The 54,788-nt window shown below is 53.2% G+C and carries 66 protein-coding genes, 1 tRNA gene and 4 rRNA genes (1 of these 71 only partly in view); 20 read left to right on the top strand and 51 right to left on the bottom strand.

Annotated features, from left to right (window positions below; translation table 11 throughout):
* Window positions 1-3: 3 nt before the first annotated feature.
* A complete protein-coding gene (gene aaeR, locus HF679_RS20970; protein WP_123756273.1) occupies window positions 4-933 on the top strand; it encodes an HTH-type transcriptional activator AaeR in 930 nt (309 codons plus the stop codon).
* 82 nt (window positions 934-1,015) lie between these two features.
* On the opposite strand, the gene tldD is transcribed toward aaeR, so the two are convergent.
* The 8 genes from tldD to csrD all read right to left on the bottom strand — a co-directional run bounded on the left by tldD (window position 1,016) and on the right by csrD (window position 13,418).
* Window positions 1,016-2,461, bottom strand: coding sequence for a metalloprotease TldD (tldD, locus tag HF679_RS20965; RefSeq protein WP_187042355.1), 1,446 nt, complete (start codon window positions 2,459-2,461; stop codon window positions 1,016-1,018).
* A gap of 132 nt (window positions 2,462-2,593) precedes the next feature.
* The gene (gene yhdP / locus HF679_RS20960) at window positions 2,594-6,391 is read right to left on the bottom strand and encodes an AsmA2 domain-containing protein YhdP (RefSeq protein WP_187042354.1); all 3,798 of its coding nucleotides are present in this window, start codon (window positions 6,389-6,391) and stop codon (window positions 2,594-2,596) included.
* Window positions 6,392-6,516: 125 nt separating this feature from the next.
* Window positions 6,517-7,986: a ribonuclease G gene (gene rng / locus HF679_RS20955; RefSeq protein ID WP_123756270.1), complete on the bottom strand. Its 1,470-nt coding sequence runs from the start codon at window positions 7,984-7,986 to the stop codon at window positions 6,517-6,519.
* 2 nt (window positions 7,987-7,988) lie between these two features.
* Window positions 7,989-8,570, bottom strand: coding sequence for a Maf family protein (locus tag HF679_RS20950; RefSeq protein WP_174509409.1), 582 nt, complete (start codon window positions 8,568-8,570; stop codon window positions 7,989-7,991).
* 7 nt (window positions 8,571-8,577) lie between these two features.
* Window positions 8,578-9,066 carry a rod shape-determining protein MreD gene (gene mreD / locus HF679_RS20945; protein WP_123756268.1) on the bottom strand — a complete coding sequence of 163 codons (489 nt, stop codon included), beginning with the start codon at window positions 9,064-9,066 and terminating at the stop codon, window positions 8,578-8,580.
* Entirely contained in the window at window positions 9,066-10,058 is a 993-nt protein-coding gene (gene mreC / locus HF679_RS20940; RefSeq protein ID WP_123756267.1) for a rod shape-determining protein MreC, read from the bottom strand. Before mreC ends, mreD begins: the two co-directional genes overlap by 1 nt.
* A gap of 71 nt (window positions 10,059-10,129) precedes the next feature.
* Window positions 10,130-11,173, bottom strand: coding sequence for a rod shape-determining protein MreB (gene mreB / locus HF679_RS20935; protein ID WP_002918653.1), 1,044 nt, complete (start codon window positions 11,171-11,173; stop codon window positions 10,130-10,132).
* A gap of 304 nt (window positions 11,174-11,477) precedes the next feature.
* Entirely contained in the window at window positions 11,478-13,418 is a 1,941-nt protein-coding gene (gene csrD / locus HF679_RS20930; protein WP_123756266.1) for an RNase E specificity factor CsrD, read from the bottom strand.
* Between the two features lie 222 nt (window positions 13,419-13,640).
* On the opposite strand from csrD, the gene HF679_RS20925 reads away from it, so the two are divergent.
* The 12 genes from HF679_RS20925 to HF679_RS20870 all read left to right on the top strand — a co-directional run bounded on the left by HF679_RS20925 (window position 13,641) and on the right by HF679_RS20870 (window position 23,897).
* Window positions 13,641-14,615 carry an MDR family oxidoreductase gene (locus HF679_RS20925; protein ID WP_123756265.1) on the top strand — a complete coding sequence of 325 codons (975 nt, stop codon included), beginning with the start codon at window positions 13,641-13,643 and terminating at the stop codon, window positions 14,613-14,615.
* Window positions 14,616-14,692: 77 nt separating this feature from the next.
* Complete coding sequence (gene msrP, locus HF679_RS20920) at window positions 14,693-15,694, top strand: protein-methionine-sulfoxide reductase catalytic subunit MsrP (protein ID WP_123756264.1); 1,002 nt, start codon at window positions 14,693-14,695, stop codon at window positions 15,692-15,694.
* Window positions 15,694-16,293: a protein-methionine-sulfoxide reductase heme-binding subunit MsrQ gene (msrQ, locus tag HF679_RS20915; RefSeq protein ID WP_123756263.1), complete on the top strand. Its 600-nt coding sequence runs from the start codon at window positions 15,694-15,696 to the stop codon at window positions 16,291-16,293. The genes msrP and msrQ overlap by 1 nt, the downstream gene beginning before the upstream one ends.
* Before the next feature lie 233 nt (window positions 16,294-16,526).
* Entirely contained in the window at window positions 16,527-16,979 is a 453-nt protein-coding gene (gene aroQ / locus HF679_RS20910) for a type II 3-dehydroquinate dehydratase (RefSeq protein WP_187042353.1), read from the top strand.
* A gap of 22 nt (window positions 16,980-17,001) precedes the next feature.
* Window positions 17,002-17,466: an acetyl-CoA carboxylase biotin carboxyl carrier protein gene (accB, locus tag HF679_RS20905; RefSeq protein ID WP_123756261.1), complete on the top strand. Its 465-nt coding sequence runs from the start codon at window positions 17,002-17,004 to the stop codon at window positions 17,464-17,466.
* Window positions 17,467-17,476: 10 nt separating this feature from the next.
* Entirely contained in the window at window positions 17,477-18,826 is a 1,350-nt protein-coding gene (gene accC / locus HF679_RS20900) for an acetyl-CoA carboxylase biotin carboxylase subunit (protein ID WP_123756260.1), read from the top strand.
* Window positions 18,827-18,937: 111 nt separating this feature from the next.
* Window positions 18,938-19,180 carry a DUF997 family protein gene (locus tag HF679_RS20895; RefSeq protein WP_123756259.1) on the top strand — a complete coding sequence of 81 codons (243 nt, stop codon included), beginning with the start codon at window positions 18,938-18,940 and terminating at the stop codon, window positions 19,178-19,180.
* The gene (gene panF, locus HF679_RS20890; protein ID WP_123756258.1) at window positions 19,170-20,621 is read left to right on the top strand and encodes a sodium/pantothenate symporter; all 1,452 of its coding nucleotides are present in this window, start codon (window positions 19,170-19,172) and stop codon (window positions 20,619-20,621) included. The genes HF679_RS20895 and panF overlap by 11 nt, the downstream gene beginning before the upstream one ends.
* Before the next feature lie 11 nt (window positions 20,622-20,632).
* Window positions 20,633-21,514 carry a 50S ribosomal protein L11 methyltransferase gene (gene prmA, locus HF679_RS20885; RefSeq protein WP_123756257.1) on the top strand — a complete coding sequence of 294 codons (882 nt, stop codon included), beginning with the start codon at window positions 20,633-20,635 and terminating at the stop codon, window positions 21,512-21,514.
* Between the two features lie 359 nt (window positions 21,515-21,873).
* Window positions 21,874-22,839: a tRNA dihydrouridine synthase DusB gene (dusB, locus tag HF679_RS20880; RefSeq protein ID WP_123756256.1), complete on the top strand. Its 966-nt coding sequence runs from the start codon at window positions 21,874-21,876 to the stop codon at window positions 22,837-22,839.
* Between the two features lie 23 nt (window positions 22,840-22,862).
* Window positions 22,863-23,159, top strand: coding sequence for a DNA-binding transcriptional regulator Fis (gene fis, locus HF679_RS20875; protein ID WP_000462905.1), 297 nt, complete (start codon window positions 22,863-22,865; stop codon window positions 23,157-23,159).
* Between the two features lie 516 nt (window positions 23,160-23,675).
* Window positions 23,676-23,897: a hypothetical protein gene (locus HF679_RS20870; protein ID WP_123756255.1), complete on the top strand. Its 222-nt coding sequence runs from the start codon at window positions 23,676-23,678 to the stop codon at window positions 23,895-23,897.
* Between the two features lie 256 nt (window positions 23,898-24,153).
* On the opposite strand, the gene rrf (HF679_RS20865) is transcribed toward HF679_RS20870, so the two are convergent.
* From rrf (HF679_RS20865) to HF679_RS20845, 5 genes are all read right to left on the bottom strand, one after another.
* Window positions 24,154-24,269 (bottom strand): 5S ribosomal RNA (rrf, locus tag HF679_RS20865).
* 37 nt (window positions 24,270-24,306) lie between these two features.
* Window positions 24,307-24,382: transfer RNA gene (locus HF679_RS20860), tRNA-Thr, on the bottom strand.
* Window positions 24,383-24,396: 14 nt separating this feature from the next.
* A 5S ribosomal RNA gene (gene rrf, locus HF679_RS20855) occupies window positions 24,397-24,512 on the bottom strand.
* A 94-nt stretch (window positions 24,513-24,606) separates the two neighbouring features.
* Window positions 24,607-27,511 (bottom strand): 23S ribosomal RNA (locus tag HF679_RS20850).
* Between the two features lie 231 nt (window positions 27,512-27,742).
* Window positions 27,743-29,282 (bottom strand): 16S ribosomal RNA (locus tag HF679_RS20845).
* Together the 16S, 23S and 5S rRNA genes with 1 tRNA gene alongside form the textbook arrangement of a ribosomal RNA operon.
* Window positions 29,283-29,752: 470 nt before the next feature.
* Between HF679_RS20845 and HF679_RS20840 the strand changes: the two genes are divergently transcribed.
* Complete coding sequence (locus HF679_RS20840; protein WP_123753638.1) at window positions 29,753-30,307, top strand: gamma carbonic anhydrase family protein; 555 nt, start codon at window positions 29,753-29,755, stop codon at window positions 30,305-30,307.
* On the opposite strand, the gene HF679_RS20835 is transcribed toward HF679_RS20840, so the two are convergent.
* The 6 genes from HF679_RS20835 to dprA are packed head-to-tail and all read right to left on the bottom strand — an operon-like array spanning window position 30,283 to window position 34,074.
* Complete coding sequence (locus HF679_RS20835; protein ID WP_123753617.1) at window positions 30,283-30,540, bottom strand: DUF1488 domain-containing protein; 258 nt, start codon at window positions 30,538-30,540, stop codon at window positions 30,283-30,285. The genes HF679_RS20840 and HF679_RS20835 overlap by 25 nt on opposite strands.
* Entirely contained in the window at window positions 30,537-31,355 is an 819-nt protein-coding gene (gene aroE, locus HF679_RS20830; RefSeq protein WP_187042352.1) for a shikimate dehydrogenase, read from the bottom strand. Before aroE ends, HF679_RS20835 begins: the two co-directional genes overlap by 4 nt.
* 3 nt (window positions 31,356-31,358) lie before the next feature.
* Window positions 31,359-31,931 (bottom strand): L-threonylcarbamoyladenylate synthase type 1 TsaC, encoded by a 573-nt coding sequence (gene tsaC / locus HF679_RS20825; RefSeq protein ID WP_123753619.1) that lies wholly within the window; start codon window positions 31,929-31,931, stop codon window positions 31,359-31,361.
* Between the two features lie 4 nt (window positions 31,932-31,935).
* Window positions 31,936-32,478 carry a type I DNA topoisomerase gene (locus HF679_RS20820; protein WP_123753620.1) on the bottom strand — a complete coding sequence of 181 codons (543 nt, stop codon included), beginning with the start codon at window positions 32,476-32,478 and terminating at the stop codon, window positions 31,936-31,938.
* A gap of 26 nt (window positions 32,479-32,504) precedes the next feature.
* On the bottom strand, window positions 32,505-32,978 hold the full coding sequence (gene smg / locus HF679_RS20815) for a DUF494 family protein Smg (protein ID WP_123753621.1): 474 nt from the start codon (window positions 32,976-32,978) through the stop codon (window positions 32,505-32,507).
* The gene (dprA, locus tag HF679_RS20810) at window positions 32,950-34,074 is read right to left on the bottom strand and encodes a DNA-protecting protein DprA (RefSeq protein WP_123753622.1); all 1,125 of its coding nucleotides are present in this window, start codon (window positions 34,072-34,074) and stop codon (window positions 32,950-32,952) included. Before dprA ends, smg begins: the two co-directional genes overlap by 29 nt.
* A gap of 128 nt (window positions 34,075-34,202) precedes the next feature.
* Here dprA and def point away from each other — a divergent pair, with 128 nt between their 5' ends.
* The 5 genes from def (at window position 34,203) to mscL (ending at window position 38,968) form a co-directional block, all read left to right on the top strand.
* Window positions 34,203-34,712 (top strand): peptide deformylase, encoded by a 510-nt coding sequence (gene def / locus HF679_RS20805; protein ID WP_123753623.1) that lies wholly within the window; start codon window positions 34,203-34,205, stop codon window positions 34,710-34,712.
* Between the two features lie 14 nt (window positions 34,713-34,726).
* The gene (gene fmt, locus HF679_RS20800) at window positions 34,727-35,674 is read left to right on the top strand and encodes a methionyl-tRNA formyltransferase (protein ID WP_187042351.1); all 948 of its coding nucleotides are present in this window, start codon (window positions 34,727-34,729) and stop codon (window positions 35,672-35,674) included.
* Window positions 35,675-35,725: 51 nt separating this feature from the next.
* Complete coding sequence (gene rsmB / locus HF679_RS20795) at window positions 35,726-37,021, top strand: 16S rRNA (cytosine(967)-C(5))-methyltransferase RsmB (RefSeq protein WP_123753625.1); 1,296 nt, start codon at window positions 35,726-35,728, stop codon at window positions 37,019-37,021.
* A gap of 13 nt (window positions 37,022-37,034) precedes the next feature.
* On the top strand, window positions 37,035-38,411 hold the full coding sequence (trkA, locus tag HF679_RS20790; protein WP_123753626.1) for a Trk system potassium transporter TrkA: 1,377 nt from the start codon (window positions 37,035-37,037) through the stop codon (window positions 38,409-38,411).
* Window positions 38,412-38,554: 143 nt separating this feature from the next.
* The gene (mscL, locus tag HF679_RS20785) at window positions 38,555-38,968 is read left to right on the top strand and encodes a large-conductance mechanosensitive channel protein MscL (protein WP_123753627.1); all 414 of its coding nucleotides are present in this window, start codon (window positions 38,555-38,557) and stop codon (window positions 38,966-38,968) included.
* Here the strand turns inward: mscL and HF679_RS20780 are convergent, their stop codons facing one another.
* The 31 genes from HF679_RS20780 to rpsJ form a co-directional block, all read right to left on the bottom strand.
* Window positions 38,969-39,184 carry an alternative ribosome-rescue factor A gene (locus HF679_RS20780; protein ID WP_123753628.1) on the bottom strand — a complete coding sequence of 72 codons (216 nt, stop codon included), beginning with the start codon at window positions 39,182-39,184 and terminating at the stop codon, window positions 38,969-38,971.
* Between the two features lie 57 nt (window positions 39,185-39,241).
* On the bottom strand, window positions 39,242-39,664 hold the full coding sequence (gene zntR / locus HF679_RS20775; RefSeq protein ID WP_123753629.1) for a Zn(2+)-responsive transcriptional regulator: 423 nt from the start codon (window positions 39,662-39,664) through the stop codon (window positions 39,242-39,244).
* 2 nt (window positions 39,665-39,666) lie between these two features.
* Window positions 39,667-40,035 (bottom strand): DUF1992 domain-containing protein, encoded by a 369-nt coding sequence (locus HF679_RS20770; protein WP_123753630.1) that lies wholly within the window; start codon window positions 40,033-40,035, stop codon window positions 39,667-39,669.
* Between the two features lie 107 nt (window positions 40,036-40,142).
* Window positions 40,143-40,529, bottom strand: coding sequence for a 50S ribosomal protein L17 (rplQ, locus tag HF679_RS20765; RefSeq protein WP_004868344.1), 387 nt, complete (start codon window positions 40,527-40,529; stop codon window positions 40,143-40,145).
* 40 nt (window positions 40,530-40,569) lie between these two features.
* Window positions 40,570-41,559 carry a DNA-directed RNA polymerase subunit alpha gene (locus HF679_RS20760; protein WP_002919219.1) on the bottom strand — a complete coding sequence of 330 codons (990 nt, stop codon included), beginning with the start codon at window positions 41,557-41,559 and terminating at the stop codon, window positions 40,570-40,572.
* A 25-nt stretch (window positions 41,560-41,584) separates the two neighbouring features.
* Window positions 41,585-42,205 (bottom strand): 30S ribosomal protein S4, encoded by a 621-nt coding sequence (gene rpsD / locus HF679_RS20755; RefSeq protein WP_004868345.1) that lies wholly within the window; start codon window positions 42,203-42,205, stop codon window positions 41,585-41,587.
* Window positions 42,206-42,238: 33 nt separating this feature from the next.
* A complete protein-coding gene (gene rpsK, locus HF679_RS20750; RefSeq protein WP_004138423.1) occupies window positions 42,239-42,628 on the bottom strand; it encodes a 30S ribosomal protein S11 in 390 nt (129 codons plus the stop codon).
* A gap of 16 nt (window positions 42,629-42,644) precedes the next feature.
* Window positions 42,645-43,001 (bottom strand): 30S ribosomal protein S13, encoded by a 357-nt coding sequence (rpsM, locus tag HF679_RS20745; protein WP_123753631.1) that lies wholly within the window; start codon window positions 42,999-43,001, stop codon window positions 42,645-42,647.
* Window positions 43,002-43,147: 146 nt separating this feature from the next.
* Entirely contained in the window at window positions 43,148-43,264 is a 117-nt protein-coding gene (gene rpmJ, locus HF679_RS20740) for a 50S ribosomal protein L36 (protein ID WP_000868187.1), read from the bottom strand.
* A 31-nt stretch (window positions 43,265-43,295) separates the two neighbouring features.
* Entirely contained in the window at window positions 43,296-44,627 is a 1,332-nt protein-coding gene (gene secY, locus HF679_RS20735; RefSeq protein ID WP_041142963.1) for a preprotein translocase subunit SecY, read from the bottom strand.
* Between the two features lie 7 nt (window positions 44,628-44,634).
* Window positions 44,635-45,069, bottom strand: a complete 435-nt coding sequence (gene rplO, locus HF679_RS20730; RefSeq protein WP_123753632.1) for a 50S ribosomal protein L15 — start codon at window positions 45,067-45,069, stop codon at window positions 44,635-44,637.
* Window positions 45,070-45,072: 3 nt separating this feature from the next.
* Window positions 45,073-45,252, bottom strand: coding sequence for a 50S ribosomal protein L30 (gene rpmD / locus HF679_RS20725; RefSeq protein ID WP_001140434.1), 180 nt, complete (start codon window positions 45,250-45,252; stop codon window positions 45,073-45,075).
* 3 nt (window positions 45,253-45,255) lie between these two features.
* Window positions 45,256-45,759: a 30S ribosomal protein S5 gene (gene rpsE, locus HF679_RS20720; RefSeq protein WP_004106339.1), complete on the bottom strand. Its 504-nt coding sequence runs from the start codon at window positions 45,757-45,759 to the stop codon at window positions 45,256-45,258.
* A 14-nt stretch (window positions 45,760-45,773) separates the two neighbouring features.
* Window positions 45,774-46,127: a 50S ribosomal protein L18 gene (rplR, locus tag HF679_RS20715; RefSeq protein ID WP_000358960.1), complete on the bottom strand. Its 354-nt coding sequence runs from the start codon at window positions 46,125-46,127 to the stop codon at window positions 45,774-45,776.
* Window positions 46,128-46,136: 9 nt separating this feature from the next.
* The gene (gene rplF / locus HF679_RS20710) at window positions 46,137-46,670 is read right to left on the bottom strand and encodes a 50S ribosomal protein L6 (protein WP_123753633.1); all 534 of its coding nucleotides are present in this window, start codon (window positions 46,668-46,670) and stop codon (window positions 46,137-46,139) included.
* 12 nt (window positions 46,671-46,682) lie between these two features.
* On the bottom strand, window positions 46,683-47,075 hold the full coding sequence (rpsH, locus tag HF679_RS20705; RefSeq protein ID WP_004106343.1) for a 30S ribosomal protein S8: 393 nt from the start codon (window positions 47,073-47,075) through the stop codon (window positions 46,683-46,685).
* Between the two features lie 33 nt (window positions 47,076-47,108).
* Window positions 47,109-47,414, bottom strand: coding sequence for a 30S ribosomal protein S14 (gene rpsN, locus HF679_RS20700; protein WP_002919667.1), 306 nt, complete (start codon window positions 47,412-47,414; stop codon window positions 47,109-47,111).
* A 14-nt stretch (window positions 47,415-47,428) separates the two neighbouring features.
* A complete protein-coding gene (gene rplE, locus HF679_RS20695; RefSeq protein ID WP_041142966.1) occupies window positions 47,429-47,968 on the bottom strand; it encodes a 50S ribosomal protein L5 in 540 nt (179 codons plus the stop codon).
* A gap of 14 nt (window positions 47,969-47,982) precedes the next feature.
* Window positions 47,983-48,297: a 50S ribosomal protein L24 gene (rplX, locus tag HF679_RS20690; protein WP_041142967.1), complete on the bottom strand. Its 315-nt coding sequence runs from the start codon at window positions 48,295-48,297 to the stop codon at window positions 47,983-47,985.
* Window positions 48,298-48,307: 10 nt separating this feature from the next.
* Entirely contained in the window at window positions 48,308-48,679 is a 372-nt protein-coding gene (gene rplN, locus HF679_RS20685; RefSeq protein ID WP_004160583.1) for a 50S ribosomal protein L14, read from the bottom strand.
* 160 nt (window positions 48,680-48,839) lie between these two features.
* Window positions 48,840-49,094: a 30S ribosomal protein S17 gene (gene rpsQ / locus HF679_RS20680; RefSeq protein ID WP_004868357.1), complete on the bottom strand. Its 255-nt coding sequence runs from the start codon at window positions 49,092-49,094 to the stop codon at window positions 48,840-48,842.
* The gene (gene rpmC, locus HF679_RS20675; RefSeq protein WP_123753634.1) at window positions 49,094-49,285 is read right to left on the bottom strand and encodes a 50S ribosomal protein L29; all 192 of its coding nucleotides are present in this window, start codon (window positions 49,283-49,285) and stop codon (window positions 49,094-49,096) included. Before rpmC ends, rpsQ begins: the two co-directional genes overlap by 1 nt.
* Window positions 49,285-49,695, bottom strand: coding sequence for a 50S ribosomal protein L16 (gene rplP / locus HF679_RS20670; protein WP_002919759.1), 411 nt, complete (start codon window positions 49,693-49,695; stop codon window positions 49,285-49,287). The genes rpmC and rplP overlap by 1 nt, the downstream gene beginning before the upstream one ends.
* Window positions 49,696-49,707: 12 nt before the next feature.
* Entirely contained in the window at window positions 49,708-50,406 is a 699-nt protein-coding gene (rpsC, locus tag HF679_RS20665; RefSeq protein WP_123753635.1) for a 30S ribosomal protein S3, read from the bottom strand.
* A gap of 17 nt (window positions 50,407-50,423) precedes the next feature.
* A complete protein-coding gene (gene rplV, locus HF679_RS20660) occupies window positions 50,424-50,756 on the bottom strand; it encodes a 50S ribosomal protein L22 (protein ID WP_002919773.1) in 333 nt (110 codons plus the stop codon).
* Between the two features lie 14 nt (window positions 50,757-50,770).
* Window positions 50,771-51,049: a 30S ribosomal protein S19 gene (gene rpsS / locus HF679_RS20655; protein ID WP_001138115.1), complete on the bottom strand. Its 279-nt coding sequence runs from the start codon at window positions 51,047-51,049 to the stop codon at window positions 50,771-50,773.
* 16 nt (window positions 51,050-51,065) lie between these two features.
* A complete protein-coding gene (rplB, locus tag HF679_RS20650; RefSeq protein ID WP_002919786.1) occupies window positions 51,066-51,887 on the bottom strand; it encodes a 50S ribosomal protein L2 in 822 nt (273 codons plus the stop codon).
* A gap of 17 nt (window positions 51,888-51,904) precedes the next feature.
* Window positions 51,905-52,207, bottom strand: a complete 303-nt coding sequence (gene rplW, locus HF679_RS20645; RefSeq protein ID WP_004868363.1) for a 50S ribosomal protein L23 — start codon at window positions 52,205-52,207, stop codon at window positions 51,905-51,907.
* Window positions 52,204-52,809: a 50S ribosomal protein L4 gene (gene rplD, locus HF679_RS20640; RefSeq protein WP_000424395.1), complete on the bottom strand. Its 606-nt coding sequence runs from the start codon at window positions 52,807-52,809 to the stop codon at window positions 52,204-52,206. Before rplD ends, rplW begins: the two co-directional genes overlap by 4 nt.
* Before the next feature lie 10 nt (window positions 52,810-52,819).
* Window positions 52,820-53,449, bottom strand: coding sequence for a 50S ribosomal protein L3 (gene rplC / locus HF679_RS20635; RefSeq protein ID WP_004868374.1), 630 nt, complete (start codon window positions 53,447-53,449; stop codon window positions 52,820-52,822).
* A 32-nt stretch (window positions 53,450-53,481) separates the two neighbouring features.
* Window positions 53,482-53,793, bottom strand: a complete 312-nt coding sequence (rpsJ, locus tag HF679_RS20630) for a 30S ribosomal protein S10 (RefSeq protein ID WP_001181005.1) — start codon at window positions 53,791-53,793, stop codon at window positions 53,482-53,484.
* A gap of 380 nt (window positions 53,794-54,173) precedes the next feature.
* Here rpsJ and HF679_RS20625 point away from each other — a divergent pair, with 380 nt between their 5' ends.
* The gene (locus tag HF679_RS20625) at window positions 54,174-54,617 is read left to right on the top strand and encodes a prepilin peptidase (RefSeq protein WP_123753636.1); all 444 of its coding nucleotides are present in this window, start codon (window positions 54,174-54,176) and stop codon (window positions 54,615-54,617) included.
* 7 nt (window positions 54,618-54,624) lie between these two features.
* Here the strand turns inward: HF679_RS20625 and bfr are convergent, their stop codons facing one another.
* Window positions 54,625-54,788, bottom strand: the final stretch of a protein-coding gene (bfr, locus tag HF679_RS20620) for a bacterioferritin (RefSeq protein WP_123753637.1). 313 nt of this gene lie beyond the right edge of the window; the window shows 164 of its 477 coding nt (coding positions 314-477); its start codon lies beyond the right edge, outside the window — the gene reads right to left on this strand; its stop codon occupies window positions 54,625-54,627.

The raw sequence follows: 54,788 nt of genomic DNA, 5'->3' as shown, positions 1-54,788 counted from the left end.
ATAATGGAACGATTAAAACGCATGTCCGTTTTTGCCAAAGTGGTTGAACTGGGTTCATTTACCGCCACGGCACAGCAGCTTCAGATGAGTGTCTCTTCCATCAGCCAGACTGTCTCTAAACTGGAAGATGAGCTACAGGTGAAGCTGTTAAACCGCAGCACGCGCAGCCTGGCCTTAACGGAAGCCGGTAAGATTTATTACCAGGGCTGCCGCCGGATGCTGTTCGAAGCCCGTGATGTCCACGAGCAACTCTACGCATTTAACAATACGCCTATCGGTACGCTACGCGTTGGCTGCTCTTCAACTATGGCACAGAATGTCCTCGCCCACATTACTGCCGGTATGTTGAAAGAATACCCGGGTTTATCGGTCAACCTGGTCACCGGTATCCCGGCTCCGGATCTGATCGCCGATGGCCTGGATGTAGTGATCCGCGTCGGGGCGTTGCAGGACTCCAGCCTCTTTTCACGGCGCCTTGGCTCAATGCCGATGGTGCTCTGCGCGGCGAAAAGCTATCTGCAGCAGGCGGGGATCCCGGAAAAACCCGCCGATCTCGCCAGCCACTCATGGCTTGAGTACAGCGTGCGCCCGGATAATGAGTTCGAAATTATCGCCCCGGAAGGGATCTCCACCAAACTGATCCCGCAGGGCCGCTTTGTCACCAACGATCCGATGACGCTGGTACGTTGGCTGACCGCCGGCGTCGGGGTAGCCTATGTGCCGCTGATGTGGGCGATCGAGGAGATCAACCGTGGCGAGCTGGAGATCCTGTTACCCAGCTATCAGTCCGATCCTCGCCCGGTGTATGCGGTGTATACCGAAAAAGACAAACTGCCGCTGAAGGTGCAGGTGTGTATAAACTCGCTGACGGAGTATTTTGTCGAAGTGGCGAAAATTTATCAGGGCATGCACGGCCGCGGAATCGCCCGCTAGCGCGAACAACAGAAAGGTGGAGTGACCGGGAATCGAGGGGCAGGTTGCGCCTCCGCACAAAGCGGAAGCGCAGTGACGACACTCAGGCGGTTCCGCCGACGGTGAGGTTATCTACTTTCAGCGTCGGCTGGCCAACGCCCACCGGCACGCTCTGGCCTTCTTTACCACAAACGCCAACGCCACTATCCAGTTTCAGGTCATTACCAACCATCGAAATCTGCTGCATGGCTTCAATTCCGGAGCCGATAAGGGTCGCCCCCTTCACCGCTTTAGTGACCTTCCCTTTTTCGATCAGGTAGGCTTCAGAGGTGGAGAACACAAACTTACCGGAGGTAATATCCACCTGGCCGCCGCCAAAGTTAGGTGCATAGATACCGTAATCCACCGATTCGATAATCTCCTGCGGCGTTGATTTCCCTGCCAGCATGTAGGTATTGGTCATACGCGGCATCGGTAAATGCGCATAGGATTCACGACGGCCGTTACCGGTCGGCGCAACGCCCATCAAGCGCGCATTGAGTTTATCCTGCATATAGCCTTTAAGGATCCCGTTCTCAATCAATACGTTGTATTGACCTGGGGTCCCTTCATCATCCACCGCCAGCGAACCACGACGATTGGCAATGGTGCCATCATCCACGACGGTACAGAGTTCTGACGCCACCAGCTCACCCATATGGCCGCTAAAGACCGAGGTGCCGCGACGGTTGAAATCGCCTTCCAGACCGTGCCCTACCGCTTCATGCAGTAACACGCCAGGCCAGCCGGCGCCGAGTACCACCGGCAACATGCCGGCCGGTGCTGCAACGGCTGACAAGTTCACCAGCGCCATACGCACCGCTTCTCGCGCCCATGCATCCGCTCGAACATCACCATCTTCGGAGGCAAGGAAATAGTCGTAACCAAAACGACCGCCGCCGCCGCTGGAACCTCGTTCGCGTTTGCCATCATCTTCCACCAGCACGCTGACGGACAGGCGTACTAACGGGCGAACATCTGCCGCCAGCGTTCCATCGGTCGCCGCGACCAGAATCAGTTCATAGACACCGCTCAGACTGGCGGACACTTCCTGCACACGCTTATCGGCAGCACGAGCAACTTTATCGACGCGACGCAGGATATCCAGCTTCTCTTCACGACTCATGCTTTGCAGCGGATCGATACTGGTGTACAGCGAGCTGTACTCAACCGCGCCCAGGGTGTGTACTTTGCCATCACCGTTGTCGCGCACGATGGTACGGGCCGCCTGCGCGCTCTGTTCCAGTGCCAGTCGGCTGATTTGGTCGGCATAGGCAAAACCGGTTTTCTCACCGCTGACCGCACGCACGCCGACACCCTGGTCAATGTTATACGAGCCATCTTTAATGATGCTGTCTTCCAGAACCCAGGATTCGTGATAGCTCGACTGAAAATAGAGATCGCCGTAATCAAGACGGCGCTCGGCCAACTGGCCAAGAATGGCAAAAAGATCCTGATGGTTCAGGCCATTTGCCGACAGTAATTGTTCACTTACCAGGTTCAGACTCATCGTTTGCTACTCATATGTTGTCGCGTATCAGGCGGAAGAATATACCCTAAATCGTTCAGGCTGCAGCCTGCGGCGATAGCGGGTATAAAACGCTATCTATTGAGATTGCGATAATTCCCCGTAATCGTCAAATCATTGCTTTTTGTCGCTGCGCGCCTGGCGCAGAACTTCATTGATTTGCGGCTGGTCGATAGGACCAGTGATGCGATAACGCAGGATCGACACTTTGTTCCACAGCGGCCCCAGCACCTTACTGGCAGCAAAGACGGCGGCGCCGACAATCGGGTTAATCACAAACGCCGTTGCCACGCCGACGGTAGCGGAGATTTCCGGCGCCACCACCGCTTGCAGATCGAGCTCGCGTCGCACCAGGTCGACCGAGCCTCTCATGGCAATATCCGCTTCAAGGCCATCGACCAGGGTATCGTCGGTATTCAGCACGCCATCTTTAATCCACGCCGTGCTGTTGATCGAATCGAAATAGAAGCCTTCGCTAAAGGTATCGCTAAAGTCGAAGCGCAGCTTGCGCAGCAGCGCATCGACGCTCAGCAAACGCAGCAGCTGACCGGCGTGGCCAGTGCTGATATCGGTAAACTCGCCTTTCCCAAGGTGGCTTTTCAGCACCCCGTTAAGCGACGCTACATCCGGCTGCCACGGCGGCGCGCGCCAGTGTAAATCGTAGTCGACATCAAACGACGAGCCTTTCACCGGCGTGGAGATACCGAAGAAGCTCACGAAAGCATCCGTTTTGTTGCCGTGGAGTTTGCCCTTCAGCGATGTCCGCACGCCGCCGGGCGCATTCACCCACACGCCTTCAGAGGTGAGGCGGCCAAAACCGGTGTCCACCAGGCCGTTAGCCAGCGACAGGGTATCGCCTTTAATGGCGAAATCGCCATCGATACGCCCGTACTTCTGCCCCCATAACCAACACTCCGCGCAGCGAAGCTGGAGATCGGGCCAGCCGCGGAAATCAAGACGGTTATCGGCAAGCGGGGCGCTGCTCGTGGTGTCAGCGGACTTTTGGGCGCTGGTCGGGTTGTAATACAGATAACGAATGGCTGCCTGCCAGGGCGCATGGTCGCGCATCGTCAGGGTGGCGTTGATTTCCCGCCCCTGGGCTTCCACCTTCGAGCCGCCCGCATCCGGCTGGCTCACCAGGCTGACGTTGTTCCAGCGTTGGCCGGCGAAGGTCAGCGACGGCGTACGTAACGTAATGCGCTGCGGGAAGACGATATTGCTGCTGACTTCATTGACGGCGCCGCCCTGGAACAGAGCCAGCCACTCAGCACCATCCATCGGCGGCATATTCAGCTCAACCCCGGCCTGATCCGGCAGCGGAGAAATCGCCTTGCTATCAGAAGTTAAAATAGCGCGATCGAGAGTCAGCTTACGGTTCAGCAGCCAGCGGCTGTTGAAATGATTTTTCCCGCCGATGGTCCCGGTCAGTTCAAAGCTGTTTAACCCGCCTTCGGCATTAATTTTCACCGGCAGCGCGACGCCTGCCGGTTTATCTACCGGAGAAGGTAAGTGGCTACTTACATTTTTCAGGTCGCCGCTGATATCAACTTTATAGCTCGCGCTCCCGCGATACGGCAGTTCAATCGCCACCTTGCCTTCCCACGGCACGCTGCCGCTCAGGGCATCATCGACCGCTTTTGGCAGCAGCCCCATGCGTGAAGGCTGCCAGTTGGCGTTCATTCCCACGTTCACGTCAAAGGCTTTTGGCCCCTCGGTGGTGGAAAAATCGACATTCAACGGTTGATTGAACCAGTTGGCTTTCAGGGTATCGCTTTTCAGATCGCCATTCACAAAGCTGAATTTACCGTTGAGGTCTTTCAGCGTCGTATCGATTGGCTTGATATACAGATTGTTATTAGCCAGTACCACATCGCCTTTGGCGGTGGTGAGCTCGCCGTCCAGCGGAATATCAAGATGTAAGCGAGCGCTCACATTTCCATCTAACTGCAGTTCATCCAGTGCCGATCCCAGCGTCTCTTTCAGCGGGGTCTCTTTGAAGTACGGGCCGACTTCTTTCCCCGGGCCGTTCACATCGGCATCGATAAGCAGTTTTTCCCGCGAATAATCCGGGATGGCGGCATCAAGGTGAGTGGCGGCAACTTTACCCAGCATCACCTTATCGGACTTCATCCATAAGCCGTTGTTGATAAAGTCGAGGTTGATATCCAGCCCGGTCAATGCCGGCCAGTCGGGTTGAAAAGCAAAGGTGGCATTGGTTAATGGCACCGACACCTGGAACTGGCCTTCGTTATGAAGGTACGGGAACAGATGTGGATTGCCGCCGTATACCAGGGTGGCGTTGGTCGCATTGCCCCCTTTAATCGCGCCGCTGAGATAATCCACCAGCGCTTTCCCCATCAGGTTTTCCGGGAAATAGCGCCATGCCTGGCCGCCGTCGTTGGTGCTGATCCCTGCCAGAATACCCAGCCACGGCTCATCATCCTGCGGCTGTAGATAACGGAACCCGCCGCGGGCGCGTACGCCGGTCGCCTGCACGTCGATATTGCGCCCGTCGAGCATGAAGCCTTTTTCATTCTTCACCCAACTGAGGGTGGCATCGCCTTGTGCAATTTCCAGCGGCGCACGGAAGACCGTGGCATAGGGCATTTTCGCATCCGTCATACTGGCATGCAGCGCGCCGTTCTCCACGCTACCGGCTGCGTTTCCAGAGAAATGCTCGGCCCCTGGTAACAGCTTCCACTGTTTCCAGGAGAGATCGCTCCAGCGTGCCTGAAAGCGGGACTTATCCGCCGCCTGCAGCGGAATATCCAGCGCCAGAACATCGATGATGCCGGTAGGCTGCGTAGTCCGCCAGATGTCGCCCAGCGCCGGGGCTAACTTATCTGCAAAAGGTTGCAGCCCGACCAGGCCATTCAGATCGAGATTGCTGGCGCGGATGCGCAATTCATCACTGCGTAAATGGTCATCGCCACCCACGTCCTGCGCCGGGATCCACGCCATCGCCAGCGCGCCGCGTGGCCAGGCTTTACCATCTATCGAGATGCGGGTATCCGGGATATGAAAACCCCAGCCCTGCTTCTCACGGAAGATTTGCGCCGTCAGGTTATCCACCGTCAAATGATGAGGCTCGCGATCGCCCTTCCAGCTGGCGCCGCCCTTTTTCAGCCAGACGTCGCCCCCGGCGATATCGCCTTTGTCGATGTTCATCCAACCTTCAAGGCTAAAGCGCGCGTTTTGTAACGCGATATTGTCCTGCATCCAACGCCCGAGCCACGGCTTAACGTCAATGTCGTCGGCTTGCAGCCACACCCGCCCCTTGTTGAGCAAGCCATTTTCATCACGCAGGTCCATGCGCACCTGCATCACCCCATGCTGGCCGTTCAGGCTGGAGAGGCTCAACTGACCTTCCGCGCGGTGGCGGTTATTCGTATTCAGCCAGGTGAGCTGCGGTATGGCTAACTCTGCACGCTGGCCGGAAATGGTCACAAAGCTCAAATGACTGTCGCGCAGGATAAAGTGGTCGAACTGACGCAGGAACAGATCGCCAATATGGTCGGTTTTCAGGCTATCGCCGCCATCATTGGTCTGGATCGGTGAATTGGTATGGACTTTTAACTGCCAGAAAGTGAGATCGCGGAACTGCCAGCGCATATGCAGCAAGCTTTGCCAGACATCCAGTGCCAGAGTGACACGTTTGGCAGAGAGCTGACCGCCATCTTTCAGGCCAGCGCTGATATCACGCACATCGAGCGCCGGGCCAAAATTCTGCCAGTTGGCTGTCAGCTGTGAGGCATTGACCGGCGTGCCTGACATCGCGGAGATTTTTGCCAGCAGCTGTGGGCGCCATGCATCTAACTGCGGCAGCACGAGACGCAGGCCACTCACCAGCAGAGCGACGACAACAGTCAATGTTGCCGCGGTGAGCAGTAATATCCCGGGCAGTCGTCTCACGCCTCTCTCCTTGTCAGACTTTTACACATCATCCATCTGGTTGCCTCTGCGTCAGCGACCTTCACTTTACGGTGAAGCATCGCCAGTTTGTGTCCATAAATACCTGAACAGAGGCTGACGGATGATTACATCATAACGACATCGAACTGCTCTTGATTATAGAGCGGCTCAATTTGAACTTTGACCTGCTTGCCAACAAAGATTTCGACTTCCGCCAGCGCGTGCGACTCTTCACCTTTTAAGGTTTCCGCGACAGCAGGAGAAGCATAGACCAGGAAACGGTCGGAATCGTAGGCATGGTGCACACGGACAATCTCACGCATGATTTCATAGCACACGGTTTCGACTGATTTCACCGTACCGCGGCCATGACAGGTAGGGCAGTCTTTACACAAGACATGCTCAACGCTTTCACGCGTACGCTTACGGGTCATCTCAACCAGTCCGAGCTGAGAGAAACCGTTAATACTGGTTTTCACCCGGTCTTTACTCAGCGCCTGTTCCAGCGAATGCAGTACCCGGCGGCGGTGATCCTCATTATTCATATCAATGAAATCAATGATAATAATGCCGCCCAGGTTGCGCAGACGGAGCTGGCGGGCGATAGCCTGAGTCGCCTCGATATTGGTATTGAAGATGGTGTCGTCGAGATTACGGTGGCCCACGAATGCGCCGGTGTTGATATCCACGGTGGTCATCGCTTCGGTCTGGTCGATAACCAGATAGCCACCGGACTTCAGCTCCACTTTGCGCTCCAGCGCACGCTGGATCTCGTTCTCGACGTCAAAGAGATCGAAGATCGGCTGGCGGCCGCTGTAATGCTCCAGCTTGCTGGTCATCTCAGGCATATATTCGGCGGTAAACTCGACCAGCGATTCATAAGTCAGGCGCGAATCGACGCGAATGCGATCGAGGTGTTCGTCGGCGAAGTCACGCAGCACACGCTGAGCCAGCGCCAGCTCTCCGTAGAGTTGATAGCGCGTCTGCTGACGTTTCTTACGCTCCATGACCTTGGTCCAGACCCGCTTAAGATAAGCGGCATCGGCGGCCAGTTCCTGTTCGTGTACGCCTTCCGCGGCGGTACGGATGATAAAACCGCCCTGCTCATCGCAGTAGTCGGCCACCACGCGCTTCAACCGTTCGCGTTCCGCTTCACTTTCAATACGCTGGGATACACCAACATGAGACGCGCCGGGCATAAACACCAGATAGCGGGAGGGGAGCGTAATATCGGTGGTCAGGCGGGCGCCTTTGGTGCCGAGCGGATCTTTCACCACCTGCACCATCAGGTCCTGGCCCTGGCGCACCAGTTCGGAAATATCACGCACGGTGAACTGTTTTTGCTCTTCCCCGGCAACGCATTCGGTATGCGGCATAATATCTGACGCATGCAAAAATGCGGCCTTATCCAGGCCAATATCTACAAAAGCCGCCTGCATTCCCGGCAGCACACGACTGACACGCCCTTTGTAGATATTGCCTACGATCCCGCGTCGCGCTTCGCGCTCAATATGAATTTCCTGCAGAATACCGCCATCGATGTACGCTACGCGCGTCTCCGATGGTGTTACGTTAACGAGTAGTTCAGCCGTCATCTTTATCCCTTTTCTTCACGCAGTGAGTTAAAGTTACTCAGCAACTCATACGTTTCTACCAGCGGTAAGCCGACTACGGCGTGATAGCTGCCATTAATCTTCCTGACGAAACAGCCACCCAGCCCTTGAATACCGTATGCACCTGCTTTATCGAGCGGTTCGCCGCTGGCCACGTAGCCGGCAATATCCTGCTCTGAGAGCAGGCGGAAGGTCACTTCCGTCATCACCAGACAATCCAGCGTTTGCTGCTTGTCGGCCAACGCCACGGCCGTCATGACCTGGTGCGTTTTCCCGGAAAGCATACGCAGCATCTCTGCGGCATGGTCAGCGTCGCGGGGTTTTTCCAGCACTTCGCCGTTCAGTATGACAATGGTATCCGCACCCAGCACCGGCAGATCCCGCTCGGCCAGCGCCACGCCCGCCTGCGCTTTTTCGCGCGCCAGACGAACGACATAATGCTCGGCGCTCTCCTGCGGTAAACGTTGCTCCTCAATACCGGGAACCAGACGTTCAAAACACAGACCCATTTGCGTCAGCAATTCCTGCCGACGCGGAGAGCCAGAAGCGAGATACAACATCATCATATCAACCTTATTGCACCGCAAATTGCTGACGCACCTTACGCATCAGGAGGAATAACCAGGGCCACAGCACGCCGTTTACTACACTACTCCAGAACACTTCCGGACGGAAAGAGACGTTGATCACTAAAAACTCTGACCAGAAAACAACGATATCCACCGCGAGCGATAGCATCATGACCACCAGCGCCTGCTGCCAGAGTGCCAGGTTGCGGAACAGCTGATATTTCAGAGCGACCAGATAAGCGATGATACTTAACGATAGCGCGCGAACGCCCAGTGTCGACCCGCTGATGAGGTCAAGGATTGCCCCCATCACAAAACCGGTGCCGACGTTAACCCGATGCGGTAAGGCGAGGATCCAGTAAAGCAGAATAAGGAACACCCAGTTTGGCCGGTAGACGGTCAGATCCGCCGGCCAGGGCATAACCTGCAGCAATAGTGCGATAAGAAACGAGAGCCAGATAACCCAGCGTCCCTGGCTTCGGTAGCTTGCCACTATTGCCCCCCTGCAGGCAGAGGTTGCGCAGGTGGCGTCAGGCCGGTTGCCGGCGCGGGCATTTGCGGCCCCATGGCATCCGGTGCCGGCAGAACCTGCGGCATCATCTGCATCAGGCGCTCATTGGCCACGCGATGGACTTCTTCCGGCGTCATCGGATTGGCTCCGTTACGATCGGCACCCCACAGCAGCAGCAAGTAGCGCAGACGCTGCAGACCGGCGGTCGGACGCGCCTGAATCACCGTATAAGCACGCTGCGTATCCAGCTTCACGGAAGAGACCACCCCGACCGGATAACCTTCCGGGAAGCGCCCACCGAGGCCAGAAGTCACCAGCACATCACCGACGCGAATATCGGTATTGGCCGGCAGGTGTTCCAGCTGCAAATCGTCAGTACAGCCGTTACCGGCCGCAATTACGCGGATATCATTACGCAGTACCTGAATAGGCAAGGCATGGGTCGCATCGCAGATCAACAGAACGCGGCTGGTCAGCTTCGCCACCGCCACGACCTGGCCGACAACACCTTTGTCGCTGATCACCGGCTGGCCTTCATAAACGCCGTTGACGCTGCCTTTATCGATGACAACCTGATCGCTGTAGGGATCGTTAACCGTTGAGATGACCTGGGTCACCATTTTTTGCTCATCCTGGCGCAGCGGCGAGCCCAGCAGTTCACGCAGACGCGCGTTCTCCTGCTTGTACTGACCCAGCATCAGTAAATCGCTGTTCTTCAGCAGCAATTCCTGGCGCAGTGCACGGTTTTCCAGTTCGAGCTGATCGCGGGTAGCCAGCGTTTGCGATACGCTGTCCAGTAATTCCCGGGGACCATTTGAGACAAAGTAGAAAGGACTGACGGCTGTGTCCATATACGTTCGGATCTGACTGAACGTACCCAGGCGGCTGTCGGCGATAATCACGCCAAGCGCCACCAGAACCGCCAGAATAAGGCGAATCTGTAGCGACGGGCCACGGCTAAAAATTGGCTTCATAGGCTATGCGTATTCTCGTGTCAGTTAAGACCAGGGGTAGCGTTTACGAACTACCCCAGACCTTCGGCTGACTACTCTTCGCTAAACAAGTCGCCGCCGTGCATGTCGATCATTTCCAGCGCTTTACCGCCGCCACGCGCGACGCAAGTCAGTGGATCTTCTGCAACTACGACAGGAATACCTGTCTCTTCCATCAACAGACGGTCGAGGTTACGCAGCAGCGCACCACCGCCGGTCAGCACCATGCCGCGCTCGGAGATATCAGAAGCCAGCTCTGGCGGACACTGTTCCAGTGCGACCATTACTGCGCTCACGATACCGGTCAGCGGTTCCTGCAGGGCTTCGAGAATTTCATTGGAGTTCAGGGTAAAGCCACGTGGCACACCTTCTGCCAGGTTACGGCCGCGAACTTCGATCTCACGCACTTCATCACCCGGGTATGCCGAGCCGATTTCATGCTTGATACGTTCCGCCGTTGCTTCACCGATCAGTGAGCCGTAGTTACGACGCACATAATTAATCACGGCTTCATCGAAACGGTCACCGCCGATACGTACGGAAGAGGAGTACACCACACCGTTCAGGGAGATGACCGCAACCTCTGTGGTACCACCACCGATATCCACCACCATTGAACCGGTAGCTTCAGAAACCGGCAGGCCCGCACCGATTGCGGCCGCCATCGGCTCTTCAATCAGGAAGACTTCACGCGCGCCTGCGCCTTGCGCAGATTCACGAATCGCACGACGTTCAACCTGAGTCGCGCCAACCGGCACGCACACCAGAACACGCGGGCTCGGACGCATGAAGCTATTGCTGTGCACCTGTTTGATAAAGTGCTGGAGCATCTTTTCAGTAACGAAGAAGTCGGCAATAACGCCGTCTTTCATCGGGCGAATCGCCGCGATATTGCCCGGAGTACGCCCGAGCATCTGCTTCGCTTCATGACCAACAGCAGCGACGCTTTTCGGCGAACCGGCACGATCCTGACGAATGGCCACAACTGAAGGCTCATTCAATACGATGCCTTGTCCTTTTACATAGATGAGGGTATTCGCAGTACCCAGGTCAATGGACAGGTCATTGGAAAACATGCCACGAAATTTTTTTAACATACTAAGGGATAATCCTGAAAGCTGGGGCGGAAAACAAAATCCGCTTACTTTACCAACCACACGCAGCAGCGACAAGGCGCAAAAATCATCTGCTACGGTGAAAATTAGTGCAGTTCATGTCCTTTGTTACAAATTTACCGGGTCCATTCAGTGCTGAAATGTTCAACAGCGCTCCGCGCTTGAATCTGTAACCCGTTAAAGGTCATTTACTGGCATTTACATTGCGATAATCCGGCAGGTAGACAAGCACACCCCCTTCACTATGGCGCGCGTTATTCTACGTGAAATCACGCTAAACGGCAGATCAAACCGAGTATCTTTGCGAATATTTTTTCACATTTGTGTCAAGTGGCTGTGAGGCGGCAAAAAATTCCCCCTGACCACCGGTGACACCGCACTGAGACAGCACCTGCCACTCGCTACGGCTCCGGACTCCGGTGGCAAAAACCTGAACCGGCATGCCCTTACAGGCCTCCACCAGGCTCTGCACCAGCAGCTGGTTCTCACTGCGCTTTTCTATATTGCGCGACAGCCCCGGGTGTAGCTTAATGACTTCGACGTCCAACTGCTTGATCCAACTGGTGCCAACCAGCGTTAATCCAGCCTGAACAACCGCCACGCGTATACCCAAAGCGTTCACCAGGCGCATGACCGGTTGTAAGCGGCCGATATATTGACAAACATCTGCCTCTGCAAGTTCAAAAATAATCCGTCGCCGTTGCGATTTTTCACATTGCATCAAAGTATCACGCAACCAGCGCTGAAAACGCGGCCGGATCAATGACTCAACGGTGACCTGCAACGCCAGGTTTTCTTCCGGCCAAAAGCTTAAAAACGGCAGCAGTCGCGTTACCTGCAGACGGTCATACTCTTCCGCCAGGCCAAACTGCTGCACCATCGGCATATACTCTGCCGCGATGACCTCTTCCGTGCCGTCGTACAGCCGTGACATCAGTTCGCGATGATGCACCCGACCGTCACGCGTTACCGCCGGTTTCTGATACAAACGGGGTCCCCCGCGGCTGAGCATCTGCTCAATCAGCGTGCGCCAACGGACGTTACCGCGCCCTTTCTCCGGTAACGAATCATCATAAACCGCCCAGCTATTGCTGCCCTGGAGCACCGCATTGCGGGTAGCAGCCTCAGCGCGTTCCATCACCTGCGCCGCGGTCTGACCGCTACGGAAGGCACAGATGCCGATATGCATCATATCGTCACGATCAAGAATGCGGGTCGGAGGCAGCGCATCAACCGCTTTTAACAGCAGCCCGGCGATACTGTCGGCTTCTTTTAAGGTGCGATGAGGGAGGAGTACCGCAAAATCACTGCGGTGATAACGCGCCAGCAGCGATCCTGGGTAGCGCATAATAAAAGTAGAAAGCAGGTTAATCAGCGTGAAGTAATGCTCTTCGGCAGCCGCGCGTCCCCAGTTATCACGGAGCAGGTCGAACTCCGGCAGGCGAATCATCATGACGATGCCGTGTGACCCGACTTTTTCCTGATCTTCCAGCAGGGTAGCCAGCTGGTTGTCAAAAAACAGGCGATTGCTTAGCCCGGTTTTCGAATCCTGCGCGGCATAAGAACGAATAAGCGTATCCATACGGCTGCGCTGGTCGCTGGCAAACTGCAGTTCAGAGAGCAGCATATCCAGCGCGCTACTGGTGCTGGCCGGCCACTCGTGTACCGACCCTCTCACCTGAGGCCCACGCTCTCCGCTAAGGATCCGCGCCGCCCTCACCTCCAGCAGTTCCTGCCCCGCCAGTTGACGACGTACCCAGCGTACGGAAAAGAAAATCGCCAGCACCATCAGGCCGATGGCAATCGATAACGGCGCGGTGATATGCAGCGCGCGGAAATAGTTCACCATCGGGTCGAGATAGACCAGATGAAGCGTCATCCCCGGGTGTTTTAACGACGGTACAATGATTTCACGATACTGATTATTACTTCCCAGCGGACGATAGCTGTCGCTACGCGAGTGGCTGTACACCGACTTCCCGCCGAGCAGGAAATCCACCCGGACGATCTCGACCGGCGTCATCAGCTCATCCATCTGCGGCTCAAGCTTATCAAAGGAAGAGGTCACCAGGCGGTTATCCAGCATCGTCGCCACGGCCTGGACGCGATTTTCCATTTTCAGCTGAATACCGTTATAGAAACTCAGCGAAGCGCCTATAAGCGTGACAAAGATGGTCAGGATGGTAAGCAGCGTGACAAATGCTGAGAACTTCGTCGTTAATCGCATCCCTGTGTTAACTCCGCGAGTGAATGACCGCCCGATAGAAATTCAGGCTCCTGTACTAGCGCTGCTATACCTAAAGTAAGCACTAACTTTCTAAAGCGCGAGGCATACTATCAAAGCTGGCGTATCTGGCAATTTATTGCGTTAAATCGGCGTAATAATGCCGATAGCGAGTATAGTCTGCAGAAAAATTTTTCCAATCTTTGTACATATAAGGACCCGCATATGCAGGCTTTAATATTAGAACAGCAGGATGGCAAAACAATCTCTTCGGTGCAAACCATCGACGCCGGGCAACTGCCGCAAGGCGATGTCACCGTCGATATTCAATGGTCCAGCCTCAACTATAAAGATGCGCTGGCGATCACCGGCAAGGGAAAAATCATTCGAAACTTTCCGATGATTCCTGGCATCGATTTCGCCGGCACGGTTCACGCCAGCGAAGATCCCCGTTTCCACAGCGGCCAGAAAGTGCTGCTGACCGGCTGGGGCGTCGGTGAAAACCACTGGGGCGGCCTGGCAGAGCGCGCCCGGGTGAAGGGTGACTGGCTGGTCGCCATGCCCGCTGGCCTGGATGGCCGTAAAGCTATGGCTATCGGCACCGCCGGTTTTACCGCCATGCTGTGCGTGATGGCGCTGGAAGATGCCGGTGTTCGCCCGCAGGATGGCGAAATCGTGGTGACGGGCGCCAGCGGCGGCGTTGGCAGCACCGCCGTTGCGCTGCTGCATCAACTGGGTTACCAGGTCGTCGCGGTATCGGGTCGCGAAAGCACGCATGAATACCTGAAAAGCCTCGGTGCTCAACGCATTCTCGGGCGTGAAGAGTTTGCCGAAACCCGTCCGCTGGAAAAACAGCTGTGGGCCGGTGCGGTCGATACCGTTGGGGATAAAGTGCTGGCGAAAGTGCTGGCACAGATGAACTATGGCGGCTGCGTCGCCGCCTGTGGCCTGGCCGGGGGCTTCGCGCTGCCCACCACGGTCATGCCGTTTATTTTGCGTAACGTCCGCCTGCAGGGCGTGGACTCGGTGATGACGCCACCGGCACGCCGTGCCGAAGCCTGGCAGCGTCTGGTCCGCGATCTACCGGAATCGTTCTACGCCACCAGCACCACCGAGATCGCCCTCGCAGAGGCACCGGCATTCGCCGACAAAATCATCAATAACCAGATCCAGGGCCGGACGCTGGTGAAGATCGCCTAATCTGCAATTTTTCGTGACATATTCGCGATAACGCTTCGCCTCCGTCATGCTTAGGAAAAAGCATGCCGGAGGATGTCATGAAACCCAAAAAACTCACGGAAGCCGATGTAACGGCTGAATCCGTTTTTATGCTGCAGCGCCGCCAGGTTCTGAAGACCCTCGGTATTACCGCCACGGCCCTCTCACTTTCTCCTGTCGCCCAGGCCGATCTTCTGGATTGGTTCAAAGGCCATGACCGCCCTCCCGCCCCGGCAGGAAAAGCGTTAACCTTCGACAAGCCCGCACAATGGCAAAGCTCCCTCGCCCTGACACCGGAAGATAAAGTCGCGGGCTACAACAATTTCTATGAATTTGGCCTCGATAAAGCCGACCCTGCCGCCAATGCCGGCAGCCTGCGTACCGATCCCTGGACGCTGACCATTGGCGGTGAAGTCGCTAAACCACTGACCCTTGATCATGATGACCTCACCAGGCGTTTCCCACTGGAGGAACGGATTTACCGGATGCGCTGCGTGGAGGCCTGGTCGATGGTGGTGCCGTGGGTCGGTTTCCCGCTGCATAAACTGCTGGCGCTGGTTGAACCCACCAGCAATGCCCGGTTCGTGGCGTTTAAAACGATCTACGCTCCGGACCAGATGCCGGGGCAGAAGGACCGTTTTATCGGCGGCGGACTGGCTTATCCTTATGTGGAAGGGTTGCGGCTGGATGAAGCGATGCACCCTTTGACGCTGTTAAGCGTTGGCGTCTATGGTAAAGCATTGCCGCCGCAAAACGGCGCGCCGGTGCGCCTGACCGTGCCGTGGAAATATGGTTTTAAAGGCATTAAATCGATCGTCAGCATCGAGTTGACCCGCGAGCGCCCCCCCACCACCTGGAATCTGGCTGGCCCGGAAGAATATGGCTTTTACGCCAATGTGAATCCTCATGTCGACCATCCGCGCTGGTCGCAGGCCACAGAACGCTTTATCGGTTCCGGGGGCGTGCTCGACGTTAAGCGCCAGCCCACCTTGTTATTCAACGGCTATGCTGACGAAGTGGCCTCGCTCTATCGGGGTCTTAATCTGCGGGAGAACTACTAGTGCGCCTGAGTGTAAAACAGATTACCTGGCTGAAAGTGGTTCTCCATCTGGCCGGTTTTTTACCGTTCATCTGGCTGTTCTGGGCCGGACAGCAGGGCTACTTTAGCGCCGACCCGGCAAAAGATATTCAACACTTTACCGGTAGGATGGCTCTTAAATTTTTGCTCGCGACCTTGCTTGTCTCGCCGCTGGCGCGCTACGCTAAACAACCATTATTGATTCGTACCCGGCGTTTGTTGGGATTATGGTGTTTCGCCTGGGCGACGCTGCATCTCACCAGCTACACATTGCTGGAGTTAGGGATCAACAACCTGGCGCTGCTGGGTTCAGAGGTAGTCAGCAGACCGTATCTCACACTCGGCCTTATCAGCTGGTTGATTTTGCTGGCGCTGGCCGCGACCTCGACTCAGGCACTACAGCGAAAATTAGGCCGTCGTTGGCAAACATTGCACAACTTCGTCTATCTGGTGGCGATCCTCGCGCCGGTTCATTACCTGTGGTCGGTGAAGATTTTATCCCCGCAACCGGTGATTTATGCGGTACTCGCCGCACTGCTTTTAGCATGGCGTTACAAGAAGTTCCGTCAGTGGTGGCGTTAATCACCGGATATGTGCAGTTTCCCGCAGATCTTTTATCAACCGCGACGCTTTTAACAATAGCGGTTGATAATCTTCCCTGATAAGACCAGTATTTAGCTGCCAAATGCTACGAAATCGTTATAATGTGCGACTTTGGTTTTCCTGACAGGGTTTTCGGACTCTGAAAAGGTGACAAGCGCGCTTCGAAGGTATATTTTGTTTTTTACCCGAGAATGGCAGGAGATAGCCGCACAATGGCTGACAAGTTTCGCATTTTGCTTTTAAACGGACCCAACCTTAACATGCTTGGAACACGCGAGCCTGAGAAGTACGGAACCCTTAAGCTTTCTGAGATTGTTAACCAATTGCAGTCAGAAGCCTCGGCTCTGAATGCCACGCTGGATCACCTGCAGTCCAATGCGGAGTTCGCGCTCATCGACCGAATTCATCAGGCTAAAGACACTGTGGACTATATCCTGATTAATCCGGCCGCGTTTACGCACACCAGCGTGGCTATCCGCGATGCGTTACTTGCGGTGAGTATCCCGTTTATCGAGATCCACCTGAGCAACGTACATGCACGCGAACCGTTCCGTCACCACTCCTATCTGTCGGATATCGCCTCGGGCGTCATCTGCGGACTTGGTGCGGACGGCTATTCATACGCTTTACAGACGGCGGTAAAACGCCTGTCACAATCACACTAAACAAAGAGTACGGAACCCACTCATGGATATTCGTAAGATTAAAAAGCTGATCGAGCTGGTTGAAGAATCAGGCATCTCCGAACTGGAAATTTCTGAAGGCGAAGAGTCTGTACGCATCAGCCGTGCCGCACCAAATGCGGGCTACCCGGTCATGCAGCAGGCCTATGCCGCACCAATGATGCAGGCTCCGGTTGCAGCAGCACCAGCAGCTGCCGCTCAGGCAGAAGCAGCGCCGGCGAAAGCAGAAATCAGCGGTCACATCGTACGTTCCCCGATGGTCGGTACTTTCTACCGTACCCCGAGCCCGGACGCTAAAGCGTTTGTGGAAATCGGTCAGAAAGTTAACGTGGGCGACACCCTGTGCATCGTAGAAGCAATGAAAATGATGAACCAGATCGAAGCCGATAAAGCCGGCGTGGTGAAAGCCATTCTGATCGAAAGTGGCCAACCGGTAGAATTTGACGAGCCGCTGGTAGTCATCGAGTAACGAGGCGAACATGCTGGATAAAATTGTTATCGCCAACCGTGGCGAGATTGCACTGCGTATCCTGCGTGCCTGTAAAGAACTGGGCATCAAGACCGTTGCTGTGCACTCCACTGCGGATCGCGATCTAAAACACGTATTGTTAGCGGATGAGACGGTCTGTATCGGCCCGGCTCCGTCCGTAAAAAGCTATCTGAACATCCCGGCGATCATCAGCGCAGCTGAAATCACCGGTGCGGTGGCTATCCACCCGGGATACGGCTTCCTCTCGGAGAACGCGAACTTCGCCGAGCAGGTAGAACGTTCTGGCTTTATCTTTATCGGCCCGAAAGCCGACACGATTCGCCTGATGGGCGACAAAGTGTCCGCAATCACCGCGATGAAGAAAGCGGGCGTTCCGACCGTTCCAGGTTCTGACGGCCCTCTGGGTGAAGATATGGATGCTAACCGTGCCCATGCGAAACGCATCGGCTACCCGGTTATCATCAAAGCCTCCGGCGGCGGCGGCGGTCGCGGCATGCGCGTTGTGCGCAGCGATGCCGAACTGGCGCAATCCATCTCCATGACCAAAGCTGAAGCGAAAGCCGCGTTCAACAATGACATGGTCTACATGGAAAAGTATCTGGAAAATCCGCGTCACATCGAGATCCAGGTACTGGCTGACGGCCAGGGCAACGCTATCTATCTGGCAGAACGCGACTGTTCTATGCAGCGTCGTCACCAGAAAGTGGTCGAAGAAGCGCCAGCACCGGGTATTACGCCGGAACTGCGTCGCTACATCGGCGAGCGCTGCTCCAAAGCCTGTGTCGACATCGGCTATCGTGGCGCCGGGACTTTCGAGTTCCTGTTCGAAAACGGCGAGTTCTACTTCATTGAAATGAACACCCGTATTCAGGTTGAACACCCGGTCACTGAAATGATCACCGGCGTTGACCTGATCAAAGAACAGCTGCGTATTGCTGCAGGTCAGCCGCTGTCCATCAAGCAAGAAGAAGTTCATGTCCGTGGCCATGCGGTTGAATGCCGTATCAACGCCGAAGACCCGAACACCTTCCTGCCGAGCCCGGGTAAAATTACCCGCTTCCACGCGCCTGGCGGTTTTGGCGTGCGCTGGGAGTCTCATATCTACGCAGGCTATACCGTGCCTCCGTACTATGACTCAATGATTGGCAAGCTGATTTGTTACGGTGAGAACCGTGATGTTGCCATTTCACGCATGAAAAATGCGCTGCAGGAACTGATCATCGATGGTATCAAAACCAACGTCGATCTGCAGATTCGCATCATGAATGACGAGAATTTCCAGCACGGTGGAACCAACATCCACTATCTGGAGAAAAAACTCGGTCTGCAGGAAAAATAATCCTGCACATGCAGCAAAAGGCCGGTTAACCCGGCCTTTTTTCTTTTTCTCTCCCCTCATCTTTACCATGCGGTACAATCCCCGCTTTCTTCATCCTCCCGGGACTCAAAAATGGACAAACGGTTTGTTCAGGCCCACAAAGAAGCGCGCTGGGCGCTGTGGCTGACCCTTCTCTATCTTGCTGCCTGGCTGCTCGCGGCTTACCTACCGGGTAATGGCATTGGCATCACCGGTCTGCCGCACTGGTTCGAAATGGCCTGCCTGCTGGTGCCCCTGCTGTTTACGCTGCTGTGCTGGGCCATGGTGAAGTTTATCTACTGCGACATTCCTCTGGAGGATGACGATGCAGCCTGAAGTGATCCTGCCGCTGGTCGCCTACCTGGTGGTGGTGTTTGGCCTGTCGATTTATGCGATGCGCAAACGCACGACCGGCACCTTCCTCAACGAATATTTTCTCGGCAGCCGTTCAATGGGCGGCTTCGTGCTGGCCATGACCCTGACCGCCACCTATATCAGCGCCAGTTCATTCATTGGTGGCCCGGGTGCGGCCTATAAATACGGGCTTGGCTGGGTCCTGCTGGCGATGATCCAGCTGCCTGCCGTGTGGTTGTCTCTGGGCGTGCTGGGAAAAAAATTCGCGATCCTTGCCCGTCGTTATAACGCGGTAACCCTCAACGATATGCTGTTCGCTCGCTACCAAAGCCGTCTGCTGGTGTGGCTGGCAAGCCTCAGCCTGCTGGTTGCGTTTATCGGCGCAATGACGGTGCAGTTTATCGGCGGCGCGCGATTACTGGAAACCGCTGCCGGTATCCCATACGAAACCGGCCTGCTGATTTTCGGCATCAGTATCGCGCTCTACACTGCTTTCGGCGGCTTCCGCGCCAGCGTGCTGAATGATGCGATGCAGGGGCTGGTGATGCTGGTTGGCACCATCGTGCTGCTGGTCGGTATCGTTCATGCAGCCGGTGGTCTGAGCCAGGCGGTGCAGACCCTGGAACACATCGATCCGAAGCTGGTTGCGCCTCAGGGAGCGGACGATATTCTGTCACCGACCTTTATGACCTCTTTCTGGGTGCTGGTCTGCTTTGGGGTTATCGGGCTGCCGCACACGGCGGTGCGCTGTATCTCCTATAAAGACAGCAAGGCGGTGCACCGCGGGATTATTCTCGGCACCATCGTGGTGGCGATCCTGATGTTTGGTATGCACCTCGCCGGTGCCCTGGGCCGTGCGGTGATCCCGGATCTGACGATTCCCGATCTGGTGATCCCGACACTGATGGTGAAAGTGCTGCCGCCGTTTGCCGCCGGGATCTTCCTTGCCGCACCGATGGCGGCGATCATGTCGACGATCAACGCGCAGTTATTACAGAGTTCCGCTACGATCATTAAGGATTTGTACCTGAACCTGCACCCGGAACAGCTGCATAACGAGAAACGCCTGAAGCGGATGTCGGCGCTGATTACGCTGATCCTCGGCGCGCTGCTGCTGCTGGCGGCTTGGCGGCCACCTGAAATGATCATCTGGCTGAACCTGTTAGCCTTTGGTGGCCTGGAAGCGGTGTTCCTATGGCCGCTGGTGCTGGGACTGTACTGGGAGCGTGCGAATGCGGCCGGTGCGCTCAGCGCCATGCTGGTCGGCGGCATACTGTATGCCGTCCTCGCCACGTTCAAGATTCAGTACCTGGGCTTTCATCCGATCGTGCCCTCGCTACTGCTAAGTTTGCTGGCTTTTGTGGTGGGAAACCGTTTTGGTCAACCCGTACCACCTGCCCCTATTATGACTACTGACAAATAAAGAGTTTTGCTATGCCATGGATCCAACTGAAACTGAACACCACCGGCGCCCACGCTGAAGAGCTGAGCGACGCGTTGATGGAGGCCGGTGCGGTCTCCATCACCTTCCAGGATACCCACGATACACCGGTATTCGAACCGCTGCCGGGCGAAACTCGCCTGTGGGGTGATACTGACGTTATCGGCCTGTTTGATGCCGAAAGCGATATGCATGAGGTCGTGGCTATCCTTGAGCAGCATCCGCTGCTGGGGGCCGGTTTTGCGCATAAAATCGAACAGCTGGAAGATAAAGACTGGGAACGCGAATGGATGGATAACTTCCACCCGATGCGTTTCGGCGAGCGCCTGTGGATTTGTCCGAGCTGGCGTGACGTGCCGGATGAAAACGCGGTCAACGTGATGCTCGATCCGGGCCTCGCATTTGGTACCGGCACGCACCCGACCACCTCGCTGTGTCTGCAGTGGTTGGACAGCCTGGATCTGGCGGGCAAAACGATCATCGATTTCGGCTGTGGTTCGGGCATCCTGGCCATTGCCGCGCTGAAGCTCGGCGCAGCTAAAGCGATCGGCATTGATATCGATCCCCAGGCGATCCAGGCCAGCCGTGATAACGCCGAGCGCAATGGCGTTTCCGACCGTCTGGAACTCTATTTACCTCAGGACCAGCCAGACGCGCTCAGCGCCGATGTCGTGGTCGCCAACATTCTGGCCGGCCCGTTACGTGAGTTAGCCCCGTTAATCAGCGTGCTGCCCGTCTCAGGCGGTCTGCTGGGCCTTTCAGGTATTCTTGCCAGCCAGGCGGAAAGCGTCTGCGAAGCGTATATCGACCGCTTTACTCTCGACCCGGTGGTGGAGAAAGAAGAGTGGTGCCGCATTACCGGCCAGCGCAAATAACACCGCAGTGCGGCCTGCGGGCCGCCCTTTTGTTTCCAGTAACCGCTGAATGACGTCAAGAAATGAGAGCCAGATCGCATTACGATGCGCTTTTTTGGCTACAAAAACAGCGTTTTATGCCGTCAATGGTCGCCATTTTCTAAGAAAAATCGAGAAGTTTTGCGATTTTATAAATGGGCACAAATTATCCGCTATTGATTAAGACAATGATTAATATGGTAATTTAATCATCTCTTTTATGTCGATACTGGATTCATTGATCTGTGACAGAGGATTGCTCAAAGTTTGGCCTTTCATCTCGTGCAAAAAATGCGTAATATACGCCGCCTTGCAGTCACAGTATGGTCATTTCTTAATTCATGCGCATCGGACACTATCAGCTCAGAAATCGCCTGATCGCAGCGCCTATGGCTGGCATCACTGACAGACCATTCAGGACGCTGTGTTATGAGATGGGAGCCGGTTTAACCGTTTCCGAGATGATGTCCTCCAACCCTCAGGTTTGGGAGAGTGACAAGTCCCGTTTACGGATGGTGCACGTTGATGAGCCCGGTATTCGTACCGTGCAAATCGCCGGTAGCGTACCGGAAGAGATGGCCGCAGCCGCCCGTATTAATGTGGAAAGCGGTGCCCAGATTATTGATATTAATATGGGGTGCCCGGCGAAAAAGGTGAATCGCAAGCTCGCAGGTTCAGCCCTCTTGCAGTATCCCGATCAGGTGAAGTTAATCCTGACGGCGGTCGTCAAGGCAGTGGACGTTCCCGTGACACTCAAGATTCGCACCGGTTGGGAGCCGGAACACCGTAACTGTGTAGAGATTGCCCAACTGGCCGAAGACTGCGGCATTCAGGCTCTGACCATTCATGGACGCACTCGCGCCTGTTTGTTCAATGGCGAAGCTGAATACGACAGCATTCGGGCAGTAAAGCAGACAGTTTCCATTCCGATTATCGCGAATGGTGACATTACTGACCCGCTTAAAGCCAGAGCTGTGCTCGACTATACGGGAGCTGATGCTCTGATGATAGGACGTGCGGCTCAGGGAAGACCCTGGATCTTTCGGGAAATCCAGCATTATCTGGACACTGGAGAGCTGCTTGCCCCACTGCCACTGGCAGAGGTTAAGCGCTTGCTTTGTTCGCATGTTCGGGAATTGCATGACTTTTATGGCCATGCAAAAGGGTACCGAATTGCGCGTAAACACGTATCCTGGTATCTCCAGGAGCACGCTCCAAATGACCAGTTTCGGCGCACATTCAACGCCATAGAGGATGCCAGCGAACAGCTGGAGGCGTTGGAGGCATACTTCGAAAATCTTGCGTAATGAAATAAAGAGCTGACAGAACTATGTTCGAACAACGCGTAAATTCTGACGTACTGACCGTTTCTACCGTTAACTCTCAGGATCAGGTAACTCAAAAACCCCTGCGTGACTCGGTTAAACAGGCACTGAAGAACTATTTTGCTCAACTGAATGGTCAGGATGTTAATGACCTGTATGAGCTAGTACTGGCTGAAGTTGAACAGCCCCTGTTGGACATGGTGATGCAATACACCCGTGGTAACCAGACCCGTGCGGCCCTGATGATGGGCATCAACCGCGGTACTCTGCGTAAAAAACTGAAAAAATACGGCATGAACTGATACTAATCAGTTAATTGCTTGTGATAAAAGGCGCTCTTCGGCATGGGGAAGCGCCTTTTTATTTTCTGGCACCTCCCTCCCCCTGAACACCTTCCTGATGAAACAGCGCATGCGACAGCACAGCGCACATTACGCGCTCATTGCTAAAAGATTAGCCTGAACCAAAGAGGTGACCGGGATACCGATGTCGTGGATTCTGGGGGCTCTCATTGGCATACGATACCCTCTGCGCGTATAGCGTGATTCTGACACCGGCTTCCAGTTCGGGACCAGAGAGAAAAAGTGTGAGTTTCAGACCTTTCACCGGGCATGACTTACGAAGCCGTTAAAAATACGTTTCTTTGTTCCACTCTGCATATTTTCCACATAATCCCACAACCTTCTCCATGATATTTACGCTGGTCATAAATTGAGATTATTTCGCCTGCCGGGCCCTGATCATGCTGATGGTAAAATAACGCATTCCGTCATGTATCTGAGTCGATACAACCAGGCGGTTTATTCAGAGGTCCTGTCATGAAAAAATTCATTATAGTGTCACTGCTGGCGGCTTTACTCGCAGGCTGTGCTCACGATTCCCCCTGCGTGCCGGTCTATGATTCTGAGGGCAGACTGGTCCATACCAACACCTGCATGAAAGGGACCACCCAGGATAACTGGGAAACGGCAGGCGCTATCGCAGGCGGTGCTGCAGCCGTTGCCGGTTTAACCCTTGGCATTGTGGCGTTAACTCGTTAAGTTTGAGTACAGCGGCATACCGCCAGGATAAATAGCAGATAAAACAAAGGGCCCCATCGCAAGACGGGGCCCTTTTGTATAACGTGATGTCTGGTAATGATAGGGCGGACCTTCCTGCCCGTCCCCTATTCGGGCCGTTGCTGCGCAACGTTCACTTTCGTTCCCAACGAACCTGAACCGCCGAACAATGCTCACTGACAAACAACAGATAAACAAAAGGCCCAGTCTTTCGACTGAGCCCTTTGCTTTATTTGATGCCTGGCAATTCCCTACTCTCACATGGGGAGACCCCACACTACCATCGGCGCTACGGCGTTTCACTTCTGAGTTCGGCATGGGGTCAGGTGGGACCACCGCGCTCTCGTCGCCAGGCAAATTCTTTCTAAGTGCCGAACTTAAACCTAAAAACTGGTGCTGATACCCAGAGTCGAACTGGGGACCTCACCCTTACCAAGGGTGCGCTCTACCAACTGAGCCATATCAGCACACTAAATTTGATGCCTGGCAGTTCCCTACTCTCACATGGGGAGACCCCACACTACCATCGGCGCTACGGCGTTTCACTTCTGAGTTCGGCATGGGGTCAGGTGGGACCACCGCGCTATCGCCGCCAGGCAAATTCTGTTATCAACACGTCTTAAAGACATATTGACTAATCTGTATCAGGCTGAAAATATTCTCTCGTCCACCAAAACAGCTTTGGCGTTGTAAGGTTAAGCCTCACGGTTCATTAGTATCGGTTAGCTCAACGTATCGCTACGCTTACACACCCGACCTATCAACGTCGTAGTCTTCAACGTTCCTTCAGGACTCTCAAGGAGTCAGGGAGAACTCATCTCGGGGCAAGTTTCGTGCTTAGATGCTTTCAGCACTTATCTTTTCCGCATTTAGCTACCGGGCAATGCCATTGGCATGACAACCCGAACACCAGTGATGCGTCCACTCCGGTCCTCTCGTACTAGGAGCAGCCCCCCTCAATTCTCCAGCGCCCACGGCAGATAGGGACCGAACTGTCTCACGACGTTCTAAACCCAGCTCGCGTACCACTTTAAACGGCGAACAGCCGTACCCTTGGGACCTACTTCAGCCCCAGGATGTGATGAGCCGACATCGAGGTGCCAAACACCGCCGTCGATATGAACTCTTGGGCGGTATCAGCCTGTTATCCCCGGAGTACCTTTTATCCGTTGAGCGATGGCCCTTCCATTCAGAACCACCGGATCACTATGACCTGCTTTCGCACCTGCTCGCGCCGTCACGCTCGCAGTCAAGCTAGCTTATGCCATTGCACTAACCTCCTGATGTCCGACCAGGATTAGCTAACCTTCGTGCTCCTCCGTTACTCTTTGGGAGGAGACCGCCCCAGTCAAACTACCCACCAGACACTGTCCGCAACCCGGATCACGGGTCTACGTTAGAACATCAAACATTAAAGGGTGGTATTTCAAGGTTGGCTCCACGCAGACTGGCGTCCACGCTTCAAAGCCTCCCACCTATCCTACACATCAAGGCTCAATGTTCAGTGTCAAGCTATAGTAAAGGTTCACGGGGTCTTTCCGTCTTGCCGCGGGTACACTGCATCTTCACAGCGAGTTCAATTTCACTGAGTCTCGGGTGGAGACAGCCTGGCCATCATTACGCCATTCGTGCAGGTCGGAACTTACCCGACAAGGAATTTCGCTACCTTAGGACCGTTATAGTTACGGCCGCCGTTTACCGGGGCTTCGATCAAGAGCTTCTCCTTACGGATAACCCCATCAATTAACCTTCCGGCACCGGGCAGGCGTCACACCGTATACGTCCACTTTCGTGTTTGCACAGTGCTGTGTTTTTAATAAACAGTTGCAGCCAGCTGGTATCTTCGACTGATTTCAGCTCCACGAGCAAGTCGCTTCACTTACCATCAGCGTGCCTTCTCCCGAAGTTACGGCACCATTTTGCCTAGTTCCTTCACCCGAGTTCTCTCAAGCGCCTTGGTATTCTCTACCTGACCACCTGTGTCGGTTTGGGGTACGATTTGATGTTACCTGATGCTTAGAGGCTTTTCCTGGAAGCAGGGCATTTGTTACTTCAGCACCGTAGTGCCTCGTCATCACACCTCAGCGTTAACAGAAGTCCGGATTTACCTAAACTTCCCGCCTACATGCTTAAACCGGGACAACCGTCGCCCGGCTAACATAGCCTTCTCCGTCCCCCCTTCGCAGTAACACCGAGTACAGGAATATTAACCTGTTTCCCATCGACTACGCCTTTCGGCCTCGCCTTAGGGGTCGACTCACCCTGCCCCGATTAACGTTGGACAGGAACCCTTGGTCTTCCGGCGAGCGGGCTTTTCACCCGCTTTATCGTTACTTATGTCAGCATTCGCACTTCTGATACCTCCAGCAACCCTCACAGGCCACCTTCAACGGCTTACAGAACGCTCCCCTACCCAACAACACATAGTGTCGCTGCCGCAGCTTCGGTGCACAGTTTAGCCCCGTTACATCTTCCGCGCAGGCCGACTCGACCAGTGAGCTATTACGCTTTCTTTAAATGATGGCTGCTTCTAAGCCAACATCCTGGCTGTCTGTGCCTTCCCACATCGTTTCCCACTTAACTGTGACTTTGGGACCTTAGCTGGCGGTCTGGGTTGTTTCCCTCTTCACGACGGACGTTAGCACCCGCCGTGTGTCTCCCGTGATAACATTCTTCGGTATTCGTAGTTTGCATCGGGTTGGTAAGTCGGGATGACCCCCTAGCCGAAACAGTGCTCTACCCCCGAAGATGAGTTCACGAGGCGCTACCTAAATAGCTTTCGGGGAGAACCAGCTATCTCCCGGTTTGATTGGCCTTTCACCCCAGCCACAAGTCATCCGCTAATTTTTCAACATTAGTCGGTTCGGTCCTCCAGTTAGTGTTACCCAACCTTCAACCTGCCCATGGCTAGATCACCGGGTTTCGGGTCTATACCCTGCAACTTAACGCCCAGTTAAGACTCGGTTTCCCTGCGGCTCCCCTATACGGTTAACCTTGCTACAGAATATAAGTCGCTGACCCATTATACAAAAGGTACGCAGTCACACCACGAAGGTGCTCCCACTGCTTGTACGTACACGGTTTCAGGTTCTTTTTCACTCCCCTCGCCGGGGTTCTTTTCGCCTTTCCCTCACGGTACTGGTTCACTATCGGTCAGTCAGGAGTATTTAGCCTTGGAGGATGGTCCCCCCATATTCAGACAGGATACCACGTGTCCCGCCCTACTCTTCGAGTTCACAACGTGTGCATTTTAGTGTACGGGGCTATCACCCTGTACCGCCGGACTTTCCAGACCGTTCCACTAACACACGCGCTGATTCAGACTCTGGGCTCCTCCCCGTTCGCTCGCCGCTACTGGGGGAATCTCGGTTGATTTCTTTTCCTCGGGGTACTTAGATGTTTCAGTTCCCCCGGTTCGCTTCGTTAAGCTATGTATTCACTTAACGATAGTGTGTCGAAACACACTGGGTTTCCCCATTCGGAAATCGCCGGTTATAACGGTTCATATCACCTTACCGACGCTTATCGCAGATTAGCACGTCCTTCATCGCCTCTGACTGCCAGGGCATCCACCGTGTACGCTTAGTCGCTTAACCTCACAACCCGAAGCTGTTTCGTAAAACAGTCCGCATTGCGAAAATTTGAGAGACTCGAACACACCGCTTTTCCTTTCTTATTACGGAGAAAGGAAACAGTGTGTCGTTTCAATTTTCAGCTTGATCCAGATTTTTAAAGAGCAAAATTTCACAATGCACTTCACAGTACATTTTGAAATTCATCATTCATCAGACAATCTGTGTGGACACTACAAAGGCAGGTTCTTCAGGTAAGGAGGTGATCCAACCGCAGGTTCCCCTACGGTTACCTTGTTACGACTTCACCCCAGTCATGAATCACAAAGTGGTAAGCGCCCTCCCGAAGGTTAAGCTACCTACTTCTTTTGCAACCCACTCCCATGGTGTGACGGGCGGTGTGTACAAGGCCCGGGAACGTATTCACCGTAGCATTCTGATCTACGATTACTAGCGATTCCGACTTCATGGAGTCGAGTTGCAGACTCCAATCCGGACTACGACATACTTTATGAGGTCCGCTTGCTCTCGCGAGGTCGCTTCTCTTTGTATATGCCATTGTAGCACGTGTGTAGCCCTACTCGTAAGGGCCATGATGACTTGACGTCATCCCCACCTTCCTCCAGTTTATCACTGGCAGTCTCCTTTGAGTTCCCGGCCGAACCGCTGGCAACAAAGGATAAGGGTTGCGCTCGTTGCGGGACTTAACCCAACATTTCACAACACGAGCTGACGACAGCCATGCAGCACCTGTCTCAGAGTTCCCGAAGGCACCAAAGCATCTCTGCTAAGTTCTCTGGATGTCAAGAGTAGGTAAGGTTCTTCGCGTTGCATCGAATTAAACCACATGCTCCACCGCTTGTGCGGGCCCCCGTCAATTCATTTGAGTTTTAACCTTGCGGCCGTACTCCCCAGGCGGTCGACTTAACGCGTTAGCTCCGGAAGCCACTCCTCAAGGGAACAACCTCCAAGTCGACATCGTTTACAGCGTGGACTACCAGGGTATCTAATCCTGTTTGCTCCCCACGCTTTCGCACCTGAGCGTCAGTCTTTGTCCAGGGGGCCGCCTTCGCCACCGGTATTCCTCCAGATCTCTACGCATTTCACCGCTACACCTGGAATTCTACCCCCCTCTACAAGACTCAAGCCTGCCAGTTTCAAATGCAGTTCCCAGGTTGAGCCCGGGGATTTCACATCTGACTTAACAGACCGCCTGCGTGCGCTTTACGCCCAGTAATTCCGATTAACGCTTGCACCCTCCGTATTACCGCGGCTGCTGGCACGGAGTTAGCCGGTGCTTCTTCTGCGAGTAACGTCAATCACTAAGGTTATTAACCTTAATGCCTTCCTCCTCGCTGAAAGTACTTTACAACCCGAAGGCCTTCTTCATACACGCGGCATGGCTGCATCAGGCTTGCGCCCATTGTGCAATATTCCCCACTGCTGCCTCCCGTAGGAGTCTGGACCGTGTCTCAGTTCCAGTGTGGCTGGTCATCCTCTCAGACCAGCTAGGGATCGTCGCCTAGGTGAGCCATTACCCCACCTACTAGCTAATCCCATCTGGGCACATCTGATGGCATGAGGCCCGAAGGTCCCCCACTTTGGTCTTGCGACGTTATGCGGTATTAGCTACCGTTTCCAGTAGTTATCCCCCTCCATCAGGCAGTTTCCCAGACATTACTCACCCGTCCGCCGCTCGTCACCCGAGAGCAAGCTCTCTGTGCTACCGCTCGACTTGCATGTGTTAGGCCTGCCGCCAGCGTTCAATCTGAGCCATGATCAAACTCTTCAATTTAAGTTTGATGCTCGTGAATTAAACTTCGTAATGAATTACGTATGTTCACTCAGAGACTTGGTATTCATTTTTCGTCCGAGGACGTTAAGAATCCATGTCACTTTGAGTGCCCACACAGATTGTCTGATAAATTGTTAAAGAGCAGTGCGACGGCGCTTAGCGCTCTGTCGCGAGGTGGCGTATATTACGCTTTCCTCTTTCAGAGTCAACCTCATTTTTCAGAAGTTTTTCTCTTTCCGACCCGGCTTACTCTGTGAAGTTGTTCACATTTGCCGTGTCAGTGGGAGCGCATTATAGGGATCCCATTTTTTTGCACAAGCCTTTTATCGATCTTTTTTTCCAAGTGATGGTTTTTCGCCCTTTTCGCGGTGTTATTGCCCAATTCGCTCAGTTTTTACCACAATAAAGGGTTGCAGATGGCCTTAAAAGCCACCAAAGTCTTTATACAACCCTGGTTTATTGAGGTAATCATGTCCGCCAACTTACGTCCGTATAAAGATTTGTTCCCGCAAACCGGCCTGCGCGTCATGATCGATGCGACCAGCGTGGCGATCGGCGATGTCCGAATGGCTGACGATGTCAGCATCTGGCCACTGGTCGCCATCCGTGGGGATGTTAACTATGTGGAAATCGGCGCCCGCACGAACATTCAGGACGGGAGCGTCCTGCACGTCACCCATAAATCATCCTATAACCCGCAGGGGAACCCGCTACTCATCGGCGAAGATGTCACCGTTGGTCACAAGGTGATGCTGCATGGCTGCACTATTGGCAATCGAGTCCTGGTCGGGATGGGTTCAATTTTGCTGGATGGCGTCGTTATAGAAGATGACGTGATGATTGGTGCCGGTAGTCTGGTACCGCAAAATAAACGTCTGGAAAGCGGCTATCTCTATTTTGGTAACCCGGTAAAACAAATTCGCCCCCTGACGGAGGCGGAGCGGGCTGGTCTTCTGTATTCAGCCAACAACTATGTGAAATGGAAAAACGATTATCTGGATCAGGAAAACCAGACCCAGCCTTGATCGTCTTCCTGCTGGCCGCGGATCAATTCGTCAGCTTCTTCTTCCAGATCCCAACGATGCTCACGGAACGCGTCCAGCCACTGCCCTGGCTCATCACCACCAAAGCGCTGCTTTAATGTCGCGCCGCGGATTGCACAAGTGAGCTGGAACCCCTGTACCAGGGCCGGGAAGGTGACACATTGTCGGTCACTATCCCACTCTTCCCTGTCGGGAAACTGGATCGCCTGATTCACGCGTTCAGTTCCTGATCCAGTTCCTGGATAACCGGTGCAATTTCCGGTAGAACGCCATGCCAGAGCAGTACCGCGTGAGCAGCCTGTGCCACCAGCATCCCTAAACCATCGGCATACATTTTAGCGCCATGTTTCTGGCACCAGCACAGAAACGGCGTGCTGCCTTTCTGGTAAAACATGTCATAGCAGTGGACCTGGGCATTTATTAATGAAGATGGTATTGCCGGCACCTCACCGCTGATGCCGCTGGAGGTCGCATTAATAATGAGGTCGAACTCATGTCCAGCCAGCGATTCCATCTCGAGAGCACAAATACTGCCGGTGTGTGCGAACAGAGTTGCCAGTTCCTGGGCACGTGCGAAGGTGCGGTTAACAATCGTCACCGCACAATCCAGTGACAGAAGCGGCAGTAGAACACCGCGCGAGGCGCCACCCGCGCCGATAAGCAATACCCGATAACCTGGCTTAATGAATCCTAGCCGCTCCAGATCGCTCAACAGCCCAATCCCGTCAGTGTTATCCCCCAACAAACGCCCGTCCTCTAGTCGCTTCAGGGTATTCACTGCCCCGGCTAACGCCGCGCGTTCAGTGAGCTCATCCGCACGGGCAAACGCTTCTTCCTTGAACGGTACGGTAATATTCGCCCCTTTCCCACCTTCAGCAAAGAAAGTATTCAGAGTGTTTATAAAACCGTCTGTCGGCGCCAGGATACGGCCATACGGGTGAGCAATCTGCAGCTGCTGCGCAAAACGCTGGTGAATAGAAGGGGACTTGCTGTGGGCTATCGGATTTCCGAAGACTGCATAGGTTTCCATTATTTACCCCTGGCGAAAGCGTTCACCCGTCAGGGCATCGCGAATTTCAGACGGGTTTTGACGGCCGCCTGTCGGACCATCAACTACCGGGAAATCAGCGCCAAACTGCGCCAGAACTTCTGCCGTGGTGCGGCAAGGCGGCTGGCCGGACAAATTGGCACTGGTTGAGACCAACGGTTTTCCATAAGCCTCGCACAGCGCTATCACCAGCGGATGATCACTAACACGCACGGCCAGAGAATCAAAGCGGCCGGTTAACCAGCGGGGTGTTGAAGCATTAGCAGGAAAAACAAAGGTTACGGGTCCTGGCCAGCAGGCGTTAATCGCCGCACGCTGTTCGTCATTGAGCTGTGAATCATCAATATAAGGTTTCAGTTGCTCAAAGTTCGCGGCGATCAAAATAAGACCTTTATCGACGGGACGCTGTTTGAGATCCAGCAGACGCATTACAGCCGTTTCGCTGTCAGGGTCGCAACCAACACCAAAAACGGCTTCTGTCGGATAGGCGATGACATGTTCATTATGTAGAACCGCCACGGCATGGGCGACGGTTTCTGAGTGCAGGTTATTATTCACTGATTTATTCCGCCGGGATCGGCTTTCCACATTGCTTACTGGCACAAAAGCATTTTACGCCCTGTGCCGTTTTCTTTTCGATTAATAGCGGATAGTGGCATTCAGGGCATTCACCCGCTACCGGTTTGAAGTTGATAACGAACTGGCAATCGGGGTAACGATCGCAGGAATGGAATGTTTTGCCGAAACGAGAGCGACGCTGAACCAGCTGCCCCTGTCCACACTGCGGGCAGGCAATCGCGGTTTCGTCGGGTTTATCGATAGTTTCGGTATGTTCGCATTCCGGATAACGGCTGCAGCCAATAAACATCCCGAAGCGCCCCTGGCGTAACACCATAACAGCGCCACAAGACGGACACTCCTGTCCCTCCAGCACTTTTACGATATGCCCGTCCGCCTGGTTTTTCAGGGGACGGACATAGTCACAGTCCGGATAGTGTGAGCAGCCGAGAAACGGCCCGTGTTTCCCGGAGCGAATTACCAGTTCAGCCCCACACTGTGGGCAGGGCTCATTTTTACGCACCGAAAACAGTGCTGATTTGGTCATAACAACTCGATGTTGCTGCAAAAAGATTAATGCAGCATACCTTCATTTACTTCGAAGAGTAATTCTTCCATTTGTTGATAGGCATTTTCACAGCCTGGAATGTTAAACAGCACCATCAGGATCACCCATTTCAGGTCTTCCAGATCGAACTCTGCCGTATCCAGCGCTAATACGCGCTCTATCACCATTTCTCGTGTTTCGAGGTTCAACACCTGAATCTGCTCGAGGAATAACAAAAATCCTCGGCAACTGGCATCCAGACGTAAGCACTCTTCTTCGGTGTAAATCCGCAGAGAGAGCGGGTCTGACGCAAGCTGCATGGGTTCAACGAGACCTTCCTGATAATCAGCCAGTTTCTCGAGCCACATCAGCGCGTTATAGATATCTTCCCGATCAAAACCTGCATCAGTCAGATCACGGGTCAGTTTGTCCTGGTCCACGCGCATTTCTGCTTCGTTTTGGATGTAAGTCTCAAACAAATACATGAGTACGTCGAACATGGCTTGCCCTCCTTAATCGGACATAGCCGCCGGGTACAGCTGCGATCCAGCCTGCTAACTCCAGTTCAAGTAGCTGAGCTACGGTCACTGGCACAGATTGGCCGGCACGTTCAGCGACAACGTCAACAGGTGTTACCTCATCTCCTACGTTAGCCAGGAGCTCTGGAAATGGCAATGCCATGGGAGGCCGATCTACGCAATTATTTATATTGTCAGGCATATCAGGGAACCATTGTAGCTCCTGCCGGCAGTATTCAATGATATCTTCCGCTGACGTTACAGGGATGGCCCCTTGCTTAATTAACCAGTGCGGCCCTTCTGAGCCGGGATTACCCACCGGCCCGGGTAGCGCAAAAACTTCTCTCCCCTGCTCTAATGCGCAGCGAACGGTTACCAGGGAGCCACTTCTCAACGCGGCCTCAATCACCACAACGCCGACACTAAGCCCGCTGATGATCCGGTTGCGACGAGGGAAATTCCCAGGCAGCGGAGCCGCAGCAAGAGGGAATTCGGACAACAGCGCGCCACCGCTCTCCACGATTTGTGTTGCCAGTGCACGATGCCGACGTGGATAAATCTCTTCTAATCCATTGCCGAGTACGCCAATGGTCTTCCCTGGTGCTTCCAGCGCACCGCGATGAGCGACGCCATCAATGCCGAGAGCCAGACCGCTGGTAATCGTGATGCCATAAGATGCCAGAAGTTCACTGAACTGCCGCCCCCAACGCGCGCCATACCAGGAATGTGCGCGACTACCAACAATCGCCAGTTGAACGCTACTAAGAAGGGGTAAATCCCCACAGACGAAAAGCGCGCCAGGATAATCAACGATCGCACGTAGCTGCGGTGGGTAGTGTGGATGGTCTGCCATCAGCAAATGGTGCCCGGACTGTTCCAGCCACAATAATGCAGAATCAAGCTGTTGCTGGCTCAAGGACATAAATTGCCCAGCCTGCGCGCCACTCAATCCACAGGCACCGAGAGCTTCACTATCAAGCACAGGGGCGGCACACAGTTTCCGGGCTGCCCTCATCATGCTGTCACCATAAAGGTTGTTCACCTTCATCAGGCGCAACCAAATCTCTGTAGGCGCCATCCTTATCCCCTGCCATAAGTGGCTTTGACAATCCTTGTGATTGGAGAGCGAGACTGTCAATTACAGGGGGTTTTGTCTAGAATAGAGCTAATAATCTTATCCACTCCTGAATACGACTCTGGATCTTTATGGCAGTTTTGCAAGTGTTACATATCCCGGACGAGCGCCTTCGCAAAGTCGCTGAACCGGTAAAAGAAGTGAATGCGGAAATTCAGCGTATCGTCGATGATATGTTCGAGACGATGTACGCGGAAGAAGGTATTGGCCTGGCCGCCACTCAGGTGGATGTCCATCAGCGAATTATCGTCATTGATGTTTCTGAGAACCGCGAACAGCAGCTGGTGTTAATCAACCCTGAGCTGCTGGAAAAGGACGGTGAAACGGGTATCGAAGAGGGTTGCCTGTCGATCCCGGAACAACGCGCGCTGGTTCCACGTGCCGAAACCGTGAAAATTCGCGCATTAGATCGCGAAGGTAAGTCGTTCGAACTGGAGGCTGATGGTCTGCTGGCTATCTGCATCCAACATGAAATGGATCACCTGGTAGGCAAGCTGTTTATCGATTATCTGTCGCCGCTCAAACAACAGCGTATCCGTCAGAAAGTTGAAAAACTGGATCGTTTGCGTACGCGTGCCTGAGGACAAGGACTAACGTGTCACAATCACTACGAATCATTTTTGCGGGAACTCCCGATTTTGCAGCGCGTCATCTTGATGCGCTGTTGTCGTCTGAGCACCAGGTTGTTGGCGTATTTACCCAGCCGGATCGCCCTGCTGGTCGCGGCAAAAAGCTGATGCCGGGGCCGGTAAAAGCCCTCGCTGAAAGCCATAACCTGCCGGTATTCCAGCCTGTATCCTTGCGCCCGCAGGAAAATCAGCAGTTGGTTGCGTCGCTGAACGCCGATGTCATGGTTGTCGTGGCCTACGGATTGATTCTGCCTAAAGCGGTTCTGGATATGCCGCGCCTGGGTTGTATCAACGTACATGGCTCGTTGTTGCCACGCTGGCGTGGGGCAGCACCGATCCAGCGTTCGCTCTGGGCGGGTGACGCGGAAACCGGCGTGACCATCATGCAGATGGATGTTGGTCTGGATACCGGAGACATGCTGTTCAAGCTCTCCTGCCCGATCACGGCGCAGGATACCAGTGCCAGCCTGTATGACAAGCTGGCGGATCTCGGTCCACAGGGGTTACTGGAAACATTAACCCAGCTGGCAAACGGCACCACTCAGCCGGAAGTACAGGACGAAGCCGTCGTCACTTACGCTGAGAAGCTCAGTAAAGAAGAAGCCCGTATTGACTGGTCGCTTTCCGCAGCCCAGCTCGAACGCTGCATTCGTGCCTTCAATCCGTGGCCGATGAGCTGGCTTGAAATTGACGAGCAGCCGGTGAAAGTCTGGCAGGCATCGGTGATTGCTGAAACCAGTAGCGCTGAACCTGGCACCATCGTGGCCGCCGGTAAGCAAGGCATCCAGGTCGCAACAGGCAACGGAATCCTGAATCTGGAATCGCTGCAACCTGCAGGTAAAAAAGCGATGAGCGCCCAGGATCTGCTAAATTCTCGCCGGGAATGGTTTACCCCCGGTAACCGTCTCTCCTGACGGTAATCACTTCTAAAGCCCGGATTTACCGGGCATTTTTATTTTGCGGTTATGAAAAAAAATCTTAATTTACGCAGTCTGGCGGCACAGGCCGTTGAGCAGGTTGTCGAGCAAGGCCAGTCATTGAGCAACGTTCTGCCAGCGTTACAGCAGAAGGTTGGGGAAAAGGATAAAGCACTGCTGCAAGAGTTGTGCTTTGGCGTACTGCGCACGCTGAGCCAGCTGGAGTGGCTGGTTAACAAGCTGATGGCGCGCCCGATGACGGGCAAACAGCGCACTATTCACTATTTAATTATGGTCGGGTTTTATCAGCTGCTCTATACCCGCATTCCGGCTCATGCTGCGCTAGCAGAGACCGTTGAAGGTGCGGTAGCGATCAAACGTCCGCAGCTGAAAGGGCTTATCAACGGCGTGTTGCGCCAGTTTCAGCGTCAACAGGAAACCCTGCTGGCCGAATTTGCCCAAGGCGAGAGCCGCTTTCTCCACCCTGCCTGGTTGCTTAACCGCCTGAAAAAATCCTGGCCACAGCAATGGCAAGCCATCGCCGAAGCGAATAACCAGCGCCCGCCTATGTGGCTGCGTGTAAACCGCAATCACCACTCGCGCGATGAGTGGCTGAAATTACTGGAAGAGGTCGGATTACAGGGGTTCACTCATCATGATTACCCTGATGCAGTTCGCCTGGCAACGCCGGCTCCCGTCCATGTATTACCAGGATTTGACCAGGGCTGGGTCACCGTTCAGGATGCTTCGGCCCAGGGCTGCATGCGCTATTTAACTCCGGAAAACGGCGAGAGAATCCTGGATCTGTGCGCAGCCCCTGGCGGTAAAACGACGCATATTCTCGAAGTCGCACCGCAGGCTAACGTACTGGCCGTTGATATTGACGAGCAGCGTCTGTCCCGCGTCTACGATAACCTGAAGCGACTCGGCATGAAGGCTCAGGTCAAACAGGGCGATGGCCGCTATCCGGCCCAGTGGTGCGAGGATGAAAAGTTCGACCGCATTCTGCTTGATGCCCCCTGTTCGGCCACCGGCGTCATCCGTCGCCATCCGGATATTAAATGGTTACGTCGCGATCGCGATATTGCTGAACTGGCCCAACTGCAGTCAGAAATTCTGGATGCTATCTGGTCACATCTGAAACCCGGCGGCACGCTGGTCTATGCAACCTGTTCAATCCTCCCGGAAGAGAATAGCCAGCAGATTGCGGCGTTCCTGAAGCGTACCGCGGATGCCGAACTCAGCATTACCGGTACCCCCGAGCAGCCCGGCGTGCAAAATTTGCCTGGTGCTGAAGACGGTGATGGGTTCTTTTACGCTAAGCTGATCAAACATCGGAAATAATGGATCACTGCTGATGAAGATTATTATTCTGGGCGCCGGTCAGGTAGGCGGAACTCTCGCGGAAAACCTCGTCGGAGAGAACAACGACATCACCTTAGTCGATACCAACGGGGATCGCCTGCGCGGTCTGCAGGATAAATTCGACCTTCGCGTTGTCCAGGGGCATGGTTCCCACCCTCGGGTATTACGTGAAGCCGGCGCCGATGATGCCGACATGCTGGTTGCGGTGACGAGTTCAGATGAGACCAATATGGTAGCCTGCCAGGTTGCCTATTCGCTCTTTAATACTCCCAATCGTATTGCCCGTATCCGCTCGCCGGATTACGTCCGTGATGCCGAAAAACTATTCCACTCAGAAGCGGTACCCATTGACCATCTGATCGCGCCTGAGCAGTTAGTGATAGACAGTATCTACCGCCTTATTGAGTATCCTGGGGCGCTGCAGGTCGTCAACTTTGCAGAAGGGAAAGTCAGCCTGGCGGTCGTGAAAGCCTACTACGGCGGTCCGCTGGTCGGTAATGCGCTCTCAACCATGCGTGAGCACATGCCACATATCGACACGCGCGTCGCGGCTATTTTCCGTCATGACAGACCTATTCGCCCCCAGGGTTCAACGATTGTTGAAGCCGGCGATGAGGTGTTCTTTATCGCCGCATCCCAACATATCCGCGCGGTAATGAGTGAACTGCAGCGGCTGGAGAAACCCTACAAACGGATCATGCTGGTTGGTGGTGGCAACATCGGGGCAGGTCTCGCCCACCGTCTGGAAAAAGATTACAGCGTAAAACTCATCGAACGCGATCAACAACGTGCCGCTGAACTTGCCGAGAAATTGCAGAATACGATCGTCTTTTATGGCGATGCCTCCGATCAGGAACTGCTGGCAGAAGAGCATATTGATCAGGTTGATCTTTTCATTGCCGTTACCAACGATGACGAAGCGAATATCATGTCCGCCATGCTGGCCAAACGGATGGGCGCTAAAAAAGTGATGGTGTTGATCCAGCGGAAAGCGTACGTCGATCTGGTGCAAGGTAGCGTGATCGACATTGCGATATCTCCGCAACAGGCCACCATTTCTGCCCTGCTCAGCCATGTGCGTAAAGCGGATATCGTTGGCGTATCATCACTACGCCGCGGTGTAGCTGAGGCCATCGAAGCTGTCGCCCATGGCGATGAAAGTACCTCCCGGGTGGTTGGTCGTTCGATCGATGAGATCAAACTGCCCCCAGGCACGATCATTGGCGCCGTGGTCCGTGGCAATGATGTCATGATCGCCAATAATAACCTGCGCATTGAACAGGGTGACCACGTCATTATGTTCCTGACCGACAAAAAATTTATCTCCGACGTCGAACGCCTGTTCCAGCCAAGTCCGTTCTTCCTGTAATAACTGCGGGCGACAATACGATGCCCGCTTTAATTACCCTATACTTATTAATGGCTAATATTTTTTAGCAATTATTCAACAGTAATGGCAAACAGGAATACATTTGATAAACTTATTAAGTTGGCTGGTTCAAGGAGAATAAAATGAGCATTTTAAAAGAGTTTCGCGACTTCGCGATGCGCGGGAATGTTGTTGATTTAGCAGTGGGTGTCATCATTGGTGCGGCATTTGGTAAAATTGTGTCGTCGCTGGTTGCCGATATTATTATGCCACCGCTAGGACTTCTGATTGGCGGTATTGATTTTAAATCCTTTGCTGTCACGTTGCGCGATGCACAGGGTGATATCCCTGCCGTCGTGATGCATTACGGGGTGTTTATCCAGAATGTCTTCGATTTTGTGATCGTGGCTTTTGCCATTTTCATGGCAATCAAACTGATGAATAACCTGAATCGCAAAAAAGAAGAAGCTCCGGCTGCACCGCCGGCTCCGTCGAAAGAAGAAGTATTGTTAAGTGAAATTCGCGATCTGTTGAAAGAGCAAAATAACCGCTCTTAATCAAGCGACAGAAAGCAGAAGGCCAGTGGTAAAAAAGTGAATCACTCTTTTGCCACTGGCCTCCCGGTCATTCCGCCCTGCATGTTTGTCTTTACGTTGATAACTACCTTTCCCCTTCTTACTTTTTTCAATCCGTTGCCTGAATAATGGGTCGTGCAGTAACGCCTCAATGGCATTGTCTTTAATTTGCCCTTTGGTATGTTGATAGCGGCTCATAATTACTCCTGATAGTGGATAAGATCGTCGCGAGTGTAGATCCGCGCGCTGAGAAAATCAACGTCCGGTCGTGCTACTTGCTCCTTGTTCAAGCGCCTCAAGAATCGAGCAGTACACGCTGCTATGTGCACTCCCGCAACAGGCGTCATTGAGTCGTTGCAGAGAACGGCGCATCGATTGCAGTTCTTTAATGCGTGCTTCCACTTCACCCAAACGAGCCAGCACGATGCCTTTAGATTCCTGGCAAGTGTGATGCTCAGGATCGACGCGGATCGACAATAATTCGCGGATCGCTTCCAGAGTGAAGCCTAACTGGCGGGCATAGCGAATAAAACGTAAACGTTGAAGATCTTTCTCGGTATACAGCCGAAAACCACCCTCGGTCCGGACATCGTGAGCCATCATATGCTGCTTTTCATAGTAGCGAATGGTATCGGGAGTCACATCCGCCAGTTTCGCGAGTTCACCAATACGGTACATGCTTACTCCTTATCAATTTTGTTATGTAGCCTGTCCGCATATTCACCCCGCAAAAAATCAGTACTCAGTCCAGCCTGGCGAAGCTTTAGTTCAAGCAATGCAAGCTGACGGCTCAGCTCAGCGTGTTGTGGGTCATCAGGGCGGACAGTTTTAAGCAAATCAGTCAGGACAACAGCTTCCCGACGTTGCTCAAGTTCTGGTGGCAGACAACCGGCGTTTTTGAGTAGCCGATAGCCGGCCCGCAGTTCAGGTGGGACATGCAGATCGTCGTCTAGCGTCAGCGGTTCTCCACGGCCGGGTAGGTCGTCGAACTCGCCTTTGCGCTGGGCGTCAAGGATATGGCGTTCTGCCCACTGATCCAGTAACCACATCATACGGCTCCGGGGATGAACAAAAAGAATACAGCTATTGTAGTGAAGCTAGCATAACGAGGATATAAAAAAACCCGCCGAGGCGGGTTCTTTTACGTTACTACAGATTACTCTGCAGCAGCTTCTGCTTTCAGCTCAGCACGATCAACCAGCTCGATGTATGCCATCGGCGCGTTGTCGCCTGCACGGAAGCCACACTTCAGAATGCGAGTGTAACCACCGGCGCGGCTCGCAAAACGCGGGCCCAGCTCGTTAAACAGTTTTGCCACGATCTCGTTATCACGAGTACGGGCGAATGCCAGACGACGATTAGCAACGCTATCAGTCTTGGCAAGAGTAATCAGCGGCTCAACTACGCGACGCAGTTCTTTCGCTTTCGGCAGGGTCGTCTTGATGATTTCATGACGAACCAGCGAACCAGCCATGTTACGGAACATAGCCTGGCGATGGCTGCTGTTGCGGTTCAGTTGACGACCACTCTTACGATGGCGCATGACCTTATCCTTCTCAGTAAAACCTTAACCTGTGATCCGGTTACTCGTCAGCAATGCTTGCCGGTGGCCAGTTTTCCAGGCGCATGCCCAGAGACAGACCACGTGAAGCCAGCACGTCTTTAATCTCAGTAAGAGATTTTTTACCCAGGTTCGGCGTTTTCAGCAACTCAACCTCGGTACGCTGTACCAGATCACCGATATAGTGGATAGCTTCTGCCTTGAGGCAGTTAGCAGAGCGGACAGTCAATTCGAGATCGTCAACAGGGCGCAGCAGGATCGGATCGAATTCTGGTTTCTCTTCTTTAACTTCCGGCTGACGTACATCACGTAAGTCAACGAAAGCTTCAAGTTGTTCTGCCAGGATGGTTGCCGCACGACGAATCGCCTCTTCAGGATCGATTGTGCCGTTGGTTTCCATTTCGATGACCAGCTTGTCCAGGTCGGTACGCTGTTCTACACGCGCTGCTTCAACATTGTAGGCAATACGCTCTACTGGGCTGTAGCATGCGTCGACCAGCAGACGGCCGATTGGGCGCTCATCTTCTTCCGAATGAATTCGGGCAGAAGCCGGCACATAACCACGACCGCGCTGAACTTTGATACGCATGCTAATAGCTGCGTTCTCATCGGTCAGGTGGCAGATCACATGTTGCGGCTTGACGATTTCGACATCACCGTCATGGGTAATGTCGGCTGCGGTCACAGGGCCAATGCCAGATTTATTCAAAGTAAGGATGACTTCATCTTTACCCTGAACTCTCACCGCAAGCCCTTTCAGGTTGAGCAGGATTTCAAGGATATCTTCCTGAACGCCTTCTTTGGTGCTGTACTCGTGCAGTACACCATCAATCTCAACCTCGGTCACCGCGCAACCCGGCATCGATGAGAGCAGAATACGGCGCAGTGCGTTACCCAGAGTATGGCCAAAGCCACGCTCTAAAGGCTCAAGGGTCACCTTGGCGTGCGTCGAACTCACTTGCTCGATATCGACCAGGCGCGGTTTTAGAAACTCTGTCACAGAACCCTGCATTGTGTCCTCTCTTTGGTACTAAGCTTTACTTGGAGTAAAGCTCGACGATCAGGTGTTCGTTAATGTCCGCAGACAGATCAGAACGTTCCGGCTGACGCTTGAACGTACCTTCCATCTTGCCAGCATCAACTTCCAGCCAGGTTGGCTTTTCACGCTGCTCAGCCAGCTCCAGAGCGGCTTTCACGCGAGATTGCTTTTTCGCTTTCTCACGAATGCTAACAACGTCGTTCGCTTTAACCTGATAAGAAGCAATGTTAACAACACGACCGTTTACCATGATAGCTTTGTGGCTAACCAGCTGACGTGATTCAGCACGAGTCGCGCCGAAGCCCATACGGTATACAACGTTGTCCAGACGACCTTCCAGCAGAGCCAACAGGTTTTCACCGGTGTTGCCTTTCAGACGTGCTGCTTCTTTATAGTAGTTACGGAACTGACGCTCCAGCACACCGTACATACGGCGAACTTTTTGCTTTTCACGCAACTGCACACCATAGTCAGACAGACGCGGTTTACGCGCACCGTGCTGGCCAGGAGCTTGTTCAATTTTACACTTGGTATCGATCGCGCGAACGCCAGACTTAAGGAACAGGTCTGTGCCCTCACGACGGCTCAGCTTGAGCTTAGGACCCAAATATCTTGCCATTTTCTTTCTCCAACAATCCTAGAAACGAGCGCGTTATACGCGACGTTTTTTCGGCGGACGACAACCGTTATGAGGGATCGGAGTCACATCAGTAATATTAGTGATGCGGAAACCAGCGGCGTTCAGTGCACGAATAGTAGATTCGCGACCTGGACCCGGACCTTTGACCATAACTTCCAGATTCTTGATGCCGTATTCTTTTACGGCTTCAGCGCAACGCTCTGCTGCAACCTGAGCTGCAAACGGAGTGGATTTGCGTGAACCACGGAAACCGGAACCACCGGCTGTTGCCCAACCCAGTGCGTTACCCTGACGATCAGTGATGGTAACGATGGTGTTGTTAAAAGAAGCATGGACATGAGCCACGCCATCAGAGACTTGTTTTCTTACACGCTTACGTGCACGAACTGGTGCCTTTGCCATTATTCAATCACCCCGATTATTTCTTGATCGGTTTACGCGGACCCTTACGGGTACGTGCGTTGGTCTTAGTACGCTGACCGCGAACCGGAAGACCACGACGATGGCGTAAACCACGATAGCAACCAAGGTCCATCAGACGCTTGATGCTCAGGGTGATTTCACGGCGCAGATCACCTTCAACGACAAATTTGCCTACTGCTTCACGCAGGGCTTCAATTTGTTCTTCAGACAGCTCACTGATCTTAACATTTTCAGCGATACCCGTGTCAGCACAGATGGCTTTAGAGCGGGTCTTGCCGATACCGAAAATTGCAGTTAATGCGATTACGGTATGTTTTTGATCAGGAATGTTAATGCCTGCTATACGGGCCACTATGCACTCCTACTATTTAATATGTACGCACCATGCTGAAAAGCCCGTTTTCAGGATACTCAAATGGAAACGTACAGACATACAAAAGATTGGCTGGCTAATCTAGCCAGCTCAATCCAACTTTGCAAGAAAAATATGCGAAAAAATCAGCCTTGGCGCTGTTTATGCTTTGGCTCGGCACTGCAAATCACACGGATGACACCATCACGCTTAACGATTTTGCAGTTACGGCATAATTTCTTGACGGAAGCACGAACTTTCATTTTTACTCTCCGTAACTTCTCGGGCGGTCTGTTAGCGGCCGTAGCCTTTCAGATTCGCCTTCTTCAATGCAGACTCGTACTGACTTGACATCATCAGAGTTTGCACTTGAGCCATAAAGTCCATAATCACAACGACAACAATAAGCAGCGAGGTTCCACCGAAGTAGAACGGCACTTTCATTGCATCACGCATGAACTCCGGGATCAGGCAGATAAAGGTAATGTACAGCGCACCAACCAAAGTCAGACGAGTCATTACTTTATCGATATACTTCGCCGTTTGCTCTCCCGGACGAATTCCTGGTACAAATGCACCGGACTTCTTCAGGTTATCTGCTGTTTCACGCGGGTTGAAAACCAACGCCGTGTAGAAGAAACAGAAGAAGATGATCGCAGACGCATAGAGTAACACATAAAGCGGTTGCCCAGGCTGCAAATACAGCGAAATTGTTGTCAGCCAGTTCCAACCGGTTCCGCCCCCGAACCATGACGCGATGGTTGCTGGGAACAGAATAATGCTGGAAGCGAAGATTGCCGGGATTACGCCCGCCATATTCACTTTCAACGGTAAATGTGTGCTCTGTGCAGCATAGACACGACGACCTTGCTGACGCTTCGCGTAGTTCACCACAATGCGGCGTTGACCACGTTCTACGAATACAACAAAGAATGTCACGGCAAATACTAATACTGCAACCAATAGCAACAGGAGGAAGTGCAGGTCGCCTTGACGCGCTTGCTCGATAGTATGGGCGATGGCTGGCGGGAGACCCGCAACGATACCAGCGAAGATAATGATCGAGATACCGTTACCGATACCACGTTCAGTAATCTGTTCGCCGAGCCACATCAGGAACATGGTTCCTGTGACCAGACTGACAACAGCGGTGAAGTAGAATGCAAAGCCTGGATTCATTACCAGGCCTTGCATACCAGGCATATTCGGCAGACCGGTAGCAATACCGATCGACTGGAATATCGCCAACACCAGGGTACCGTAGCGGGTGTACTGGCTGATCTTACGACGACCAGACTCCCCTTCTTTCTTCATCTCTGCTAGCGGTTGGTAAACAACGGTCAGCAGCTGGACAATAATCGATGCCGAAATGTACGGCATGATACCCAAAGCAAAGATAGAAGCACGGCTGAGAGCACCACCAGAGAACATGTTGAACATTTCAATGATGGTGCCTCGCTGTTGCTCAAGCAGTTTGGCAAGTACAGCGGCATCAATACCAGGGATCGGAATAAAAGAACCAATACGGAATACAATCAGCGCACCGATAACAAACAAAAGTCTGCGTTTCAGTTCGCCAAGTCCACCTTTGGCACTTTGAAAATCTAATCCCGGTTGCTTAGCCATCTGCTACTTATTCCTCAATTTTACCGCCAGCAGCTTCGATAGCAGCACGAGCACCTTTAGTCACACGCAGGCCACGAATAGTTACCGGACGAGCTACCTCGCCAGACAGGATCACTTTCGCGAACTCGATCTGGATACCGATAATATTAGCCGCTTTCAGCGTGTTCAGGTCGACTACATCGCCTTCTACGTGAGCCAGATCAGACAGACGAACTTCTGCAGTGATCATTGCTTTACGAGAAGTGAAGCCGAATTTCGGCAGACGACGGTACAGTGGCATCTGACCACCCTCGAAACCGCGACGTACGCCACCGCCAGAACGAGAGTTCTGACCTTTGTGACCACGACCACCGGTTTTACCGAGGCCAGAACCGATACCACGACCCAGGCGTTTACCCGCCTTTTTGGAGCCTTCGGCCGGAGACAGAGTATTTAAACGCATCTCTTACTCCTCAACTTTAACCATGAAGGAAACCGCGTTGACCATACCACGAACAGCAGGAGTATCCTCGCGCTCTACGGTGTGACCAATACGACGCAGACCCAGGCCAAGCAGCGTTGCCTTGTGTTTCGGCAGACGACCGATTGCACTGCGGGTTTGAGTAATTTTAATAGTCTTTGCCATGGTTTATTTCCCCAGAATTTCTTCAACGGATTTACCACGCTTGGCAGCGACCATTTCTGGAGAATTCATATTTTCCAGGCCATCAATAGTTGCACGAACCACGTTGATCGGGTTGGTGGAACCATATGCTTTGGCCAGAACGTTATGAACTCCAGCAACTTCCAGAACGGCGCGCATTGCACCACCGGCGATGATACCGGTACCTTCGGAAGCTGGCTGCATGAATACACGAGAACCCGTGTGAACACCTTTAACCGGGTGCTGCAGGGTGCCGTGGTTCAGCGCGACGTTAATCATATTGCGACGGGCTTTTTCCATCGCTTTCTGGATCGCTGCTGGAACTTCACGCGCTTTACCGTAACCAAAACCTACGCGGCCATTACCATCACCAACAACAGTCAGAGCTGTGAAGGAGAAAATACGACCACCTTTAACGGTTTTAGATACGCGGTTAACCGCGATCAGCTTTTCCTGCAGTTCGCCAGCTTGTTTTTCGATGTGAGCCATCTTACACCTCTACCTTAGAACTGAAGGCCAGCTTCACGGGCAGCATCTGCCAGTGCCTGGACACGACCATGATATTGGAACCCGGAACGGTCAAAGGAAACATCTTTGATGCCTTTTTCCAGAGCGCGTTCAGCAACAGCTTTACCCACAGCTGCAGCCGCGTCTTTGTTACCGGTGTACTTCAATTGTTCAGCGATAGCTTTTTCTACAGTAGAAGCAGCTACCAGAACTTCAGAACCGTTCGGTGCAATTACCTGTGCGTAAATATGACGCGGGGTACGATGTACCACCAGGCGAGTTGCACCCAGCTCCTGGAGCTTGCGGCGTGCGCGGGTCGCACGACGGATACGAGCAGATTTCTTATCCATAGTGTTACCTTACTTCTTCTTAGCCTCTTTGGTACGCACGACTTCGTCGGCGTAACGAACACCCTTGCCTTTGTAAGGCTCAGGACGACGGTAGGCGCGCAGATCTGCTGCAACCTGGCCGATCACCTGCTTATCAGCGCCTTTCAGCACGATTTCAGTTTGAGTCGGACATTCTGCAGTGATACCGGCCGGCAGCTTATGCTCAACTGGGTGAGAGAAACCTAAAGCCAGGTTTACTACATCCCCTTTGACCGCTGCACGATAACCTACACCAACCAGCTGAAGCTTTTTAGTGAAGCCTTCGGTAACACCGATAACTACTGAGTTAAGCAGGGCACGCGCGGTACCAGCCTGAGCCCAACCGTCTGCGAAACCATCACGCGGACCGAAAGTCAGTGCATTATCTGCATGTTTAACTTCAACAGCATCGTTGAGAGTACGAGTCAGCTCGCCATTCTTACCTTTGATCGTAATAACCTGACCGTCGATTTTTACATCAACGCCGGCAGGAACAACGACCGGTGCTTTAGCAACACGAGACATTTTTTCCTCCGATTAGGCTACGTAGCAGATAATTTCGCCACCAAGACCAGCCTGGCGCGCTGCACGATCAGTCATAACACCTTTAGAGGTAGAAATAACCGCGATACCCAGACCCGCCATAACTTTCGGCAGCTCATCTTTACGTTTGTAGATGCGCAGACCTGGGCGGCTGACACGCTGAATGCTTTCTACAACAGCTTTACCCTGGAAATACTTAAGAGTCAGTTCCAGTTCCGGCTTGATGTCGCCTTCAACTTTAAAATCTTCAATAAAGCCTTCTTCCTTCAGCACGTTGGCAATTGCCACTTTCAGCTTGGAGGAAGGCATGGTGACCGCAGCTTTATTCGCGGCCTGACCGTTACGGATACGGGTCAGCATATCCGCGATCGGATCTTGCATGCTCATCTGTCTTTACTCCCGTGATTCAATTGGTGACAATTACCAGCTAGCCTTTTTCAGACCCGGGATTTCACCGCGCATAGCGGCTTCACGGACCTTAATACGGCTCAACCCGAACTTCCGCAGGAAACCATGCGGACGACCTGTTTGACGGCAGCGGTTACGCTGACGAGACGGGCTGGAATCACGCGGCAGAGTCTGCAGCTTGAGAACAGCATTCCAACGATCTTCGTCGGTTGCGTTCACATCAGAGATGATAGCTTTCAGTTCAGCGCGTTTAGCGAAGAATTTATCAGCTAAAGCCACGCGCTTTACTTCGCGTGCTTTCATTGATTGCTTAGCCATTAAGTAACCCTACCTTACTTGCGGAACGGGAAGTCAAAGGCAGCCAGCAGAGCGCGGCCTTCTTCATCAGATTTCGCAGTAGTGGTAATGGTAATATCCAAACCACGAACGCGGTCGACTTTATCGTAGTCGATTTCTGGGAAGATGATCTGCTCACGGACACCCATGCTGTAGTTACCACGACCATCGAATGACTTAGCGGACAGGCCACGGAAGTCACGGATACGCGGTACAGCAATAGTGATCAGGCGCTCAAAGAACTCCCACATGCGTTCGCCACGCAGGGTTACTTTACAGCCGATCGGATAGCCCTGACGGATTTTGAAGCCTGCAACTGATTTGCGTGCTTTGGTGATCAACGGCTTTTGACCGGAGATTGCTGTCAGATCTGCTGCTGCATTATCCAGCAGTTTCTTGTCAGCGATCGCTTCACCAACACCCATGTTCAGGGTGATCTTCTCGACCCGAGGGACTTGCATGACAGAATTGTAGTTAAACTCAGTCATGAGTTTACCAACTACTTCGTCTTTGTAGTAATCATGCAGTTTCGCCATCGTACTACTCCAAATTACTTGATAGTTTCGCTGTTAGATTTGAAGAAACGGACTTTTTTGCCGTCTTCGAATCTAAAGCCTACACGGTCAGCCTTGCCGGTTGCCGCATTGAAGAGTGCAACGTTAGAAACCTGAATTGCAGCTTCTTTTTCAACGATGCCACCTGGTTGGTTCAGGGCCGGAACCGGCTTCTGATGTTTCTTAACCAGGTTGATACCTTCAACAATGAGCTTGCCGGAAGACAAGACATTCTTAACTTTACCGCGTTTACCTTTATCTTTACCGGTTAACACGATAACTTCGTCATCACGACGGATTTTCGCTGCCATGATTCGCTCCTTAGAGTACTTCTGGTGCCAGAGAGATAATTTTCATGAACTTCTCGGTACGAAGCTCACGAGTTACCGGCCCAAAAATACGCGTACCGATGGGCTGCTCGCTGTTATTGTTCAGAATAACGCATGCATTACCATCAAAGCGAATGACAGAACCGTCCGGGCGACGAACACCCTTCCTGGTGCGCACCACTACCGCCTTCAGCACATCACCCTTTTTGACCTTACCACGCGGAATTGCTTCTTTGATGGTGATCTTGATGATGTCGCCTACGCCTGCGTAGCGACGGTGCGAGCCACCCAGAACCTTGATACACATTACGCGACGTGCACCGGAGTTGTCGGCGACGTTCAGCATAGTCTGTTCTTGGATCATTTTAGTGCTCCGCTAATGTCAACTACTACTGAGACCCAAAATCGGGCCAATAAATATCCCCATATCGAGGGCGCGGCATTATAACACCGGAAATCGGATATGGGTAGAAAAAATAAACGGCTCATCGCTGAGCCGTTTATCCGTTGAGAACACAGCTCTATTACAGAACTGCTTTCTCTACAACGCGAACCAGCGTCCAGGACTTAGTCTTGGACAGCGGACGGCATTCGTGGATTTCGACCACGTCACCGATACCGCATTCGTTGTTCTCGTCATGTACGTGCAGTTTGGTCGTACGCTTGATGAATTTACCGTAGATCGGGTGTTTCACAAAACGTTCGATAGCAACAACGATGGACTTCTCCATTTTATTGCTAACAACACGACCTTGCAGAGTACGGATTTTATCGGTCATTACGCATCCGCCTTCTCAGTCAGTAAAGTCTTAACGCGCGCAACATCACGACGCACTTGCTTCAGCAGGTGAGTCTGTTGCAGCTGGCCACTTGCAGCCTGCATACGCAGGTTGAACTGCTCACGCAGCAGGTTCAGCAGCTCAGCGTTCAGCTCTTCAACGCTTTTTTCACGCAGCTCTTTTGCTTTCATTACATCACCGTCTTAGTTACAAAGGTGGTTTTGATAGGCAGTTTCGCTGCTGCCAGGCCGAAGGCTTCACGGGCCAGCTCTTCCGGAACACCGTCCATTTCATACAGGACTTTACCCGGCTGAATCAAGGCAACCCAATACTCCACGTTACCTTTACCTTTACCCATACGAACTTCCAGCGGCTTCTCGGTGATCGGTTTGTCCGGGAATACACGGATCCAGATCTTACCTTGACGCTTAACTGCACGGGTCATAGCACGACGTGCTGCTTCGATCTGACGTGCAGTCAGACGACCACGGCCAACAGCTTTCAGACCGAAAGTGCCGAAGCTAACATCCGTACCCTGCGCCAGACCACGGTTGCGGCCTTTGTGCACTTTACGGAATTTTGTACGCTTTGGTTGTAACATCAGCGACGCTCCTTATTTACGGCCTTTACGCTGCTGCTTTTTAGGTTGAGCAGCCGGTTCCGGTTGTTCAACAGCAGCCATACCACCCAGGATCTCGCCTTTGAAGATCCATACCTTAACGCCGATAATACCGTAAGTGGTACGCGCTTCAGAGGTGTTGTAGTCGATGTCAGCACGCAGAGTGTGCAGCGGTACGCGACCTTCGCGGTACCATTCGGTACGTGCGATTTCCGCGCCGCCCAGACGGCCGCTAACTTCAACTTTGATACCTTTAGCGCCCAGACGCATTGCGTTCTGTACAGCACGCTTCATAGCACGACGGAACATAACGCGACGTTCCAGCTGAGAAGTGATGCTGTCAGCAACCAATTTAGCGTCCAGTTCTGGCTTACGAACTTCGGCGATATTGATCTGTGCAGGAACGCCAGCGATATCCGCTACGACCTTGCGCAGTTTTTCTACGTCTTCGCCTTTCTTACCGATAACGATGCCCGGGCGAGCAGTGTGAATGGTCACACGGATGCTCTTAGCCGGACGCTCGATAACGATACGAGATACGGACGCTTTAGCCAGTTCTTTAGTCAGGAACTGACGTACTTTAAAATCGCTGTCCAGGTTGTCAGCGAATTCTTTGGTGTTCGCGAACCAGGTAGAGTTCCATGGTTTGACAATACCCAGGCGAATACCATTAGGATGTACTTTCTGACCCATTGCTAGTCTCCAGAGTCTCAGCGATCGGACACAACCACAGTGATGTGGCTGGTGCGCTTCAGGATGCGATCTGCACGACCTTTCGCACGCGGCATAATGCGCTTCATGCTCGGGCCTTCGTCTACGAAAATTTTCGCAACTTTCAGATCGTCAATGTCAGCGCCATCGTTGTGTTCAGCGTTAGCAATGGCAGATTCCAGTACCTTCTTGACCAATACAGCAGCTTTCTTGTTGGTGTAGGTCAGAATATCCAGGGCCTGCGACACTTTCTTACCGCGAATCAGGTCAGCTACAAGGCGAACCTTCTGAGCAGAAGAACGAGCATGGCGATGTTGAGCTAAAGTTTCCATCTCTTCCTCCTACCTTATTTCTTCTTCGCTTTTTTATCAGCAGCATGGCCGCGATAAGTACGAGTCGGTGCGAATTCACCCAGTTTGTGACCAACCATTTCGTCGGAAACAAAAACTGGAACGTGCTGACGACCATTATGGACAGCGATGGTCAAACCGATCATGTTAGGAAAGATCGTTGAACGACGGGACCAAGTGCGCAGGGGCTTCTTGTCTCCGCTTTCCACCGCTTTCTCTACCTTCTTCAGCAAGTGCAGGTCAATAAAAGGACCTTTCTTGAGAGAACGTGGCATGGCTTATCCTCTAATATTATTTGCTACGGCGACGTACGATGAATTTATCAGTACGCTTGTTGCTGCGGGTCTTCTTACCTTTGGTCTGCAGGCCCCACGGGGATACCGGGTGCTTACCAAAGTTACGACCTTCACCACCACCATGTGGGTGGTCGACTGGGTTCATCGCAGTACCGCGAACGGTAGGACGAACACCACGCCAGCGTGCAGCACCTGCTTTACCCAGAACGCGCAGCATATGCTCAGCATTGCCAACTTCGCCCAGAGTAGCGCGGCAGTCTGCTTCGACTTTACGCATTTCACCAGAACGCAGACGCAGGGTGACATAAGCACCATCACGAGCAACGATCTGAACGTAAGTACCAGCGGAACGTGCCAGCTGACCGCCTTTACCTGGTTTCATTTCTACGTTATGAACGGTAGAACCAACCGGGATATTGCGCATCGGCAGGGTGTTACCTGCTTTGATTGCAGCATCAACGCCAGACTGAATCTGGTCGCCAGCTTTCAGGCCTTTAGGGGCCAGGATGTAACGGCGCTCGCCATCTTTGTACAGAACCAGCGCGATGTTCGCGGAACGGTTCGGATCGTACTCAAGACGCTCAACAACTGCCGGGATACCATCTTTGTTGCGTTTGAAGTCAACAATACGGTAAGCCTGCTTGTGGCCACCACCGATATGACGGGTGGTGATACGGCCATTGTTGTTACGACCACCGGATTTGCTGTTTTTTTCCAGCAACGGAGCAAAAGGTTTGCCCTTGTGCAGCTCAGGGTTAACCACTTTAACAACGTGGCGACGACCCGGAGATGTCGGTTTACATTTAACAACTGCCATTGTATTACTCCTCCGACTTACTCAGCGCCGCCAACGAAGTCCAGATTCTGGCCTTCTTTAAGGGTGACGTAAGCTTTTTTCCAGTCGCTACGACGACCGATACGCTGTCCGTGACGTTTAACTTTCCCTTTAACTACCAGGGTGTTAACGACTTCGACTTCGACTTCAAACAGTTTCTGCACAGCAGCTTTGATTTCTGCTTTAGTCGCGTCTTTAGCAACTTTGAGAACGATGGTGTTTGTTTTTTCCATCGCAGCAGACGCTTTTTCAGAAACGTGCGGTGCACGCAGCACCTTCAGCAGACGTTCTTCACGAATCATGCCAGCATCTCCTCAACTTGCTTAACAGCATCAGCAGTCATTACGACTTTGTCGAAGGCGATCAGGCTAACCGGGTCGATACCAGTTGCATCGCGTACGTCAACCTTGTGCAGGTTGCGCGCAGCAAGGAACAGGTTCTCGTCCAGCTCACCGGTGATGATCAGCACATCTTCCAGAGCCATGTCTTTCAGTTTCTGTGCCAGCAGCTTAGTTTTAGGCGCTTCAACAGAGAACTTCTCGACAACGATCAGACGATCCTGACGTACCAGTTCGGACAGAATGCTTTTCAGCGCGCCGCGGTACATCTTTTTGTTAACTTTTTGACTGTGGTCCTGCGGGCGAGCAGCGAAGGTTACGCCACCGGAACGCCAGATCGGGCTCTTGATAGAACCTGAACGCGCACGGCCGGTACCTTTCTGGCGCCACGGCTTTTTGCCTGAACCAGTTACTTCAGCACGAGTCTTCTGAGCACGAGTACCCTGACGAGCACCAGCTGCATAAGCAACAACAACCTGGTGTACCAGCGCTTCGTTGAAATCACGACCGAAGGTAGTTTCGGAAACAGTCAGCGCGCTCTGCGCGTCTTTCAATACTAATTCCATTGCTATCTCCTCACGCCTTCACAGCTGGTTTAACGATCAGGTCGCTACCGGTTGCACCCGGGACAGCACCTTTAACCAGCAGCAGGTTGCGCTCAGCGTCAACACGTACTACGTCCAGGCTCTGAACGGTGACACGCTCATTACCCAGCTGACCTGCCATTTTCTTGCCTTTGAACACTTTGCCCGGAGTCTGGTTCTGACCGATAGAACCCGGAACGCGGTGAGACAAGGAGTTACCGTGAGTAGCGTCCTGGGTACGGAAGTTCCAGCGCTTAACGGTACCGGCGAAACCTTTACCTTTAGAGGTACCGGTTACGTCAACTTTTTTAACGTCAGCAAACAGTTCTACGCTAATGCTCTGACCTACGGTGAATTCTTCGCCGTCAGCAAGACGGAATTCCCACAGACCACGGCCAGCTTCTACGCCAGCTTTAGCGAAGTGACCAGCTTCCGGCTTGGTTACACGGTTAGCTTTTTTAGCACCGGTGGTAACCTGAATTGCGCGGTAACCATCGTTAGCCAGGTCTTTGACCTGTGCAACACGGTTTGCTTCAACTTCGATTACGGTTACTGGGATAGATACGCCATCTTCAGTGAAGATGCGGGTCATGCCCACTTTTTTACCGACTAAACCAATCATTGTTTCAACCTCTCAATCGCTCGATGACCTGATTAACCCAGGCTGATCTGCACGTCTACACCGGCAGCCAGATCCAGACGCATCAGAGCATCAACGGTTTTCTCAGTTGGCTCAACGATGTCAACCAGACGCTTGTGAGTGCGAATTTCGTACTGATCACGCGCATCTTTGTTGACGTGCGGAGAGATCAGAACGGTAAAGCGCTCTTTGCGGGTCGGCAGCGGGATCGGACCACGAACCTGCGCACCAGTGCGCTTGGCAGTCTCGACGATTTCCGCGGTTGATTGATCGATCAGACGATGATCAAACGCTTTAAGACGGATACGGATTCTTTGGTTCTGCATGAGACCAGAGCTCCAATTATTTATAGACGAAATGATTACTCCTCATACCCATTACGATTGATGGGAGAGTGTAACCGTTCTTACATAGTTCCCCGATTGGGAACATTGTTTGATAGCTAACTGCTCTATCAGGGTTCATAGCGAACCAGCCTGCCAATTTTGACAGGCCCGCGCATTATACGCAAATTCCGGCCTTACGCAAGTACTGCATACAAAATCAGCAATCATTTTTGCGTGCCGGCCCGGCCAGGCACCGAAACACTATGAAATAGGGTCAAAACCTCGGAAAGCCGCTCGCGCTTGTCAGCTCTGCCCTTTGCCACTGGCCCCCCTTTCTTCCAGACTCTGCGTATACACTCCGCAGCCAGGGCAATGAATCGATGGCACTCCCCTACTTACTTGTCTATAGCAGTTTTACACTCGCGCTGTGCTGGTACGATCTACGGGACGGGTTACTTCCTGACCGCCTGACCTGTCCCCTGCTTTGGAGTGGCCTTCTCTATTATCTTTGTTATGCCCCACTGAAACTGGAACATGCCGTTGCAGGTGCCATCGCCGGCTATCTCGCCTTCGCGTTGATCTACTGGTTTTATCGCGGGATTCGCGGCTATGAAGGATTAGGCTATGGGGATGTAAAATTTCTGGCCGCGCTCGGCGCCTGGCATGGCTGGCAACTGTTACCACAGTTAATCTTTATGGCCTCACTTCTGGCCTGTGGCGGATGGCTGATTTTGATGCTGTCGGGTAAAACGATGGGGTCATTAAACAACCCGCTGCCGTTTGGCCCTTTTTTGGCTGCAGCGGGTTTTTGGTGTGGATGGTAAACGCGAGTTAGTCTGCCACTTTGATCTGTGACTGAAGATAGTTTGGTAGCCCGATTTTACCGATCAGATCCAACTCTGTTTCCAGCCAGTCAATATGGCCTTCCTCATCAGTAAGAATTTCGATCAGCATGTCGCGAGTGACATAGTCGTGAACGCTATCGGCATAAGCGA

The organism is Enterobacter sp. JUb54 (assembly GCF_014298075.1).
Taxonomy (GTDB): Bacteria; Pseudomonadota; Gammaproteobacteria; order Enterobacterales; family Enterobacteriaceae; genus Klebsiella; species Klebsiella lignicola.
Note: the sequence above shows the minus strand (reverse complement) of the source record. Positions and strands in the feature narration are given on the sequence as shown.

Excerpts from the sequence above, each read along its gene's own strand:
- aaeR (WP_123756273.1), top strand. The coding sequence starts at position 4 with ATGGAACGATTAAAACGCATGTCCGTTTTTGCCAAAGTGGTTGAACTG.
- tldD (WP_187042355.1), bottom strand. The coding sequence starts at position 2,461 with ATGAGTCTGAACCTGGTAAGTGAACAATTACTGTCGGCAAATGGCCTG.
- rng (WP_123756270.1), bottom strand. The coding sequence starts at position 7,986 with ATGACGGCTGAACTACTCGTTAACGTAACACCATCGGAGACGCGCGTA.
- HF679_RS20950 (WP_174509409.1), bottom strand. The coding sequence starts at position 8,570 with ATGATGATGTTGTATCTCGCTTCTGGCTCTCCGCGTCGGCAGGAATTG.
- mreC (WP_123756267.1), bottom strand. The coding sequence starts at position 10,058 with ATGAAGCCAATTTTTAGCCGTGGCCCGTCGCTACAGATTCGCCTTATT.
- mreB (WP_002918653.1), bottom strand. The coding sequence starts at position 11,173 with ATGTTAAAAAAATTTCGTGGCATGTTTTCCAATGACCTGTCCATTGAC.
- csrD (WP_123756266.1), bottom strand. The coding sequence starts at position 13,418 with ATGCGATTAACGACGAAGTTCTCAGCATTTGTCACGCTGCTTACCATC.
- HF679_RS20925 (WP_123756265.1), top strand. The coding sequence starts at position 13,641 with ATGCAGGCTTTAATATTAGAACAGCAGGATGGCAAAACAATCTCTTCG.
- msrP (WP_123756264.1), top strand. The coding sequence starts at position 14,693 with ATGAAACCCAAAAAACTCACGGAAGCCGATGTAACGGCTGAATCCGTT.
- aroQ (WP_187042353.1), top strand. The coding sequence starts at position 16,527 with ATGGCTGACAAGTTTCGCATTTTGCTTTTAAACGGACCCAACCTTAAC.
- accB (WP_123756261.1), top strand. The coding sequence starts at position 17,002 with ATGGATATTCGTAAGATTAAAAAGCTGATCGAGCTGGTTGAAGAATCA.
- accC (WP_123756260.1), top strand. The coding sequence starts at position 17,477 with ATGCTGGATAAAATTGTTATCGCCAACCGTGGCGAGATTGCACTGCGT.
- HF679_RS20895 (WP_123756259.1), top strand. The coding sequence starts at position 18,938 with ATGGACAAACGGTTTGTTCAGGCCCACAAAGAAGCGCGCTGGGCGCTG.
- panF (WP_123756258.1), top strand. The coding sequence starts at position 19,170 with ATGCAGCCTGAAGTGATCCTGCCGCTGGTCGCCTACCTGGTGGTGGTG.
- prmA (WP_123756257.1), top strand. The coding sequence starts at position 20,633 with ATGCCATGGATCCAACTGAAACTGAACACCACCGGCGCCCACGCTGAA.
- dusB (WP_123756256.1), top strand. The coding sequence starts at position 21,874 with ATGCGCATCGGACACTATCAGCTCAGAAATCGCCTGATCGCAGCGCCT.
- fis (WP_000462905.1), top strand. The coding sequence starts at position 22,863 with ATGTTCGAACAACGCGTAAATTCTGACGTACTGACCGTTTCTACCGTT.
- HF679_RS20870 (WP_123756255.1), top strand. The coding sequence starts at position 23,676 with ATGAAAAAATTCATTATAGTGTCACTGCTGGCGGCTTTACTCGCAGGC.
- HF679_RS20840 (WP_123753638.1), top strand. The coding sequence starts at position 29,753 with ATGTCCGCCAACTTACGTCCGTATAAAGATTTGTTCCCGCAAACCGGC.
- aroE (WP_187042352.1), bottom strand. The coding sequence starts at position 31,355 with ATGGAAACCTATGCAGTCTTCGGAAATCCGATAGCCCACAGCAAGTCC.
- HF679_RS20820 (WP_123753620.1), bottom strand. The coding sequence starts at position 32,478 with ATGACCAAATCAGCACTGTTTTCGGTGCGTAAAAATGAGCCCTGCCCA.
- smg (WP_123753621.1), bottom strand. The coding sequence starts at position 32,978 with ATGTTCGACGTACTCATGTATTTGTTTGAGACTTACATCCAAAACGAA.
- dprA (WP_123753622.1), bottom strand. The coding sequence starts at position 34,074 with ATGGCGCCTACAGAGATTTGGTTGCGCCTGATGAAGGTGAACAACCTT.
- def (WP_123753623.1), top strand. The coding sequence starts at position 34,203 with ATGGCAGTTTTGCAAGTGTTACATATCCCGGACGAGCGCCTTCGCAAA.
- rsmB (WP_123753625.1), top strand. The coding sequence starts at position 35,726 with ATGAAAAAAAATCTTAATTTACGCAGTCTGGCGGCACAGGCCGTTGAG.
- trkA (WP_123753626.1), top strand. The coding sequence starts at position 37,035 with ATGAAGATTATTATTCTGGGCGCCGGTCAGGTAGGCGGAACTCTCGCG.
- mscL (WP_123753627.1), top strand. The coding sequence starts at position 38,555 with ATGAGCATTTTAAAAGAGTTTCGCGACTTCGCGATGCGCGGGAATGTT.
- HF679_RS20780 (WP_123753628.1), bottom strand. The coding sequence starts at position 39,184 with ATGAGCCGCTATCAACATACCAAAGGGCAAATTAAAGACAATGCCATT.
- zntR (WP_123753629.1), bottom strand. The coding sequence starts at position 39,664 with ATGTACCGTATTGGTGAACTCGCGAAACTGGCGGATGTGACTCCCGAT.
- HF679_RS20770 (WP_123753630.1), bottom strand. The coding sequence starts at position 40,035 with ATGTGGTTACTGGATCAGTGGGCAGAACGCCATATCCTTGACGCCCAG.
- rplQ (WP_004868344.1), bottom strand. The coding sequence starts at position 40,529 with ATGCGCCATCGTAAGAGTGGTCGTCAACTGAACCGCAACAGCAGCCAT.
- HF679_RS20760 (WP_002919219.1), bottom strand. The coding sequence starts at position 41,559 with ATGCAGGGTTCTGTGACAGAGTTTCTAAAACCGCGCCTGGTCGATATC.
- rpsD (WP_004868345.1), bottom strand. The coding sequence starts at position 42,205 with ATGGCAAGATATTTGGGTCCTAAGCTCAAGCTGAGCCGTCGTGAGGGC.
- rpsK (WP_004138423.1), bottom strand. The coding sequence starts at position 42,628 with ATGGCAAAGGCACCAGTTCGTGCACGTAAGCGTGTAAGAAAACAAGTC.
- rpmJ (WP_000868187.1), bottom strand. The coding sequence starts at position 43,264 with ATGAAAGTTCGTGCTTCCGTCAAGAAATTATGCCGTAACTGCAAAATC.
- secY (WP_041142963.1), bottom strand. The coding sequence starts at position 44,627 with ATGGCTAAGCAACCGGGATTAGATTTTCAAAGTGCCAAAGGTGGACTT.
- rplO (WP_123753632.1), bottom strand. The coding sequence starts at position 45,069 with ATGCGTTTAAATACTCTGTCTCCGGCCGAAGGCTCCAAAAAGGCGGGT.
- rpmD (WP_001140434.1), bottom strand. The coding sequence starts at position 45,252 with ATGGCAAAGACTATTAAAATTACTCAAACCCGCAGTGCAATCGGTCGT.
- rpsE (WP_004106339.1), bottom strand. The coding sequence starts at position 45,759 with ATGGCTCACATCGAAAAACAAGCTGGCGAACTGCAGGAAAAGCTGATC.
- rplR (WP_000358960.1), bottom strand. The coding sequence starts at position 46,127 with ATGGATAAGAAATCTGCTCGTATCCGTCGTGCGACCCGCGCACGCCGC.
- rplF (WP_123753633.1), bottom strand. The coding sequence starts at position 46,670 with ATGTCTCGTGTTGCTAAAGCACCGGTCGTTGTTCCTGCCGGCGTTGAT.
- rpsH (WP_004106343.1), bottom strand. The coding sequence starts at position 47,075 with ATGAGCATGCAAGATCCGATCGCGGATATGCTGACCCGTATCCGTAAC.
- rpsN (WP_002919667.1), bottom strand. The coding sequence starts at position 47,414 with ATGGCTAAGCAATCAATGAAAGCACGCGAAGTAAAGCGCGTGGCTTTA.
- rplE (WP_041142966.1), bottom strand. The coding sequence starts at position 47,968 with ATGGCGAAACTGCATGATTACTACAAAGACGAAGTAGTTGGTAAACTC.
- rplX (WP_041142967.1), bottom strand. The coding sequence starts at position 48,297 with ATGGCAGCGAAAATCCGTCGTGATGACGAAGTTATCGTGTTAACCGGT.
- rplN (WP_004160583.1), bottom strand. The coding sequence starts at position 48,679 with ATGATCCAAGAACAGACTATGCTGAACGTCGCCGACAACTCCGGTGCA.
- rpsQ (WP_004868357.1), bottom strand. The coding sequence starts at position 49,094 with ATGACCGATAAAATCCGTACTCTGCAAGGTCGTGTTGTTAGCAATAAA.
- rpmC (WP_123753634.1), bottom strand. The coding sequence starts at position 49,285 with ATGAAAGCAAAAGAGCTGCGTGAAAAAAGCGTTGAAGAGCTGAACGCT.
- rplP (WP_002919759.1), bottom strand. The coding sequence starts at position 49,695 with ATGTTACAACCAAAGCGTACAAAATTCCGTAAAGTGCACAAAGGCCGC.
- rpsC (WP_123753635.1), bottom strand. The coding sequence starts at position 50,406 with ATGGGTCAGAAAGTACATCCTAATGGTATTCGCCTGGGTATTGTCAAA.
- rplV (WP_002919773.1), bottom strand. The coding sequence starts at position 50,756 with ATGGAAACTTTAGCTCAACATCGCCATGCTCGTTCTTCTGCTCAGAAG.
- rpsS (WP_001138115.1), bottom strand. The coding sequence starts at position 51,049 with ATGCCACGTTCTCTCAAGAAAGGTCCTTTTATTGACCTGCACTTGCTG.
- rplB (WP_002919786.1), bottom strand. The coding sequence starts at position 51,887 with ATGGCAGTTGTTAAATGTAAACCGACATCTCCGGGTCGTCGCCACGTT.
- rplW (WP_004868363.1), bottom strand. The coding sequence starts at position 52,207 with ATGATTCGTGAAGAACGTCTGCTGAAGGTGCTGCGTGCACCGCACGTT.
- rplD (WP_000424395.1), bottom strand. The coding sequence starts at position 52,809 with ATGGAATTAGTATTGAAAGACGCGCAGAGCGCGCTGACTGTTTCCGAA.
- rplC (WP_004868374.1), bottom strand. The coding sequence starts at position 53,449 with ATGATTGGTTTAGTCGGTAAAAAAGTGGGCATGACCCGCATCTTCACT.
- rpsJ (WP_001181005.1), bottom strand. The coding sequence starts at position 53,793 with ATGCAGAACCAAAGAATCCGTATCCGTCTTAAAGCGTTTGATCATCGT.
- HF679_RS20625 (WP_123753636.1), top strand. The coding sequence starts at position 54,174 with ATGGCACTCCCCTACTTACTTGTCTATAGCAGTTTTACACTCGCGCTG.